This window comes from Latilactobacillus sakei (assembly GCA_002953655.1).
Classification (GTDB): Bacteria; Bacillota; Bacilli; order Lactobacillales; family Lactobacillaceae; genus Latilactobacillus; species Latilactobacillus sakei_A.
Window position 1 is genome coordinate 1,441,307 of sequence record CP025839.1, and the last position, 57,671, is coordinate 1,498,977.

Annotated in this window: 64 protein-coding genes, 1 tRNA gene and 1 other RNA gene (2 of these 66 running past the window's edge); 21 read left to right on the forward strand and 45 right to left on the reverse strand. The window is 42.0% G+C overall.

Going from position 1 to position 57,671, the window contains the following annotated elements:
• A protein-coding gene (locus C0213_07150; GenBank protein AUX12204.1) for an elongation factor 4 crosses the window boundary here: on the reverse strand, positions 1 to 1,595 show its 5' portion. Its footprint begins 244 nt before the window's first position; the window shows 1,595 of its 1,839 coding nt (coding positions 1-1,595); the start codon lies at positions 1,593 to 1,595; the stop codon falls past the left edge of the window.
• A gap of 421 nt (positions 1,596 to 2,016) precedes the next feature.
• Between C0213_07150 and C0213_07155 the strand changes: the two genes are divergently transcribed.
• The 5 genes from C0213_07155 (at position 2,017) to C0213_07175 (ending at position 5,272) form a co-directional block, all read left to right on the forward strand.
• The gene (locus C0213_07155) at positions 2,017 to 2,328 is read left to right on the forward strand and encodes a hypothetical protein (GenBank protein ID AUX12205.1); all 312 of its coding nucleotides are present in this window, start codon (positions 2,017 to 2,019) and stop codon (positions 2,326 to 2,328) included.
• 104 nt (positions 2,329 to 2,432) lie between these two features.
• Positions 2,433 to 2,981 (forward strand): hypothetical protein, encoded by a 549-nt coding sequence (locus tag C0213_07160; GenBank protein ID AUX12206.1) that lies wholly within the window; start codon positions 2,433 to 2,435, stop codon positions 2,979 to 2,981.
• A 1-nt stretch (position 2,982) separates the two neighbouring features.
• Positions 2,983 to 3,822, forward strand: a complete 840-nt coding sequence (locus tag C0213_07165; protein ID AUX12207.1) for a hydroxyacid dehydrogenase — start codon at positions 2,983 to 2,985, stop codon at positions 3,820 to 3,822.
• Positions 3,823 to 3,957: 135 nt separating this feature from the next.
• Positions 3,958 to 4,764: a hypothetical protein gene (locus tag C0213_07170; GenBank protein ID AUX12208.1), complete on the forward strand. Its 807-nt coding sequence runs from the start codon at positions 3,958 to 3,960 to the stop codon at positions 4,762 to 4,764.
• A gap of 142 nt (positions 4,765 to 4,906) precedes the next feature.
• Positions 4,907 to 5,272, forward strand: coding sequence for a DUF805 domain-containing protein (locus tag C0213_07175; protein ID AUX12209.1), 366 nt, complete (start codon positions 4,907 to 4,909; stop codon positions 5,270 to 5,272).
• A gap of 124 nt (positions 5,273 to 5,396) precedes the next feature.
• On the opposite strand, the gene ssrA is transcribed toward C0213_07175, so the two are convergent.
• The 13 genes from ssrA to C0213_07240 all read right to left on the reverse strand — a co-directional run bounded on the left by ssrA (position 5,397) and on the right by C0213_07240 (position 13,803).
• Positions 5,397 to 5,766: a transfer-messenger RNA gene (gene ssrA, locus C0213_07180) on the reverse strand.
• Positions 5,767 to 5,812: 46 nt separating this feature from the next.
• The gene (locus tag C0213_07185; protein ID AUX12210.1) at positions 5,813 to 6,271 is read right to left on the reverse strand and encodes a laaL; all 459 of its coding nucleotides are present in this window, start codon (positions 6,269 to 6,271) and stop codon (positions 5,813 to 5,815) included.
• Positions 6,272 to 6,325: 54 nt separating this feature from the next.
• Complete coding sequence (locus C0213_07190; protein AUX12211.1) at positions 6,326 to 7,522, reverse strand: acetate kinase; 1,197 nt, start codon at positions 7,520 to 7,522, stop codon at positions 6,326 to 6,328.
• A 21-nt stretch (positions 7,523 to 7,543) separates the two neighbouring features.
• Positions 7,544 to 8,554, reverse strand: coding sequence for an SAM-dependent methyltransferase (locus tag C0213_07195; GenBank protein AUX12212.1), 1,011 nt, complete (start codon positions 8,552 to 8,554; stop codon positions 7,544 to 7,546).
• Positions 8,555 to 8,677: 123 nt separating this feature from the next.
• On the reverse strand, positions 8,678 to 9,016 hold the full coding sequence (locus tag C0213_07200; protein ID AUX12213.1) for a hypothetical protein: 339 nt from the start codon (positions 9,014 to 9,016) through the stop codon (positions 8,678 to 8,680).
• On the reverse strand, positions 8,979 to 9,491 hold the full coding sequence (locus C0213_07205; protein AUX12214.1) for a hypothetical protein: 513 nt from the start codon (positions 9,489 to 9,491) through the stop codon (positions 8,979 to 8,981). The genes C0213_07200 and C0213_07205 overlap by 38 nt, the downstream gene beginning before the upstream one ends.
• Positions 9,466 to 9,771 (reverse strand): hypothetical protein, encoded by a 306-nt coding sequence (locus tag C0213_07210; protein ID AUX12215.1) that lies wholly within the window; start codon positions 9,769 to 9,771, stop codon positions 9,466 to 9,468. Before C0213_07210 ends, C0213_07205 begins: the two co-directional genes overlap by 26 nt.
• Positions 9,758 to 10,171: a hypothetical protein gene (locus C0213_07215; protein AUX12216.1), complete on the reverse strand. Its 414-nt coding sequence runs from the start codon at positions 10,169 to 10,171 to the stop codon at positions 9,758 to 9,760. The genes C0213_07210 and C0213_07215 overlap by 14 nt, the downstream gene beginning before the upstream one ends.
• Before the next feature lie 10 nt (positions 10,172 to 10,181).
• On the reverse strand, positions 10,182 to 10,481 hold the full coding sequence (locus tag C0213_07220; GenBank protein AUX12217.1) for a competence protein ComGC: 300 nt from the start codon (positions 10,479 to 10,481) through the stop codon (positions 10,182 to 10,184).
• Complete coding sequence (locus tag C0213_07225; protein AUX12218.1) at positions 10,478 to 11,485, reverse strand: competence protein ComGB; 1,008 nt, start codon at positions 11,483 to 11,485, stop codon at positions 10,478 to 10,480. Before C0213_07225 ends, C0213_07220 begins: the two co-directional genes overlap by 4 nt.
• Positions 11,478 to 12,368, reverse strand: coding sequence for a competence protein ComGA (locus C0213_07230; protein AUX12219.1), 891 nt, complete (start codon positions 12,366 to 12,368; stop codon positions 11,478 to 11,480). Before C0213_07230 ends, C0213_07225 begins: the two co-directional genes overlap by 8 nt.
• 115 nt (positions 12,369 to 12,483) lie before the next feature.
• Complete coding sequence (locus C0213_07235; GenBank protein AUX12220.1) at positions 12,484 to 13,212, reverse strand: YebC/PmpR family DNA-binding transcriptional regulator; 729 nt, start codon at positions 13,210 to 13,212, stop codon at positions 12,484 to 12,486.
• A gap of 90 nt (positions 13,213 to 13,302) precedes the next feature.
• Positions 13,303 to 13,803, reverse strand: coding sequence for a hypothetical protein (locus C0213_07240; protein AUX12221.1), 501 nt, complete (start codon positions 13,801 to 13,803; stop codon positions 13,303 to 13,305).
• Positions 13,804 to 13,899: 96 nt separating this feature from the next.
• Here C0213_07240 and C0213_07245 point away from each other — a divergent pair, with 96 nt between their 5' ends.
• Complete coding sequence (locus tag C0213_07245) at positions 13,900 to 14,274, forward strand: hypothetical protein (GenBank protein ID AUX12222.1); 375 nt, start codon at positions 13,900 to 13,902, stop codon at positions 14,272 to 14,274.
• A gap of 51 nt (positions 14,275 to 14,325) precedes the next feature.
• Positions 14,326 to 14,398 (forward strand) — tRNA-Ala (locus tag C0213_07250).
• Positions 14,399 to 14,461: 63 nt separating this feature from the next.
• Here C0213_07250 and C0213_07255 read toward each other — a convergent pair.
• Positions 14,462 to 15,862 (reverse strand): hypothetical protein, encoded by a 1,401-nt coding sequence (locus tag C0213_07255; protein ID AUX12223.1) that lies wholly within the window; start codon positions 15,860 to 15,862, stop codon positions 14,462 to 14,464.
• The gene (locus C0213_07260; GenBank protein AUX12224.1) at positions 15,862 to 16,866 is read right to left on the reverse strand and encodes a hypothetical protein; all 1,005 of its coding nucleotides are present in this window, start codon (positions 16,864 to 16,866) and stop codon (positions 15,862 to 15,864) included. Before C0213_07260 ends, C0213_07255 begins: the two co-directional genes overlap by 1 nt.
• Positions 16,867 to 17,130: 264 nt before the next feature.
• On the opposite strand from C0213_07260, the gene C0213_07265 reads away from it, so the two are divergent.
• On the forward strand, positions 17,131 to 17,370 hold the full coding sequence (locus tag C0213_07265; protein AUX12225.1) for a steroid-binding protein: 240 nt from the start codon (positions 17,131 to 17,133) through the stop codon (positions 17,368 to 17,370).
• A gap of 64 nt (positions 17,371 to 17,434) precedes the next feature.
• On the opposite strand, the gene C0213_07270 is transcribed toward C0213_07265, so the two are convergent.
• Complete coding sequence (locus C0213_07270) at positions 17,435 to 18,448, reverse strand: putative sulfate exporter family transporter (protein AUX12226.1); 1,014 nt, start codon at positions 18,446 to 18,448, stop codon at positions 17,435 to 17,437.
• Positions 18,449 to 18,557: 109 nt separating this feature from the next.
• Between C0213_07270 and C0213_07275 the strand changes: the two genes are divergently transcribed.
• Together C0213_07275 and C0213_07280 are read left to right on the forward strand one after the other, a co-directional pair.
• A complete protein-coding gene (locus C0213_07275) occupies positions 18,558 to 19,385 on the forward strand; it encodes a LysR family transcriptional regulator (GenBank protein AUX12227.1) in 828 nt (275 codons plus the stop codon).
• A 12-nt stretch (positions 19,386 to 19,397) separates the two neighbouring features.
• Positions 19,398 to 20,714: an MATE family efflux transporter gene (locus C0213_07280; protein ID AUX12228.1), complete on the forward strand. Its 1,317-nt coding sequence runs from the start codon at positions 19,398 to 19,400 to the stop codon at positions 20,712 to 20,714.
• A 117-nt stretch (positions 20,715 to 20,831) separates the two neighbouring features.
• Here C0213_07280 and C0213_07285 read toward each other — a convergent pair whose 3' ends face one another.
• Both C0213_07285 and C0213_07290 read right to left on the reverse strand, forming a co-directional pair.
• A complete protein-coding gene (locus C0213_07285) occupies positions 20,832 to 21,653 on the reverse strand; it encodes a lipase (GenBank protein ID AUX12825.1) in 822 nt (273 codons plus the stop codon).
• A gap of 55 nt (positions 21,654 to 21,708) precedes the next feature.
• Positions 21,709 to 22,590, reverse strand: coding sequence for an RluA family pseudouridine synthase (locus C0213_07290; protein AUX12229.1), 882 nt, complete (start codon positions 22,588 to 22,590; stop codon positions 21,709 to 21,711).
• Positions 22,591 to 22,739: 149 nt separating this feature from the next.
• Here C0213_07290 and C0213_07295 point away from each other — a divergent pair, with 149 nt between their 5' ends.
• Entirely contained in the window at positions 22,740 to 23,291 is a 552-nt protein-coding gene (locus C0213_07295) for an NADPH-dependent FMN reductase (GenBank protein ID AUX12230.1), read from the forward strand.
• A 262-nt stretch (positions 23,292 to 23,553) separates the two neighbouring features.
• On the opposite strand, the gene C0213_07300 is transcribed toward C0213_07295, so the two are convergent.
• From C0213_07300 to C0213_07330, 7 genes are all read right to left on the reverse strand, one after another.
• Positions 23,554 to 24,252, reverse strand: coding sequence for an NADP oxidoreductase (locus tag C0213_07300; GenBank protein AUX12231.1), 699 nt, complete (start codon positions 24,250 to 24,252; stop codon positions 23,554 to 23,556).
• A 59-nt stretch (positions 24,253 to 24,311) separates the two neighbouring features.
• Positions 24,312 to 25,655 (reverse strand): type I glutamate--ammonia ligase, encoded by a 1,344-nt coding sequence (gene glnA / locus C0213_07305; protein ID AUX12232.1) that lies wholly within the window; start codon positions 25,653 to 25,655, stop codon positions 24,312 to 24,314.
• A 15-nt stretch (positions 25,656 to 25,670) separates the two neighbouring features.
• On the reverse strand, positions 25,671 to 26,042 hold the full coding sequence (locus C0213_07310; GenBank protein AUX12233.1) for a MerR family transcriptional regulator: 372 nt from the start codon (positions 26,040 to 26,042) through the stop codon (positions 25,671 to 25,673).
• A gap of 128 nt (positions 26,043 to 26,170) precedes the next feature.
• Positions 26,171 to 26,713 (reverse strand): DNA-3-methyladenine glycosylase I, encoded by a 543-nt coding sequence (locus tag C0213_07315; protein ID AUX12234.1) that lies wholly within the window; start codon positions 26,711 to 26,713, stop codon positions 26,171 to 26,173.
• Positions 26,707 to 27,570, reverse strand: a complete 864-nt coding sequence (locus tag C0213_07320) for an XRE family transcriptional regulator (protein AUX12235.1) — start codon at positions 27,568 to 27,570, stop codon at positions 26,707 to 26,709. The genes C0213_07315 and C0213_07320 overlap by 7 nt, the downstream gene beginning before the upstream one ends.
• A gap of 168 nt (positions 27,571 to 27,738) precedes the next feature.
• The gene (locus C0213_07325) at positions 27,739 to 28,995 is read right to left on the reverse strand and encodes an aluminum resistance protein (protein AUX12236.1); all 1,257 of its coding nucleotides are present in this window, start codon (positions 28,993 to 28,995) and stop codon (positions 27,739 to 27,741) included.
• A gap of 19 nt (positions 28,996 to 29,014) precedes the next feature.
• The gene (locus C0213_07330; GenBank protein ID AUX12237.1) at positions 29,015 to 29,947 is read right to left on the reverse strand and encodes a tRNA (adenosine(37)-N6)-dimethylallyltransferase MiaA; all 933 of its coding nucleotides are present in this window, start codon (positions 29,945 to 29,947) and stop codon (positions 29,015 to 29,017) included.
• Positions 29,948 to 30,045: 98 nt separating this feature from the next.
• Between C0213_07330 and C0213_07335 the strand changes: the two genes are divergently transcribed.
• On the forward strand, positions 30,046 to 30,225 hold the full coding sequence (locus C0213_07335; GenBank protein ID AUX12238.1) for a DUF3042 domain-containing protein: 180 nt from the start codon (positions 30,046 to 30,048) through the stop codon (positions 30,223 to 30,225).
• A 244-nt stretch (positions 30,226 to 30,469) separates the two neighbouring features.
• On the opposite strand, the gene C0213_07340 is transcribed toward C0213_07335, so the two are convergent.
• The 7 genes from C0213_07340 to C0213_07370 all read right to left on the reverse strand — a co-directional run bounded on the left by C0213_07340 (position 30,470) and on the right by C0213_07370 (position 35,790).
• Positions 30,470 to 30,865 (reverse strand): rhodanese-like domain-containing protein, encoded by a 396-nt coding sequence (locus tag C0213_07340; GenBank protein ID AUX12826.1) that lies wholly within the window; start codon positions 30,863 to 30,865, stop codon positions 30,470 to 30,472.
• A gap of 42 nt (positions 30,866 to 30,907) precedes the next feature.
• Positions 30,908 to 31,879 carry a glucokinase gene (locus C0213_07345; GenBank protein AUX12239.1) on the reverse strand — a complete coding sequence of 324 codons (972 nt, stop codon included), beginning with the start codon at positions 31,877 to 31,879 and terminating at the stop codon, positions 30,908 to 30,910.
• Positions 31,876 to 32,109 carry a DUF910 domain-containing protein gene (locus C0213_07350; protein ID AUX12240.1) on the reverse strand — a complete coding sequence of 78 codons (234 nt, stop codon included), beginning with the start codon at positions 32,107 to 32,109 and terminating at the stop codon, positions 31,876 to 31,878. Before C0213_07350 ends, C0213_07345 begins: the two co-directional genes overlap by 4 nt.
• 32 nt (positions 32,110 to 32,141) lie before the next feature.
• Entirely contained in the window at positions 32,142 to 32,804 is a 663-nt protein-coding gene (locus C0213_07355) for a rhomboid family intramembrane serine protease (protein AUX12241.1), read from the reverse strand.
• Positions 32,805 to 32,816: 12 nt separating this feature from the next.
• Positions 32,817 to 33,359 (reverse strand): 5-formyltetrahydrofolate cyclo-ligase, encoded by a 543-nt coding sequence (locus C0213_07360; GenBank protein ID AUX12242.1) that lies wholly within the window; start codon positions 33,357 to 33,359, stop codon positions 32,817 to 32,819.
• A gap of 58 nt (positions 33,360 to 33,417) precedes the next feature.
• Positions 33,418 to 33,567: a 50S ribosomal protein L33 gene (rpmG, locus tag C0213_07365; GenBank protein AUX12243.1), complete on the reverse strand. Its 150-nt coding sequence runs from the start codon at positions 33,565 to 33,567 to the stop codon at positions 33,418 to 33,420.
• 108 nt (positions 33,568 to 33,675) lie between these two features.
• Positions 33,676 to 35,790, reverse strand: a complete 2,115-nt coding sequence (locus C0213_07370; GenBank protein ID AUX12244.1) for a cell division protein FtsI — start codon at positions 35,788 to 35,790, stop codon at positions 33,676 to 33,678.
• Between the two features lie 269 nt (positions 35,791 to 36,059).
• Here C0213_07370 and C0213_07375 point away from each other — a divergent pair, with 269 nt between their 5' ends.
• On the forward strand, positions 36,060 to 38,675 hold the full coding sequence (locus C0213_07375; GenBank protein AUX12245.1) for a hypothetical protein: 2,616 nt from the start codon (positions 36,060 to 36,062) through the stop codon (positions 38,673 to 38,675).
• A gap of 191 nt (positions 38,676 to 38,866) precedes the next feature.
• On the opposite strand, the gene C0213_07380 is transcribed toward C0213_07375, so the two are convergent.
• Both C0213_07380 and C0213_07385 read right to left on the reverse strand, forming a co-directional pair.
• Complete coding sequence (locus C0213_07380) at positions 38,867 to 40,981, reverse strand: sodium:proton antiporter (GenBank protein AUX12246.1); 2,115 nt, start codon at positions 40,979 to 40,981, stop codon at positions 38,867 to 38,869.
• A 59-nt stretch (positions 40,982 to 41,040) separates the two neighbouring features.
• Positions 41,041 to 41,952: a UDP-N-acetylenolpyruvoylglucosamine reductase gene (locus C0213_07385; GenBank protein ID AUX12247.1), complete on the reverse strand. Its 912-nt coding sequence runs from the start codon at positions 41,950 to 41,952 to the stop codon at positions 41,041 to 41,043.
• A gap of 128 nt (positions 41,953 to 42,080) precedes the next feature.
• Between C0213_07385 and xth the strand changes: the two genes are divergently transcribed.
• Both xth and C0213_07395 read left to right on the forward strand, forming a co-directional pair.
• On the forward strand, positions 42,081 to 42,845 hold the full coding sequence (gene xth, locus C0213_07390) for an exodeoxyribonuclease III (protein AUX12248.1): 765 nt from the start codon (positions 42,081 to 42,083) through the stop codon (positions 42,843 to 42,845).
• Positions 42,846 to 42,880: 35 nt separating this feature from the next.
• Positions 42,881 to 43,417, forward strand: a complete 537-nt coding sequence (locus C0213_07395) for an exonuclease (protein ID AUX12249.1) — start codon at positions 42,881 to 42,883, stop codon at positions 43,415 to 43,417.
• A gap of 211 nt (positions 43,418 to 43,628) precedes the next feature.
• Here C0213_07395 and C0213_07400 read toward each other — a convergent pair whose 3' ends face one another.
• The 5 genes from C0213_07400 to C0213_07420 all read right to left on the reverse strand — a co-directional run bounded on the left by C0213_07400 (position 43,629) and on the right by C0213_07420 (position 47,562).
• Positions 43,629 to 44,537 (reverse strand): EamA family transporter, encoded by a 909-nt coding sequence (locus C0213_07400; GenBank protein AUX12250.1) that lies wholly within the window; start codon positions 44,535 to 44,537, stop codon positions 43,629 to 43,631.
• Positions 44,538 to 44,548: 11 nt separating this feature from the next.
• Entirely contained in the window at positions 44,549 to 45,088 is a 540-nt protein-coding gene (locus tag C0213_07405; GenBank protein AUX12251.1) for an N-acetyltransferase, read from the reverse strand.
• On the reverse strand, positions 45,066 to 45,530 hold the full coding sequence (locus C0213_07410) for a tRNA (adenosine(37)-N6)-threonylcarbamoyltransferase complex ATPase subunit type 1 TsaE (protein ID AUX12252.1): 465 nt from the start codon (positions 45,528 to 45,530) through the stop codon (positions 45,066 to 45,068). The genes C0213_07405 and C0213_07410 overlap by 23 nt, the downstream gene beginning before the upstream one ends.
• A gap of 265 nt (positions 45,531 to 45,795) precedes the next feature.
• Positions 45,796 to 46,782, reverse strand: a complete 987-nt coding sequence (gene pta / locus C0213_07415; GenBank protein AUX12253.1) for a phosphate acetyltransferase — start codon at positions 46,780 to 46,782, stop codon at positions 45,796 to 45,798.
• Between the two features lie 90 nt (positions 46,783 to 46,872).
• Positions 46,873 to 47,562, reverse strand: a complete 690-nt coding sequence (locus C0213_07420; protein ID AUX12254.1) for a uracil-DNA glycosylase — start codon at positions 47,560 to 47,562, stop codon at positions 46,873 to 46,875.
• Positions 47,563 to 47,677: 115 nt separating this feature from the next.
• Here C0213_07420 and C0213_07425 point away from each other — a divergent pair, with 115 nt between their 5' ends.
• The 3 genes from C0213_07425 to C0213_07435 all read left to right on the forward strand — a co-directional run bounded on the left by C0213_07425 (position 47,678) and on the right by C0213_07435 (position 49,950).
• Complete coding sequence (locus C0213_07425) at positions 47,678 to 48,565, forward strand: Cof-type HAD-IIB family hydrolase (protein AUX12255.1); 888 nt, start codon at positions 47,678 to 47,680, stop codon at positions 48,563 to 48,565.
• Between the two features lie 6 nt (positions 48,566 to 48,571).
• Positions 48,572 to 49,090: a hypothetical protein gene (locus C0213_07430; protein AUX12256.1), complete on the forward strand. Its 519-nt coding sequence runs from the start codon at positions 48,572 to 48,574 to the stop codon at positions 49,088 to 49,090.
• A gap of 128 nt (positions 49,091 to 49,218) precedes the next feature.
• Positions 49,219 to 49,950, forward strand: a complete 732-nt coding sequence (locus tag C0213_07435; protein ID AUX12257.1) for a hypothetical protein — start codon at positions 49,219 to 49,221, stop codon at positions 49,948 to 49,950.
• Between the two features lie 72 nt (positions 49,951 to 50,022).
• On the opposite strand, the gene C0213_07440 is transcribed toward C0213_07435, so the two are convergent.
• The 4 genes from C0213_07440 to C0213_07455 all read right to left on the reverse strand — a co-directional run bounded on the left by C0213_07440 (position 50,023) and on the right by C0213_07455 (position 53,744).
• Positions 50,023 to 50,883: a hypothetical protein gene (locus tag C0213_07440; GenBank protein ID AUX12258.1), complete on the reverse strand. Its 861-nt coding sequence runs from the start codon at positions 50,881 to 50,883 to the stop codon at positions 50,023 to 50,025.
• Between the two features lie 132 nt (positions 50,884 to 51,015).
• Positions 51,016 to 51,579, reverse strand: coding sequence for a GNAT family N-acetyltransferase (locus tag C0213_07445; GenBank protein AUX12259.1), 564 nt, complete (start codon positions 51,577 to 51,579; stop codon positions 51,016 to 51,018).
• A gap of 62 nt (positions 51,580 to 51,641) precedes the next feature.
• Positions 51,642 to 52,313, reverse strand: coding sequence for a hydrolase (locus C0213_07450; protein ID AUX12260.1), 672 nt, complete (start codon positions 52,311 to 52,313; stop codon positions 51,642 to 51,644).
• A gap of 3 nt (positions 52,314 to 52,316) precedes the next feature.
• A complete protein-coding gene (locus C0213_07455) occupies positions 52,317 to 53,744 on the reverse strand; it encodes a PLP-dependent aminotransferase family protein (GenBank protein ID AUX12261.1) in 1,428 nt (475 codons plus the stop codon).
• Positions 53,745 to 53,856: 112 nt separating this feature from the next.
• On the opposite strand from C0213_07455, the gene thiD reads away from it, so the two are divergent.
• The 3 genes from thiD to C0213_07470 are packed head-to-tail and all read left to right on the forward strand — an operon-like array spanning position 53,857 to position 55,704.
• Positions 53,857 to 54,651 (forward strand): bifunctional hydroxymethylpyrimidine kinase/phosphomethylpyrimidine kinase, encoded by a 795-nt coding sequence (gene thiD, locus C0213_07460; GenBank protein ID AUX12262.1) that lies wholly within the window; start codon positions 53,857 to 53,859, stop codon positions 54,649 to 54,651.
• The gene (locus C0213_07465; GenBank protein AUX12263.1) at positions 54,641 to 55,141 is read left to right on the forward strand and encodes an ECF transporter S component; all 501 of its coding nucleotides are present in this window, start codon (positions 54,641 to 54,643) and stop codon (positions 55,139 to 55,141) included. The genes thiD and C0213_07465 overlap by 11 nt, the downstream gene beginning before the upstream one ends.
• An 11-nt stretch (positions 55,142 to 55,152) precedes the next feature.
• Positions 55,153 to 55,704, forward strand: coding sequence for a TIGR01440 family protein (locus C0213_07470; protein AUX12264.1), 552 nt, complete (start codon positions 55,153 to 55,155; stop codon positions 55,702 to 55,704).
• 477 nt (positions 55,705 to 56,181) lie between these two features.
• Here the strand turns inward: C0213_07470 and glmS are convergent, their stop codons facing one another.
• Positions 56,182 to 57,671, reverse strand: partial view of a glutamine--fructose-6-phosphate transaminase (isomerizing) gene (gene glmS, locus C0213_07475; protein AUX12265.1) — the 3' portion only. 325 nt of this gene lie beyond the right edge of the window; 1,490 of the gene's 1,815 nt are visible here — the last part of the coding sequence; its start codon lies beyond the right edge, outside the window — the gene reads right to left on this strand; its stop codon occupies positions 56,182 to 56,184.

Sequence of the window (57,671 nt, forward strand, 5' to 3'; positions counted from 1 at the left end):
TGCCGTGGAATCGTTTCTTTCAACTTACCCACAATCACCCGGCTCCGTTCAAAGGCAAAGTCGCGATGCACGATGAAACTCAAGGCATCGACCGCTTCGCCGTTCAAGAGAATATCAATCTTAACCAAGTCGCTGGCCCGATAGCCCGTCACTTCGTAATCAAACGATGCGTAACCCTTGGTATTTGATTTCAAATCATCAAAGAAATCAAAAATGATTTCAGAAAGTGGCATGTTGTAGATTACATTGACCCGGTACGTGTCTAAATAATCCATTGTCACGAATTCGCCCCGTTTACGTTGGGCTAGTTCCATCACAGCCCCCACATAATCGTTAGGGACCATGATTGATGCTTTGACATATGGCTCTTTAACTTCTGAAATATTTGATGTTTCTGGCATTTCTGATGGATTATCAATCACTTCTTCAGTCCCATCAGTCAAGGCAACATGGTAATCAACCGATGGGGCTGTCATAATCAAGTCCAAATTAAATTCACGTTCCAATCGTTCTTGAACAACATCCATGTGTAAAAGGCCTAAGAAACCACACCGGAACCCAAAGCCTAAAGCTTGTGATGATTCTGGTTCAAACTCTAACGCCGCATCGTTTAATTGTAGTTTTTCAAGTGCTTCCCGTAAATCATTAAACTTCGCGTTATCAACGGGATACATCCCTGAATAAACCATGGGTTGGATATGCCGATAACCATCAAGGGGTGCGTCAGCTGGATTATCAGCTAGAGTGACTGTATCCCCAACGCGTGTATCTTGAATTGTTTTGATGCTAGCTGTGATATAGCCAACATCACCGACCATTAAGAAATCACGTTTAACCGCCTTTGGTGACATCACGCCCACTTCGGTAACTTCAAATTCTTTACCGCTATTCATTAAACGAATCTTATCGCCGACTTTAACCATGCCGTCGACCACTCGGATATTTAAGACCACCCCGCGGTAACTATCGTAGTTTGAATCAAAAATTAAGGCTTTTAATGGCGCTTCTAAATCACCAGTTGGTGCTGGTACATCCGTCACTAATTTTTCAAGAATTTCTTCAATTCCAATCCCACTTTTGGCACTGGCCAGAACGGCTTCTGACGCATCCAAACCAATCATTTCTTCAATTTCAGCTTTAACCACATCAGGTTGCGCTGATGGTAGGTCAATTTTATTGATAACTGGTACGATTTCAAGATCATCATCGACCGCTAAATAAACGTTGGCCAACGTTTGAGCCTCAACGCCTTGCGCTGCATCAACAACTAATAAGGCCCCTTCGCAGGCTGCCAAACTTCGTGATACTTCATATGAAAAATCGACGTGCCCTGGCGTATCGATTAAATGGAAAATATAAGTTTCGCCATCTTTAGCATGGTAGTGTAATTCCACCGCGTTCAACTTGATGGTAATCCCACGTTCACGTTCTAATTCCATGTCATCTAAGACTTGCGCTTGCATATCGCGCTTGGCAATAGTATCCGTCATCTCAAGAATTCGATCAGCTAATGTTGATTTACCATGATCAATATGCGCGATGATCGAAAAGTTACGAATGTGTTTTTGCCGGTCTAACATTTCTGCGTAATCCATTTATTGTACCTACTTCCTCTGACTATCCCTTAAATTATACCAAGCATGCCACTTAAAAGCGAACAGTATTCGTTAAAATGACACCACTAAAAAAGACGATCACCTAAAATGAATTTAGTGAGCGTCTTTAGCAACTATTTTTCTGGCGTCGTTTTAGTTTTTGGTTTATCTTTTTTGGCTTCTTCTGGCGATTTGTCGTGGGTCACTTCTTCGACGACCTTCTTAACTGTGCCTTCAATCTGATCTTTAAGACTATCTAAGCGTTCTTCATTTGCCATCGTTTCTTTCCCCTTTCACTATTCTAACTTCATTTTACGAGTCTTCAGTAGATAATGTCAAAAAGAAGGCCTTTTTACCCAATCATGGTATACTTAGGGTGGATTCATTTTGATTTTTAAATTAAGAATTGGAGTGTGGTACCATGACCTTTTTAATGACTTTTTCAAATAACGAGACCGTTACTTTACCGGAAACAGCACGTTTCCACGCTTGGAAAAACGATACAAGTTATCTAAGCGTTGATGAAGACCAAGCCTTCTATTTAGAAGCAATTTTCTCAGGCAGCTATCAAGAAGCTTTGGCATCTGCTAAAGCCAATCAACAAACTGATAGTCAACCCGTTAATGTCCTCGCCGGATTATTAGCCAGCGCTGACTGGTTAACGCTCGACGAACATCCAGATAAATACTACCGTACTAGCACGATTGTTTCATTAGAAGTGCAATCAAATTAAACCACAAGCCTCAGTCTGATGACTGGGGCTTTTTTAGTGGTTGATTGCTTTCAGATCAAGCCCATTATACAATTAACTAAATCATGTCCTTTGGAGGCTAATTAATGACCATTTTATTGACGATTCTTTTCACCATCAGTATCATCACCAGCATTTATTATTTCACGAAAAAATCCGATCATCGCTTGGGGTTATCTCTGACACTGCTAGTCATCGTAATCATTGGCCTAGGCACCACACAGACTCTTATTAACTCGGCAAGTGCTTCAAAAACAAGGGTTCAACGCGTTTCGAAAAAAGCAGGCCAACGGGCCAAACAAGAAGCACTCGCTAACTCAACTTCGCTCAAAAAACAACTAGTAGCCAAAAAATCAGAGGCTAACAGCCTATCAATTGCGGTTGCTGAACAAGAAGCACGTATCAATTCACAAGAAGCGGCTACTGAAAGTAGTGTGCAATCGGCTGCCGCAGTCGATACACCCCCCACAACCGCTAATCAAGCTGAGCAAATGGTAACAGTAGCACCCAACGCCGGTAAAAAATACCATCTCGATGCGAACTGTCGCGGTCTAAAACGTGCCACGAGTACAACAACCATGACATTAGCTGAGGCCCAAGCCCAAGGCTATACGCTTTGTGGCTGGGAGGATTAGCATGTCAAAATTAAAAACAACCACCACCCTTATTATCGGGCTACTACTCGCAGCAAGTAGTCCCCTCATCACACCGGAACCGACCCAAGCAGCTTCAGGGACCGCGGATTATCAACAAGCTCAAAAGATTAATCAGAAGAATAAAAAGACTAGCAAGAAAATCAGTAAATTACAACGCCAGATCAACAAGCTCAATAAGCAACTCGCTAAACTGGCAACTGAAACCAATACCCCCATCGCTAATACAACAAATCACGCTGCTTCTGAGCTGGCAACATTAGATTATCAAGGCGATAACGAAATTATCGTCAACAATAACCAACCCATCTTTACTGTAGCTGATCTAGAGACGACAAAAGGCCCCTGGCAGACTTTTAGCAATCTTGATCAATTAAATCGGGCCGGTACCGCCAATGCGCTCTTAAATAAAAGCATGATGCCTACTACTAAGCGAGAAGGCCTTACCTGGAACCCGACTGGTTGGCGTAACAAGCGGATAAAATCCGGCTGGCTCTACAATCGGAGTCATCTAATCGGTTATCAACTGACTGGTGAGAACAATAATCCTAAAAATCTCATCACCGGGACTCGCCAATTAAATGCCCCTGAAATGCTGGCCCATGAATCGGATATTGCAACCTATCTAAAAAAACACCCCTCAAGCTACGTGCGTTACCGTGTAACACCTATTTTTAGAGGGAATGAATTATTAGCCCGGGGCGTCCAAATGGAAGGCCAATCAGTTGGCGACAATAGCATTCAATTTAACACTTACATCTTTAACGTTGCCGATGGCGTCACTTTAAATTACGCAGATGGTTCGAGTAAAACTGCCAAATAAACACATTAAGCAAAGTCTTTTAGGACTTTGCTTTTTTATGTTATCTAACAGAATTGTCACTCCAGATTTAACGCTTATCATTGAGCTTGAAGCATGAGATAATATAGCCATTAAATCTTTTAGGGGAGTTACTTTATGCAAGTCAAATCACATCAGATTATGAATAATTTCGATATTAAAATTTTAGGAATCTTGCTCATGTTCGTTGACCATGTCCATCAAATGTTCGCCGGTGCAGGAGTTCCTGACTGGGTCGATTGGTTCGGGAGACCAGTCGCGACTATTTTCTTTTTCATGGCAGTTGAAGGTTTCACACACACCCGTAATCAGAAACGTTATTTGACTCAGTTATTGGTTGGCTTTTGGATAATGAGTTTTGGGGATCGTCTCATTCAACAATTCTTCACAGTTGGTGATATTGCCTTATCAAATAACATTTTTACAGACCTATTTATCGCCGTATTAGCAATGTATGGCATCCAAAAAATCACAGCGGGCTGGCAGGCTCAGCGTACCAAACAAATCACAATTGGCATCCTAGCACTCATCGTCCCTATTATCATGTCACTATTGGTAATAGTCCTAATTGTTAATCCTAAAACAGCAATGTTGGCAGCCAATATTGGGATGATTGTGCCAACCGTTACACTCGCTGAAAATTCTATTTTTCTTTACATCGGCGTCTTTTTCTATCTTTTCCGCAATAATCGGTTACTGCAATGCCTGACAATTGTTGCTTTTGCTGTTATTAATGCGGGCGCCAACTCAGGATTTACCTTTACTGGTTTATTAACGACTAACACCCAATGGATGATGGTTTTCGCGATTATCCCTATCTTGTTATACAATGGCCAAAAAGGACGCAGTATGAAGTCATTTTTCTACTTCTTCTATCCCATCCATATTTGGTTGTTGTACATCCTGGCTTCTTTTATGATTTAACAAGCATTAGCAAGCTAAAAACTATTAATCGGTAATCTGGGTATGCCATAATATTATTAACAGCAATAGATGTCTCTCAGCCAACTTTTATCGTCCAAATCAGATGACGTTAAAAGCTGATTAATGGAAAGGGGTTTTTATTATGGTTAAATCATATCAAAGATTTTGGGAACGGATTTTCGATTTCACAGGAACCTCAAATCGACCTGATTTTTGGTGGCCAATTATTATTAATTATTTCTTAGGTGGTATTATTATCGGGATTATTCAGACCATGACCGGTCATCCAATTTCAGAAATTTATAATATTGGTGATTTAGGCATTTCGATGGGCCGTAATATCGTGGTCTTCATCGTCTGGATTGCAACTTTATCCGTTAAAATCCGTCGTCTTCACGATACAGACCGTTCAGGCTGGTGGGTTCTCATTGAATTCGTACCACTTATCGGGACAATCTGGTTCTACATTTTAATGCTCTTACCAACAAAAACAAATCGTTGGGCATAGACACTAAAATAGCAGTCATCCCGTGGCTGTTATTTTTTTGCAACAAAAAAGGCATTTAACACCGTTACGGTAGTGTTAAATGCCTTTTATTAAGCCAACTAATTAGCTTAACCCTTGTTTTATCCAATGGAGCCGGCGGGGGTTGAACCCGCGTCCATGCGCATTGCCACGTCAATCTCTACACTCATAGTCGAACTATTTAGAAATTCGTTAGCCCAAAACGCCGTTCAACAAAGGCTCGGATGGACTAACTAGTTTGAAAATCTCTTTTAAACACTTCAAACGGCGGCATTTAACGTAACCCAATTAATTTGAGACCCGGATCTAACCCTTGGGTGAAGTTAGGCGGATCACGCTATGCTGGTGTTTAGGCAGCTACAGCGTAAGAATTGTTATTGTTTGCAGTTATAATTAACTGTAACGTTGTTAACGCAGACGTAACCTACGAAGTGCAATTCACGCTCACCTACACATGTCGAATCCGTAACGGCCCCGATATGCATAGCATATTCTATCATAAATTCGCGTAATATAAAAGGATTACGCCGATTTAACCACTAATCGTTTCTCAGGAAACCGTTCTTTGAGAAACTTAGCTAGTATTTGACTATCTAATTTAAACTTTAACGTCGTAATTTGAATTTGACCGCTAAACACTTGAACGACGGTTTCAGCCTCTTTTGTGATTAATTCAATTTTAGAAATTGCGGCAAATTGACGAACCGTATTTAAATTCGCAATCAGCATGGTCTTGGTAAAACCCTTGGGCCAAAATGCGAAAACTAATAGAATGATAACTGACGCAATACCGGTCAGCTTATCATCTACCGTTCCTGTGACAACAAGACTGGCAATCAGTAACCCGATCGCAATTATCGTCAAAATGATGCGCATCACACGACTACTCTTAGCGCGATATACCATATGAAACTGCACGACTAGCCAAATGACTAACAAAGCGATTGCTAAGATACTATAAAAAATTGTAAAACTTGACATTGCCTTAAACCTCCAATAAAAAAGGACCAGCAATACGCTGATCACTTTTTAAACTTATTTAATTTGACCAACTGACATAACGTCTCTGGCAATCATGACTTCTTCGTTTGTAGGTACTAAGAGCACCTTAACTTTTGAATCATCTGTACTAATAATGCGTTCTTGTGCCATCACATTATTCCGTTCTGGATCAACCTCAACACCGAAATAGCTAAGACGGTCGCCAATACGTTGACGCATCAAGATGTCACCTTCACCCATACCAGCTGTGATCACCAAGACATCTAAGCCTCCCATAATCGCCACGTATGAACCAACATACTTGATTAAACGGTTAACGAAAATATCAATTGCTAATTGTGATTCTGGGCGTTCTTCTCTGGTCTTTTCAAGATCACGCATATCAGGCGATAAGCCTGAAATACCGTAAATCCCAGATTTCTTATTCAAGATATCAATCATCTCTTCTGGATCCTTGATATCTAATTTCTTCATTAAGAAAGCGACTAATGAAGCATCGATATCGCCCGAACGGGTACTCATTGTAACACCAGCAAGTGGTGTAAAGCCCATTGAAGTATCCAATGACTTACCCTCCTTGATAGCGGTCATTGAAACACCACTCCCAAGATGCATTGTAATCATCTTCAAATCTTCTAATGGTTTTCCTAACATTTCAGCCGCACGATGTGAGACATAACGGTGACTAGTCCCATGAGCCCCGTATTTACGAGCCCCATATTTACGATAATAGTCTAGTGGCAAACTATAAAGATAGTTTTCTTCAGGCATTGTTGTGTGGAACGAGGTATCAAAGACTGCTACTTGTGGCACATCAGGCAGAATATTACGGAAAGCACGGATCACACCGGCTTCAGCAGGATTATGCAATGGTGCGTATTCAGCTAATTCTTCAATACGTTTTAATGAGGCTTCAGTGATCAAGGCAGATGTTTTAAAATCTTCGCCTCCGGCAACAACCCGGTGGCCAATCCCACTAATTTCTGAATATTCAGCAATAATCTTAAATTCGATTAACTTCTTAAGTAATAAATCAACCGCAACATCTTGGGTTTCAATATCTTGCGTAATTTCATATTTTTGACCATCACCATACTTAACAGTGAAGACAGAATCAGATAAGCCGAGACGATCAACCATCCCTTTGGCAATCACCTTTTCTTCAGGCATTACAAATAATTTCCATTTTAAAGTTGAACTGCCGGCATTAATTGCTAAAATTTTTGACATCTAATCACCTTTTCTATTCGATTAATTAATATTTTCTTTATGCCAAGTCCGAATCTGTTGTAAATACGCAGCGAACGCTTTTTGATCGTTTGAATTTGGAAATTCACCTAATAGAATTTGCTTAGCTTGTTGGGCACCAGCGCCTTGTTTTTGTAAGACTAAGATGGCTTTTTGGCCTTCTTTAGTTTTAAACAAGTTAACTGGTAAGCTCAATAGGCCTTGCAAGTAGACGTGTTTAGTAATCCATTTTACCAATTGCTTAGCTTCATCTGTTTCCAAAATAACATTGGGTACCAGAAAGAAGCCAAAACCGCCTTCTTTAACATAGTGCATCGTTTGTTCAATTAATAAATGATGCGCATATGAGTGGCCACTAGCAGCATGCGTTTCAAAATCCGCTGCCCGTTCATCAATTGGATAAAAACCAATTGGTAAATCAGCAACCGCGATATCAACTGGCTTAACCATTAACGGTTCAATCGCATCTTGATGGAATAAAGTGGTGTCTAACCCTTGTAACTCGCTACTGATACCAGCTAATTCTAGTAGACTATCATCATTATCAACCCCAAAACCTTGGAGCTTATTACCCGTTAGATTTTGAATATGATTCATGACAGTTGCTAATAAATTACCTGTACCAATCACTGGGTCTAACACTGTCTTAATTTGATCAGCGCCACCAAATACTTCCGCCAAATAGGCGACTAAATAACCGATTGCATCAGGGGTCATTTGTTTATTAGGCTCCACTTTAACTTGTCGAAGTCCTTTTAAGGTTGCCAGTTGTAAGGCTTGACGAATGGTCTCCGCATCAAACTGGTTCAGCTTAACCGTTGCGTAAATTGGTTCAAGTTGTGCGACCGTTTGCGCATCTGGTAAATTATCTTCAACCTTCACACGACCACCATCAGCAATATTGGCAATTGATTCAGTCAATGCATCTAAATAGGTTGTTTCTAAATTCTGTTCAATCAACGTTGTTGTTTGATCAATTAAATCAAACAACGTTTCTACAGCACTCTTAGGCAAAATAGCCACCTCTATTCATTGGATTCTGTTATATTCTAGCGGTAATCCAACATCAACGCAAGTAATACAGATGGTTACATTACAAATTATAAGCTATAGTAAGCGCTTTATCAAATGGAATTTTTATTTTTCACCTGTTATATTTTTTATTTCAAACTGTTTCTGATAACCGTTATTGAGAGTAACCTTGATTTGATGCTGTTTCTTTAGAATTTGGCTCTCACCAGTCGTCGCTTTGATCCCTTTTAAATTAGCCTTAGATTGACTGGCTAATGTCAATTCATAAAGTGTTTTAGCCCGATAGTAATTTAATAAATACTGATAACTCTGTTGCTGCTGTTGGTAACTATGGGTCACACCAACTAATACAACACTGATTAACGTCAGCATTAATATCGCGTTGAGTAACGCAACCGCCGTATGTTTAATTGGTGTCAGCCTTCTTTTTCTTAGCTTGTTCATCTTGTTCCTCCAAGAAAACTTCGTGTTGATAACGCCTCTGATCCATAAAAGTCGCATCAATTTGAACAAACGGTCGCTGATAGTCAAGTTGTAATTGCTTGAGGTTGCCTAATAATGGCATATACCCATCTAATTGGCTGACAACGACCATTTCACTTTTCATCCTTTTTAAATAGTAAATAGTCTCGGCAGCTTCCCCCGACTGATTAGTATCAGGTTTTCGAAAGGTGATTTTTGGCCCCTCTTGCTCTTGATAATGGGTAAAGTATGCATCCGCTAAAAATTCGTCCAGTTGAATCGTACTAATATGCCAATTGATTGTATTTTGCTGTTGTTGTGTGACTTTAATTGCCTTTTGCAAAATACCCACTGTTGCCACTAATAACTGACTCATCAGGATTAGAATCGCCATTGAAATCACCATTTCAATTAAAGTGAACGCTGAGTGTTTAATCGGTCGTCCAATTAATCGCAACCGACTCACCTGCCTTTGTGGTTACCTTTAATTTCTGCTGATTAGCCGTCACCGTATAGACCGTTCGCCCCATTTGCCACTGTTTCTTCACCTGCTGATGGGCTCTTAACTGCTCGGCGGCCATCGCTAAGACCGCCTGCTGGGCGACTTGCTGTTGTTTAAGCGTTTGTTGGTGTTTAAAACGTAATAAACTGGCCGTTAATAGCCAACTAGCCCCTAATACTAAGGTTAAGGCAATGATATTTTCAACGAGCAAAAAGGCCGGCCTACTTCTGAACATGTAATACCCCCCACATCATCTGGACTTTATACTGATATTCACGATTATTAAGCGTTGATTTTAACTTTAAGGTGCGCGGCTTGATGCCTTTGTTATGAGTAATATTAATTAAATGCCACTCTGCCGGATTGCTCACCGTTAAAGTTGCCGGCAGCACTAGTTGTTGTTTCCTATACGAGTCACCAGCGCCTTTAAATGTGATTGAGCGCGTTGGTGCATCCCACATCACCCGAATCGCTCGCGGTTCAATTGCCACATATTGACGGGCTGCATCCCAACTGGTTTCAAATTGATGTAGAAACAACTGCTCAGCCTGTTGCGCCCGGTATTGCTTAATTTGATAAATCGGTAACCAACTTAATAGACTCACAATTGCTAAAACCACGCACATTTCAATCACCGTAAAACCCTCATTTTTGCTTAACCGTGCCGCCTTCAATTGTCATCCCCCGCTCCTTTGCGTGCTTTAACTGGTCTTTTGAAATATACTTATCCGTTAGCTCATCTAAACTCTTAATTTGATGGCCTTGTTCGTCGGAAGCCAATTCAACTTGCGTCTGCAAAGTGGTTACCAACGCTTGATCCGTCTTTTTCTCAGCACGTTGTTTTTGAGCCACTAAATTTGGTGAAATTAATAAAATTAGTAATGCCACAATGGCTAAAACAATTACCATTTCGATTAATGTAAAAGCATTTCTTTTTTTCTTCATGAAATTCCCTCCATTGTTTGATATAGCGGTAATAAAATACTAAGATACGTACAAATAATAATGATCCCAATTAAAATAAATAAAATAGGTTGCAACCAACTCAATTTACGCTGTAATTGCTTCTGTAATTCCGTATACTGCAGGTTAGCTAGCATCGTGATCTCCGTGGTCGTCTGTTGCGTCAGATTATGCTTAGCCAATACCAATCGTAACGACTGTGGAAAAAATGCAGAGCGACTAAGATAAGTATCCAATGATTGACCCGAAGCAAGTACGACCTCTAATTGCGCTACCAAGGTCACCAGCCATGTATTTTGTTGCAACTGCTTCTGCAAAGCACAAATTTCCGTTAACTTAAGCCCATTTTGCAGACAAGTACTCAAATCAAATAACAAACAATAATGATAATACTGCTGAATATCACGCCCAATGATTGGCCACTTGAACGCTTTTTGTAACCGAACTAAAACCGGTAAGCGCCGGTAAACCGTAAAAAGGCCGATGCCCATTATCAAAAGGCCAAGCACTAATAACAGGCCCCACAATATGACGCGATTAAGTGGCGAACTCGTCTGAGTTGAATCAGGTGTTATTTGGGCAATCTCTGGTAATAAATAATGACGCAATAAGCCAATTAAGCCCCCTAGAAAAGCCAAGAGAAATAACGGGTAGGCTAACACACCCCGTATTTCTCGATGACGTTTCTGGCGGATACTTTGAATCTGACCTAAATGCCATAAACATTGACCGAGATTACCTTGTAATTCGGTTAGTTCGATTTGACCAACGTAATCAGCCGGAAAATCAACATGCGCTAAACTAACTGCTAGACTCTCCCCTTTTTCAAGCGTTTGATTTACTTGATTTAACCATTGCCGCTGTTTTGGAAAAACAATTGGTAAGAAAGCAAAAGCTTGTTGCAATGAAAAACCGTTCTCTAATAACCGCCCCAATAACTGCAAGAAATCGGCGTAAAATTGCGCTTGTTGTCGTGATTTATACATCACAATCACCTTCTTTTTTTGAGAAATAGTCTGAGCCAGTTAATAATTCATAATGGGCCTGCACAATATCGTCTTTTGTCACCAACGATTGATAGGCGATCCCCGTTAGGCAGGCCCGTAATTGCATCTCGGAAATACCAAGATCCAATAAGCGCGCAACCACACCGCGGGTGCTCCGGGCATGAATCGTACTCAACACTAGGTGTCCACTTAAAGCCGCGGAAACCGCATATTGGGCTGTCTCTAAATCGCGAATCTCACCGATAATCAGCGTATCTGGCCGCAATCGCAGACTAATTTTCAATAATTCAGCATAACCCAAACCCGCATTATCATTAACTTGCAGTTGTAAAAATTCAGGTGCAACAATTTCAATCGGATCTTCAATCGCGACCACCATCTTGGTACTCATTGACTGTTGGGCCAGCTGATAGAGACTAGTCGTTTTACCAGAACCGGTCGGTCCAGCGAAAAGCATTAACCCTGCCTGTCGGCTCATCTGCGTTAATTGCGCTAAAATCTGTTGATCATCACAATGATAGATCGCGCCAATCGGGTAGATAAAACGAATCACTAAACTTTCACGATTTAAAAAATCTCCGACTGTCGCTAGGCGTAAATAAACGGTCTGGTCAGCTAGCTGTAATGCCGAGCGACCAGTCTGCGCACGTCGGGTCTCACTAATATCCATCCCGGCCATATATTTCAGTCGATTTAAATAACGCGTTCCGGTCGGTTTATCCAATTCCTGATTGGTGACTAAATCACTCTGGCGACGTTCCGTCAAGCGCCAGCCATCGATTGTCGGTGTAAAATAGAGATCTTGAACACGTTGTTTAGCACAATGCTTTAATAATGTTGTTAGCGTTTCTTCAGTTGACATGCCATCACCTTTCTTTTAAGTCGTTACTTAAGATTACGCTAGGGACGGCCCGATTTTTTTTGCAAAAAAATACCCTTAAACCAATATTATTGGTTTAAGGGTATTTAGTCTTATATTATTCTTCTGGTAGTTCGCCTGCTGTATAAACATCTTGAACGTCATCATTGTCTTCTAAGGCATCGATTAAACGTTGGAATTGTTCAACTTTTTCAGGGGCAACTGGTGTTGTATTTTGTGGAATCATTGTTAATTCAGCATTTGCCAATGTGTATTTCTTTTCAAGAATATCACGGACATTAGCCAATTCCTTAGGATCTGTGTAAATTTCAAACACATCATCTTCAGTTTGTAAATCATCCGCACCAGCTTCAAGAATGTCTTCAAACATTTGGTCTTCATCAACATCTAAGCCTTCACGGGCAATTGCGATGTAACCGCGACGATCAAACATGTAAGCCACCGAGCCAGCAGCACCCATTGTGCCGCCGTTACGTGTGAAGGCAACCCGAACGTCTGAACTTGTCCGGTTTTTGTTATCTGTTAAAGCATGTACTAAAACAGCCACACCACCTGGTGCATAACCTTCATAAGTAATTTCATCATAATTAGCACCGTCGCTACCTTCGGCTTTATCAAGCGCACGCTTAATGTTGTCCTTAGGCATATTTGCTGAACGAGCCTTATCCATAATTAAACGTAATGCAGCGTTAGAACTTGGGTCAGGACCGCCACTTCTCGCAGCCATGAAAAGCTCACGGGATAGTTTTTGGAAAATCTTGCCGCGTTTTGCATCTTGTGCATTTTTACGACCCTGAATATTATGCCATTTTGAATGTCCTGACATATCTAACTCCTCTTTTCGATTATAGAATTCTGGTACTAAGTCGTTATCTATGATAGCAAATTATCAACTCAAAAGCAATGGTAGTCCGGTTTATCGTCGTTTTTTACGACCTGTAAAGTATAAAATAACACTCATAATGACAATCCCCGATAAAGCGCCCACACTATCGAGCATGACATCTTGAAAAAGCGGTGTCCGATCACCCGTTAACATTTGGTGAAATTCGTCGGTGGCCGCATACCCAGTCGCTGCCAACCAACTGAAAATCCCCGCTAAGAAAGCACCTTCGATTCGGGGGCGTAATCCTAAATAACTAAATAACGCTAATAAGAAATACGTCCCGAAGTGCGCGCCCTTACGCACGAAGAATTCGACGAACTTAAAATAACCACTCGCCTGAACACTTTGCTCGCTACCTGCATAATGGAAGGAAAATTGACTCAACCACTGCTTGAGTGGTTCATTTTTTAATAAGCGTTCCAAAAGTGGAACGGATGTTTGTTCATGATAAGTCATCGACGAGCTATAAAACAAGATCGCCATCATGACCAGTGCTAACACTAAGAACCAATCGCTCTTTTTTTTAAACATGCTTAATCCTCCGCTAATTAATCTCAGATTACAGTATACCAAAGTTGTTCCAAGCATTAAAATCAGATATACTACCATTTGAAAGAAGGTTTTAAAATGCCCGAGCAAGATCGTTTTTATCAACCTCAAAACGCCAAAGACGCCATGCGTTTTGTTCAAAAATTATTCAACCAATACAATCAAGCACCACTAACCGAAGAATTAGTCGCATACCACCAAAAATTACTCGCTTATCTTACTAACGATGTCACCACGGAAGTCCAAAAACAAGGCAACTCAGAACAAGCTGCTAAATTAAACGGCATGATTGTTGCCATGCAAGATTGGTTAAAGATTCGCGTTAGTGGGAAACCATACGCTGGTAAAATGCAACATTTCAAATTTATGCCTGACCAACAACAAACAACGTTCAAGCAACGGACGATTAAAGGTAGCAAGCCCAACAACCTCCGGACATCGCCTCGTCGTTAAAGACGCTTGCTATTTTGGCTAAAAGTGCTAAAATGTTTTTTGTAAGCGTTTGGGCCCGTAGCTCAGTTGGGAGAGCGCCTGCTTCGCATGTAGGAGGTCGCCAGTTCGAATCTGGTCGGGTCCATTAATTTAATCTTGTAATAAAAGAACCACCAACAATAATTGTTGGTGGTTCTTTTTTACTATCTTAGTCATCGTAACTTGCTGATGCATCAAATTCACTTAATCTAGTAGCATCAACCTTCTCAGCATTTAAATAATCTGTAAATTTCGCTGATTTAATAAAGCCCGTCCCAGGATTTAGATAAATATTCCCATCTTCCCCCAAACCAATTAACTCAACGCCATCAATCTGTTGTTCATCTTTTGGCGAAACATCTTCAATCGTCGTTAGATAAGCAAATTGAATCCCGCCTTGTGTCACGTTACTATCAGTCGCTTTAATCCCAAAGGCTTGAGGGCGGCCCCACATACCTGCTAAACTCGGTGTCCGGTAGGCAATTAACGCCCATTTACCAAAGTTGTCTGCATTTTCAAATTGGCTGATAAGCGGATTAATTTTAGTCATTGTACCGCGTTTTTCAAGATAAGTTGGTGTCTTGGTTGCTGATTCAGTCATCACTGTACTGGTTTTATAAGCCCCTGAATCCGGTGTTTGGTAAGCCGCTTCTGAGCCACCAACTGAATCCGATAGCCGCATAATAAGCTGATTATCATAAACCGCAAAATTAAAGCGTTCATCAGGCACTGACACACTTGAACGGTTACGGTACTGGTTACCCGCCACACTCAATTGACTCATGTCATAAACATCCCCCTGGTTATGATCAAAAGTAATATGGCCTTGATCATCTAAATGGTACTGCCCCGTCATATAAGCTACTGAGCCAGCACCCATAGAATTATAGACTGCTTGCCAGTTAAAAGTGCCATCTTGATTAAAAGTCAACCAAACCTGATTCTTATCAATTCGGCCCATAAAATTCTTACCACCAATCAACTTTTGAGCGACCACTTTAGGTGCCGATTGATATTGCTTGGCCTGTTGTGTCTTGTATTGATTGAAATCAACTACTTTAGTTTTTACTTTATATAATTTAACCTTATTAACTGAACCTTCTAAATATTTAGGCGTTATCTTAATTTTAATTGGCTTATTTTCAGCGGCTGTTAACTGATGCTCATCCCTATATTGATATGCAGTGGGCGTTGCCTTTTGTTTAAGCGCACGATCACTTGCGTAAGTGACCTCAACTACTTTTTGAATTTTAATAATAATCTGTTGCGTCTTCTTATTCACCTGATAGGTCCCTGATTCAACAAACTTACCGGCATACCCGTTACTAGCGGTAATATCTTGCCGGAATGTCCCATCTTTTTTAAAGATCATTAAATAATCATAATCTGGATCTTCATGAGTCTTGTTCCCCGTATAAGTCCCATGATAAGTGCCACCTCTTACATTATTTTGTGTTGCAGTTTGGTGTTGTGCGTGACTAATCTGTTTAGCTAACTTCACTTGGCGACTACAAGCCACCAACAATAAGCTAGCAAATACCAGTAGCATTACTAATTTCGTTTTTTTCATTATGACGCTCCCCCTTGGTCATGAATATGTGTCGGTGCGATTGTTGTGGTCCCGATAACCCGCATCTTTTTTAAATCAACAATTTCTTTTTCGTAATCTGTTGGATCGACACCCGGACCTACTTTTACTAACCCATAAACCGCGATATCCCCAAATCGCCGGACTGTTGGGTAGGCATTCCCTTGGAAAAATAACTTATAACTACCATCCCGTTCCGGCGTAATGACATATTTATCATCTTCATGCCACATAGCCCAAGTCATATGATTTTCTTTACCCAGCAATAAGTCAAAAAGTGCAATCGCCATATTCGTGTCAATAATCGATTCATTCGTGACTTTTAAACTCGGGTCTTGCCTTGCAACTTGCGCCTGCAACTGCGTCAGTTCGCTACTACCATTCGGTGCGGTTTCGACCTTTGGCGTATTCGTTGTTTGCTGTGTCATACTAGTTGTCGTCTTACGACTTTTTTGTGATTGAACTTCATTTTGCACCGCTGTTTTAAACTGATTAAACGATGGCATTGCTTGCTTTGTCGGTTTCAACCGAACGCCGTTAACACTTCCCTGTAAATAATCCGACTTAATTAGAATATTAATCGGCTTATTCTCTGCTGCTGTCAGAGCCTTGCCCCCTTGTTGTTTACGATAATCATAACTAATTGGTGGCTGTTGATGTGATAAGTCATATTCAGTCGCATAAGTGACTTCCACAACTTGCTGAATGTTAATCACAATTTTAGCTGCCTGCTTATCAATTGTGTAGGTCCCTTGCTCCACAAACTTGGCATAATAACCATCCGTTGCAGTAATATCTTGTCTAAAGGTACCATCTGCTTTAAACGCCATCAGATATTCATAACTTGGATCCGATTTCGTACCAGTTCCTTGATAATTGCCTGCAAAATTCTGCCCAATAAGCTTAATCCGACCATTTTTAGTCGTAGCCGATGCAACACGTTGTTCTGTTTTTTTTGATGGTTTAACGTTACCTTGACACCCCACTAGTCCCACTATCAGTAACAAAAGAGTGACTATTAGTATTCTATTTTTACCCCTCACTTTTACTCCCCCAATAAAGTTTTTTACATTTTACTAATTACATGATTAGTTTAACGTATTAAACCATCTTAATATTAACATGGCATACTAAGGATGAAAACCGTTTCCTAAATTACGGGCGAAGCCAACTGGCAATTACACAACTTAATTGTTGCCAAATCTTCGCGAAAACGTTATAGTTATGCTAATATCGAGGGGGTTTTTATAATGACTGATAAAATTTTTACCAAAGAAACACTTGCACAATATAACGGTCAAGATGGCCAACCAAGTTACGTTGCTGTTGAAGGCATCGTCTATGATTTGTCCGCAATGGGGCCTTGGGAAGGCGGCAAACATTTTAAAGGATTGAGAGCGGGGCAAGACTTAACAGAGGCCTTCGCAAATTCACACCACACACCTAAACGACTTCAAAATCTCCCTCAAATGGGCCGCTACGAAGGTTAATAATAACTTTCATCAAAAAACACCATCAGTTCTGGGTAATTGCGCCCAGATTGATGGTGTTTTTTTAGAATAAGATTGTAATTAACAAAATAGCAGCAACGACTTGGAAAACGACTAAGCCGCCGGCATAAAATAGCAATTGCTTACCTTGATTGAATAGTGTTTTTAAGTTTAAACGTAAGCCGATTGCAGCTAAGGCGGTCATTTCACACCAAGTGCTCAAGAAATGGCAGATTGTCCCGAATTGGCCTGGGAAAAAATGTAGGCTATTGATCACACAAAAGATTAAAAAGCCTAAAACGTACCAAGGGACAAGACTACTTTTCTTCGCCAATAGTTGTTGGCTTAACTTCGTATCAGTTGCTTGGCTTTGCTTTTTCTGATGTAAATAACCAAAACCAGTTACTACAAAGACTAAACAGATAATCCGCAAGATTTTAAATAAGGTTGCTGTAACGACCGTCCCTTGATTAATCATTGTCGCACTGGCGACTACTTGGCCCACAGATTGCACCGTGCCACCAATTAAAATCCCTCGAGCAAGATTATCATGGCCCCATAACAGTGTCCCTAAAACGGGGAGTGCCAACATCAAGATTGTGCCCATTAAGTTGACCATTGTGATGGCGATTCCTGTATCTTCATTATCAGCGTCAATCACCGGCGCAATCGCCCCAATTGCTGAAGAACCACAGACGGCATTGCCACCGGCCATCAATAGGTATGTGCCTTCGTTAAAGCGCAAGCGCCGGCCCAACCAGATGGCAAACCCAATTGTTAAGCTCATCTGCAAGACCGTTAGAACAACCCCTTGCCAGCCAATTTTTTGGATACTTTGAAACGTGATCGTCGCCCCTAATAACATCACCGAATATTCCAAGAGCCGTTTTTCAGAAAATTTTGTCCCTGCAGCTAAAGTCGGTTGCTTTAACCAAGTATTGCCTAAAATAATCCCAATAAATAACGCAATGGTTGCGCCCCCTAACATTGGTAACCATAATTGTGCAATATAGTAGCTTCCAATTGCGATGACCAATGATACAATAAAGCCAGGTAATTTCTTAATCAATGATTGCATTTTTCTCGCTTCCTCTCAAATCAATAAGTTAACTATACCGAATCTCTTTCAATTAATAAAATAAATCTTTATAATAGTTGTTATTAAGAAAATTAATGGAAGTGACCTCATGTTTAAGACGCTCGAAATTTTCAAGACGGTGTATGAAACTAAGAATTTTACAACTGCAGCCCAACTTCTCTTCCTGTCGCAACCAACCGTTTCGGTGCAAATCAAGCAACTTGAAGAGTCACTCGATGTTGTTTTATTTGAACGCAATGGTCGCCAACAAATCGTGCCGACCAAACAGGCGGATTTATTCTATAAACAATGCCAAGAATTGTTAGACTTATGGCACCAAGATCTCCATCAACTGCAACACCAAGAAACGCAGGCCAAGATTCCTTGCCGAATTGCGGCTTCACACACCACGGCAGCCTACTTTTTACCGGCGTTGCTGAGTCGCCACCGTACTGCCTTAGACGCTTTAGAGATTGAAATTTGCACGTTAAATTCCTCGCAGATTATCGAACAGCTATCGCAACACAAATTGGACTTTGGCTTTATCGAAAAACCACTGACAGAAAAAGATATTGTTCGCACCCCGCTACAAACCGATCAACTGGTTCTAGCTGGTCAACCGAGCGAACCATGGCTCTTACGCGAAAATGGTTCTGGCGTCTATCATTACACGATGAATTATTTAAAGGAAAATAATTTAACCCTCGATAACGTCATGACGGTCAAAAGTAATGCCATCATCGTCCAATTATTACGACAAGGTTTAGGGCAATCGCTGATTTCAAGCGCTGCACTACTTGATTATCCAGAGATTCCCTATCGACCGCTTTCCAAACAGTATCAACGCCAATTTTACCTGGTTAACCGCAAAGGGTTACCGCAACCCATCCAAGATTTCGTCGCGACACTAATGGCGACCCCACTACCAATTGAATAGGAGTGTTCCACTTTGACAAATTCACCACATATTAAAAAAGAACTGACTGGTTACATTATCCGTGATGTTTTCAGCTCACTCGGTCTTTCCATCTATATTCTGGCCGATACCTACTTCATCGCTTACGCGGTTGGCCCAATTGGCTTGGCCGCGCTCAATATCGATTTACCGCTTTTTAACCTTTTTAATGGCTTAGGCTTGATGCTCGGTATTGGTGGCGCAACAATTTTCTCGATTAATAAAGTTAACCATCCCGAAAAAAGTCAGGCGATTTTTACCGAAGTACTGTCTTTTGGTATCTTGCTAGGCCTGATTATCATGAGTTTAGGCTTAATCTTTATTCACCCGCTTCTTCATCTACTCGGTGCCAACCACGAAACGCTCGGGCCTAGTCTGGCTTATCTGCGTGTTATTTTAATCGGCAGTCCGCTCTTTATTCTCAATAACTTAGTCCTCAGTTTTGTTCGGAATGATAGTAATCCACATCTAACCATGATTGCGACTCTTTCGCAAAGTTTATTTGTCATTATTTTTGATTACTTATTGATGTTTCCACTACACATGGGCATGGTGGGAGCGGCGCTTGCAACGCTATGTTCGCCATTGGTTAGCCTTTTAATTCTAACGCGACACCGGCACCATCCAGACCGCTTACTCACCCTCAAAAAATTAACGCTCAACTTTAAACCAACCTTTAAAGCCGTCCAACTAGGTTTTCCTTCTTTCTTAACCGAAATGAGTACCGGCGTTAGCATTTTCGTCTTCAACATCGTCATCTTACACTTAGCCGATAACTATGCCGTTGCCGCTTATGGCATTATTGCTAATATTTTACTTGTGGGCTTATCACTATTTAACGGTGTCGCCGTCGGGGTCCAACCAATCGTTAGCCGTGAATTTGGTAAACGAAATTGGCATAACGTTAAAACCAGCTTAAGAATCGGTTTACTATCAGCACTCGGGATTGCAACGGGGCTCTACCTAGTCCTCTTGGGATTTAAAGCACCGATCATTGCGGTTTTCAATCATGATCATAATCAATTGCTCGTCCATTATGCTGCGGCTGGGATTCCGTTGATATTCATCAGCTTTTTCTTCTCAAGTATGAACATTGTCAATAACCTATTTATGACGGCCATTGCCCAACCACGGCTATCATTTTTCGTCGCGATTATGCGCGGTTATGTGCTCTTGATTGGCAGTGTCTTATTATTATCAGCCTTGTTTGGCCTGACAGGTGTCTGGCTCAGTGTACCGCTCACTGAATTAGTGGTCTTAATCGGCGGCTTCTTCATCACCCATAATTTATTGAAGACGCTTGGTGAATAATTAAAAAAGGAAGTATGCCATCAGTCGGAGGAGGCTCCCGAGGATTAAAATTTGGCTATCTAAAAAGGGTCGGGACAAAAGTTATTTTTGTCCCGACCCTTTTTTAATACGTTTCTTTTATTTTAATTTTGCACTAAGTGGTTTCTGCGGATCGACTGGTTGTTGTACGATTAGTTCCTCAATCAAATAAACAATTGTTTCATTTTCTGGTAAGCTCGTATGTTTGGCATCATTACCACTCACAAACATCGACATATAATGGGCGATTTGATTTTGAAAGACTTCCCGCCCAGCTGCGACACTGGCCGCCGGGACAATCCCATCATCTCCACCAGTGGTTGTGCCCCCCACAGAATAAACGACCATTTTTTTGGAAAGCTGTTCTTTTTGAGCTTTTAAATCCGCTAACATCGGGCTTTCATCTTTGATACTAGCATTTAACCCATTGTATGGCGTCCCAATCGTCAATAAGCGGCCTAATTGCGCTTCTTTGGGATAGCGTTCTGCATAGCGTGTTAAGACCAACCCACCATTGGAATAGCCGACCCCGTTGAATTTCTTAAAATGGTATTGCTTAGTTAGCTGTTGCATTGCCTTTTCAAACCATTCGGTCTGTTTAAAGACGTTTTCGTCCCCATCATTATTGTTTTCAAAACTGACCACAATTAAAGGCACCTTATCACGCCAGACAATCTGCCCTTTTGTTTTGATTTGTCCATCCGTCATTACTTCTACTTTAAGAATACTGTGTTGACGATAATGTTGATTAACTGTTTTAAAAAGTTGATCAAATCGATCATTAGTGCCACCACTACCGGGCACAAAAACCACTGGTTGGCGGTCCACTTTTTGCGGGCTAACGAGGCCTTGGACCGCAACCCTAGTGGTCCCAAGCGTCCCAAGCACACCACCGATGATTAAACAAAAAACACAAATCAATACTATTCTTAATTTTCGCATCCTAAAACTTCTTTCTTACAGCTTGTCATTAATTTTAGCTAGGTAAAATAGCTTGAATGTCCGCCGGAATGGGTGCTGTAAACTGTCTCTTCTGTTGACTAAACGGATCATTAAAAGTTAATTGGTACGCATGCAACGCTTGACGGTTAATCCCCCAATCAAGCGGCCCCTCATAAAGCTGATCGCCGACCAACGGATGATTTATATCACTCAAATGAACGCGGATTTGGTGTGTTCGACCGGTATGAATCTGGACTTTTAAGACAGTTAAGCGCTCATCTTGCGCTAGACGCCAATAATCAGTCCAAGCATTTTGCCCATCAGCAATGACCCGCCGACGTGGTTCAACCCCAATCCGGCCAATTGGGGCTTTAATCGTCCCCAACTCAGGGAGTCCCGTCCCGGCAACAACTGCTAGATAAAACTTTTGTAGTTGATGGTGTTCAATCTGCGGTTGAAGTAAACTTTGGGCCACTTGATGTTTAGCCGCTAACACAATCCCACTCGTATCAAAATCAAGCCGGGTAATAATATGGGGCACTAAATCAGTCGCCCCATTTTGCTGCCAGTAGCCTTTAATCCGGTTCAATAGTGTATCTGTCGCATTAGTCGGTCCGGGAATTGTTGCTAGTCCGGCCGGTTTATTCACAACTAGCCAGTAGTCATCTTCATAGAGCACATCAATCGGTTCTTGGCTCACTGCCACCATTTCATCCGCTGGTTCAGCCGGTAATGTCAGACACACCTGATCACCTTTTTGAACTTGATCAGCCGGGCTACTTAATTGATGATTCAACCGAATCGGTAAGTCCTGTGCCTTAATTTTAGCGTATAGGCGCTGACTGATGCCATTTTTTAGAAGGAACTGTTTAATCGTTTGTGATTGTTGCGTGGCAACTTGCCATTTAATTTCCATCACTTATTAACCTGCTTTCAAAAACTCTTACACTTATTATACGTGTACTACCTATTTAAATTCAATCCGCTAACCCTTTTAGTTGCAAAAGCATGACACAGTTCGCTATGCTAAAAGAGTAGTTAACTTAATTATTGGAGGTTACACCTATGACAAAAAATGTAGCAGTTTTAATTGGTAGTTTACGTCAGAATTCATTTAGTAAGGCGATCGCCAAACAATTGATGCCATTATTTCCAGAAGACATGCATTTAGAGATAATCGAAATCGGTGATCTGCCCCTTTATAATCAGGACTACGATGATTTTGATCAAGCCCCTGAAGTCTACACAACTTTCAGAAATAAAATGCAACAAATGGATGCCGTATTATTCGTGACACCTGAATATAACCGCTCGGTACCAGCCGTCTTAAAAAATGCTTTAGACGTTGGTTCACGACCTTATGGTGCCAGTGTCTGGGATAACAAACCTGCCGCAATCGTCAGTGTGTCACCAGGGGCCATCAGTGGTTTTGGCGCTAACCATCACTTGCGGCAATCACTCGTTTTCTTAAATATGCCAACCGTTCAACAACCCGAAGCTTACATCGGTAACGTGATGAACCTATTAGATGAAAATGGTCAAGTCGCTAATCCAGATACAATCGCCTTCTTCCAGGTGATTGTTGACGCATTTGTGACATTGATTAAGCGTTACTAAGCAATCTATTTTATTAAACAATCAAAATACCGCCCACTAAAGTTCATTTCAACTTTAATGGGCGGTATTTTACTTGACGCCGTATCCTACCACTTAGTCGCATTCCAAATACGACCGTCTAATTCACCCTGACGTTGTTCAATTCGGGTTGCTAATGCCTGATTAAGTTCTAAAAGCGCTTCATAGAAGGCTTGATCTTCATACGTGGTTGCTTGTTGTTTAAGCATTTGAATCTGTTGATTTAACCATTCTTCGTTGGTCATTAACCTTCGCCTTCTTCCTGGCGAATCAGTTGCACTTGCCAACCTAGATCGGTTAACAATTCACCCTGTTCTGTCAACTGATCAGCTAATAACGCAAGCTGTTGCTGCTGATCTGAATCAGTCGCAGCCGATTGGCGTTGTCGCAACTGCTGTTCAAACCACGCCACCTTTTGTTCAAAGTTAAAAGTCGTTTGCGTTAAATATCGCTGGTAATCAACTAATAATAATTGGCGGGCTGTTTCGGTTAAATAACTAAATTGATGAATCGCAAATGGTGGTAAGTAGGTCATCCCTAATTTCCGTGCAACTAATTCATATGGTCGCAGAATTTCGGAAAGCGTTGCTTGTTCGCTGCCACCAGCTTGAAAATGTTTCCCAGCAATCCCCGTTGAGACCACAATCCCCAACGATTTTCCCTGTAGCGGCATCCGCCCACTAAACGCAAATTCACCCGTTAAAACCGTATCTAACCACGTTTTAAGACTGGCCGGCGCAGCATACCAATAGAGCGGAAATTGGAAAATGATCCGCTCATGGTTGCGCAATAAGGCTTGTTCTGCGGCGACATCTAGCTGTTGAATGGTTGCTAAATCGTGCCAAGTTACTTCATCTTGGAACGGCTGCGCACTTGCCTTCAGAAAATTTTGAACAAGCGAGTTAGCCATTTCAGGGTGACTGACAATCACTAATGTTTTCATACACTGCCAACTTTCTCTTTCTAAAAGTTCATTGTACAAAAATTAGCTTTAAATTGCGACTAATAGAGTTCCAAATATTGCTCGCGTTCCCATTCAGAAACTTGTTGACGATAGGCGGCCCATTCCAATGACTTAGAATCCATGAAACTTTGATAGAGATAAGTGCCCATTGAATCTTTAATAATATCATCTTTAGCTAGTTCTTTAAGGGCATTGTGCAAGGTTGACGGTAAATCAGTAATATGATTTTCCTTCCGTTCCGTTTCATCCATGCTGTAGATGTTACGATCAACACCTGCTTCTGGGGAAAGGCCTTGTTCTAACCCGGATAAACCAGCTGCTAAGATTGAACTAATTGCAAGATAGGGGTTCGCACTAGGATCAACACTCCGCAATTCAAGACGCGTTGATAAACCACGTGATTGTGGGACTCGGATTAATGGCGAACGGTTATGACCTGACCAAGCCACATAAACGGGTGCTTCAAAGCCAGGTACCAAACGTTTGTACGAATTAACAGTTGGGTTATTGATGGCCGTAATCGCACGCGCATGGCGTAATAAACCAGCTAAGAAGTGATAGGCTGTTTCTGATAATTGTTCTTTGCCATTTTCATCGAAGAAGGCGTTTGTCCCATCTTGGTTGAATAATGACATGTTGATGTGCATCCCTGAGCCATTGACACCGTGTAATGGTTTAGGCATGAAGGTTGCATGAAGCCCATGTTTACGGGCAATTGTTTTAACGACTAATTTGAAGGTTTGAATATTATCGGCTGCATCGACTGCGTCGGCATACTTGAAATCAATTTCATGTTGGCCCGGTGCGACTTCATGATGACTAGCTTCCACTTCAAAGCCCATTTTTTCAAGTTCCAAAACGATATCCCGGCGACAGTTTTCACCTAAATCAACAGGGGCAAAATCAAAATAGCCACCTTGATCGTTTAATTTTAAAGTTGGTTTGCCAATTTCATCTAATTTAAAGAGGAAAAATTCTGGTTCAGGCCCGATGTTGAAATCTTTAAAGCCTTTATCTTGCATTTCGCGAACCATTTTTTTCAAGTTATTGCGCGGATCACCTAAGAATGGTTCGCCATCAGCAGTGTAAACGGAGCAAATTAAGCGAGCTACTTTACCATGTTCAGCTTCCCATGGGAAAATCAACCAAGTACTTAAATCAGGACGCAAATACATATCACTTTCTTCAATCCGGACAAAACCGTCGATTGAAGAACCATCAAACATCATTTTGTTACTTAAAACTTTGTCTAATTGACTGATTGGGACTTCCACGTTCTTAATAATCCCATTAATATCCGTAAACATTAATCTTAAGAACTTAACGTTTTCTTGATCCACTAATTGCTTGATTGCTTCTGCTGTCAACATTTTTCGTGCCATTAATCTAGTCGCCCCTTAATATAATTTAGATGATTGTGAAATAGATGGTCGTTGTCCTACTAATCCGCCAACCGAAAGCATCTCTTCGGCTAATAATTGACGGGCCTTGGTATCGGTCAGATGCCGCTGCTTTATTTTTTGTGCTTGCTTGCGGTAAATCTGGCGAATTTGAACCATCGTGGCACCTTCTGCTAAATAATCCTTAATCTCTAATAAGCGATCAACATCATTCAACGAAAATAACCGTTGGTGACCCGGTGTGCGTTCAGGCAAAACAAGTTCTTGACTCTCATAGTAACGGATTTGACGTGCCGTTTGGCCGGTTAATTTCATCACCGTTCCAATCGGTAAAACCGCTAAATTTCGTCTTAATTGCTTTTCAGCCATCTATTTCACCTCACTTGCGTTTTATCTTACCAGTCGACTTCTTACCGGTCAATATTTCGTGTTAGGTTTTCTAACATGACTATTAAAAAAGCGCCTAAACTAAAATTAATTCGGCTTAGGCGCTACCATTATTCATCAATCATTTGAATCAAACCGCCCGCTAACATAAATAAATGTGTAACGACGGGGCCCACAAATTTAAAGCCCCATTTTTTTAAGTCTTTGGCGAGTCGCGCACCAATCGGGGACGATTTATCGGAGACGCCAGCCATTTGCGCATCAAGCAATTGCGGTTGATTATCAACAAACGCCCATAAATACGCTGAAAAGCTACCGAACTCGGCCTGCACTTTTTGAATCGCTCGCGCATTTTGGATGGTGGCACGAATCTTGCGTGGATTACGAATCATTTCCGGTGCTTGTTCGAGTCGTTCAATAGCCATCTCATCAAACTGGGCGACCCGCTCAATCACCATCCCCGCCATTTGTTGTCGTAGAATTGGGATTTTACTAGCGGCTACTTTCCAACTTAAACCCACTTGGAAAACACCAACCGTTAAGAGTTCAAACCAGATTTGATCATCATCAGTCGGCGTTCCAAAATAACGATGATAAGCCTGAACGCCATCGGTCGCCATTTTAAAATTATTTTTCGCTGTCTCATCTACCATCGATAAACCGCCTGTCCTAGACTTGCTGTTGGAAAACCCACTTTCTTCGCTAATTCACTGTAATGTGCTTCTAAATAATCGTAACACGCTGGTGTGTCATGGGCCATGAAAAACGGTAGTAACCCCATCTGATCATCAAATTGAATGTGCTCTTCTTGGGCATAGGCCTTCAAGACTTTCGCTAACTGATAAAAGTCTTGATTGGCGATATAATACGGCGTTACGGCTTGTTTGGTATCAATAGTGACAATCGCGCGATAAGCGTGACCGATTCCAGGTAGCCCCCCTATCCCCGCTGCTGGTCCAGCAGTTTGTAAAACTGCATAATGAACAGCTCGAATTGCCGTTGTTGCCATTTTTTTAACCATCTTCGCGGGCATCACTTTCAAATAATCCGTCTGTTTTACACTGATTTGGTGTGGTGCTAACGTTATTAAATAAGGCGTCCGTGTTTGTCGCCAATGCGCCGGCATTATTTGTCCACCACTGATAACAGCGACATTCGTCACCGTTTCACTAAACTGTTGCCTTAAGTCAACGTAGTACCGCTCTGGTTTTTGAATAAGGCGCCCCAAATCGGACAACGGCACCATCTCTGCTGTTTCAGATAAATGCCAATGCTGTCGCAAGCGCGTTAATAGCGAACCTGGTTTAGTCACTGTTTCAACATCTAGCAGTTCGTTCAAGCTCACGTTATAAAGTTGTGCAAGTCCAACTAATAAGTTCAAATCCGGCACACTTTTATCAGTTTCCCACTTAGAAATGACTTGGCGTGAAACATTCAGCTTATCCGCCAGTATCTGTTGTGAGTATCCTGCACCTAATCGAAATTGTTTTAAACGCTGACCAATTAACATCTAACCACCTCCAAGCCTTACCGTAGCGAAAATCACTTCTTTTCACCAGCAACAATCCAAAGCAATGGTTAAATCAGGCCGCTACGATTCGTTGCACCCTTATCATACCACGCTTTAGATACAAAAAAAGCGGTCCATCAAAGGTTAATTTGATGGACCGCTACCTGTTTATTTTTCAAAAAATGTGGTTTGCACAGCCCGGCTAATAGCGAGTTTAACATGCGCGTAAGTTAAGCCACCTTGTAAATAAAGCGTGTAAGGTGCCCGCAGTGGCCCATCTGCTGAAAATTCGATGCTGGCGCCTTGAATAAAGGTGCCGGCTGCCATCACGATTTGATCTTCGTACCCGGCAAAGTCACTTGGAATCGGCGTAACGAAAGAGTCGATTGGTGATTGGGCTTGTACACAACCCGCAAACTTAACCATGTCATCCGGATTACCAAAGTTAACTGTTTGGATTAAATCGGTTCTAGGGGCATCCCATTTTGGTGAAACGTTTAAGCCCATTTGTTCCAAAAGCGCTGCTTCAAAAACAGCACCCTTGATGGCATTTCCTGTGACACTTGGGGCTAGGAAAAAGCCTTCAAACATCAATTGCAAGTTACCTTGTGTGGCCCCTTCGCTAGCACCAACACCTGGCACTGTTAAGCGATAACCAATCATTTCAATCAAGCGTTCTGGCCCAACAATGTAACCACCCGTTTGGGCAATCCCACCACCAGCGTTTTTAATTAATGAGCCGGCCATGACATCCGCGCCGACTTCCGTTGGTTCGATTGTTTCTGAGAATTCACCGTAAGCATTATCAACAAAGACGATCAATTCGGGATTAATTCCTTTGATAAAGCGCACCATCTCTTCAATTTTAGCAACCGTAAAACTATCACGATCGGCATAACCACGTGAACGTTGAATCGCAACGACTTTTGTTTTAGCTGTAATTTTCGTCTTAGCCGTTTCAAAATCGACCGAGCCATCTGCCAATAGCGGCACATAATCGAAGCCAATTTGATATTCCTTCATCGAACCAATCCCGTTACCGGCCATCCCAACAACTTCTTGGAGCGTATCATAAGGTTCTCCGGTCAAATAGAGTAAATCATCACCAGGGCGTAACATACCTAATAAGGCCGTTCCAATCGCATGTGTGCCGGAAACTAGTTGTGGTCGAACGAGGGCGTCTTCCGTCTTAAAAAAGCGACTGTAGACCGCTTCTAACTTATCGCGCCCTTGATCATCATTCCCATAACCAGTTGTCCCGTTTAAATGTGATTCTGAAATATTTTCTTCTTGAAAGGCTTGGAGCACCTTTGCTTGATTATTAATAATTTGTTCGTCTAACGCTTGGAGCCGTGGCGCAATTTGGGCGTCAACAGCTGCAATTTTGGTCCGTAATTCTGGTGCTAATGAAGCTTGCCAATCCATATTATTCACTCCGTTTCCACTATTTCTGTAACCAGGCTTGGATATCCGCTTGAATGCGCGCTAAATCCGTTTCTTGATGCTCAACTAAATTATACCAGTTAACTGGAATTTGGTTTCTAAACCACGTTAATTGCCGTTTGGCATAATGACGCGAGTTTTGTTTCACTTGATCAATTGCTGCTACTAGTGAACACTCACCGTCAAAATATGGAAAGAATTCTTTATAACCGATGCCACGAACTGCTTGCGGACTGGTTGCACGGCGGTCATAAGCCCATCTTGCTTCTTCAATTAACCCGGCGTCCATCATTTGATCAACGCGCTGGTTAATCCGCTCATACAAGACCGGACGGTCGCAATTTAAACCAATGATAAAAGTATCATAACGCAATTCCTTGGGTTTTTGCTGCGAAAATAAAATGCCTGTTGTTTCATAGACTTCTAACGCTCGAATTACGCGGCGCGTATTGGCCGCTGGGATTTTGGCTGCAGCATCCGGATCAATCGTAGCCAGCGCTTGCCATAAATCAGCTTCTGAATGTTGTTCTAAGTATGCTTGCCACTTATTACGAATACTGAAATCCTGTTCAGCATCCGTTGCACTTCCCAGCGTCATATCAAACAATAAGGCTTGTAAATAAAGACCGGTCCCACCCACGATCAATGGTAAATGTCGGCGGTCAGTAATTTCCGTAATCAATTGTTGGCCTTGTTGTTGAAAATCAAAAGCCGTGAAACGTTCATCAATATCAGCGACATCAATTAAATGATGTGGCGCGATGGCTTGTTCTGCCGGCGTTACTTTGGCTGTACCGATATCAAGATGACGGTAAACTTGCATCGCGTCACCTGAAATAATTTCACCATTTAACTGTTGTGCCACTTGTAGGCTAAGTGCCGTCTTACCAACACCCGTGGGCCCTACAATGACTATTATCTTTTCTTTTTTCATTATTTCACCACACTAATTAACGTATTTTACTAGCTATTCGCGCTTAAATACGCGATAATAAACATATAGTTTGAATGAATGATTGAGGAGGTTTTACGATGAAACATAAATTTTTTAAAGGTTTCGTAATCGGGACTGTTTCTACTGTTGGTGCGATTGCCGGTTCACTCTTTGCATTTAAGAAAACCGTGTTAGATCCTATCGAAGAAGAAGAAAATAAAATCGAAGAAAATCGTCGTCGCGCTAACCGTAAGAGCCATTCAGCTCACCAAGGCTAAGCGATTAAAGATGACCACCAGACGTCCACCTACTTTTGTAGGTGGACGTCTTTTTTTGTGCTAAAACGTGCTTTTATCGCTAGCTTTCTGCGCCTAACTACGTGTGCCAAACTAGCGATTACATCGCTAATTCGTCACCCTAGGTTAATGCTCAAAAGCTGACCAAGCGATAAAAGCACTCTTTTTCATATAAAAACCCAAAAGTCTGCGTTCTTCACTGGCGACTTTTGGGTCTTTTTTTAATCTACTTTTTACGTTTTGTTTTTCCTGTCCAGTTATTAAAACCTTTTTGGAGCCATTTAACGTTCGTAAAACCTGCTTTGCGAAGTTTTAATGCTGCCCGAACGCTTAATGTAATGCCTGTATCATAGAGATAGACCGGCAAATCCATTCGTAATTCACCCATATTTTGTTTCAACATAGGGTAAGGAATGCTCCGTGCGCCTAAGATATGGCCAGCGTCGAAATCCTTACGTTCACGCAAATCAACAATTTGGGCTTTACGCATGTTTTCTTCAAAGGCCTTTTCAGTCAATTCGCCGCCTAGGCGCTTACGTTGGATTTTATAATAAACCCATACGCCAATTATCCATAGCAAAATAGCGATCAAGATAATATTAACAACAAACATTGGATTAATTGTCCCGATTACAAACATCTACAAAACTTCCTTTTTAACAGATTATTGTTGGTTAAATTGTAAAGCCAATGAAGCCGCACCGATAACACCGGCAACGTTCCCCAAGTTAGCTAAACGTACTTTAGTTGTTTGCTTAACATTTGGGAAGGTAAATTCTTCAAAATAAGCTTCAACTTGTTTACGTAAGAATTCACCAGCAGCAGAAACACCGCCACCAATAACGATGTAGGCTGGATTCAACATGTTACCAACGTTAGCTAAAGCTAAACCAAGGTAATATGATACACGGTCAACGACTTTGACAGCCAATGGATCTGATTCTTTAGCTAAGTCGAAAACAAGTTTTGAACTGATTTCTTCACCATCATCTAACATTGTCTTCAATTGTGAATTACCGGCATATTCTTCAGCCATGTCACGCGCAACACGGACAACACCTGTTGCTGAAGCATAAGTTTCTAAACAGCCTTTTTTACCACAAGTACATTCGTAGCCACGTGGTTCAACCGTTACGTGACCTAATTCACCAGCAGAACCAGCAACCCCGTGTAATAAATGACCATCAGCAACGATCCCGCCACCGACACCAGTACCAAGTGTTACGAAAGCAACGTCAGGTTGGTTTTCACCAGCACCCTTCCAGCGTTCGCCTAAAGCGGCTACGTTGGCATCATTATCAACTGCTAGTTTCATGTGGGTGCCAGCTTCAATATCACGACGTAAGTATTGTGTCACTTTCCAGTTTAGATTGAAGGCGCCAATCACAGTACCTTCTTCACTGTTAACACTACCAGGTGTTCCCATCCCGATTCCGATGAAATCTTCGGGTGTCATGTTGTATAAATCTAAATGATGATTAATCGATTCAACGATATCGGGCACAATGTGGCTACCTTCATCCAAAATATCTGTATCGATACTCCAACGTTGTTGAATGTCGCCATCCACTGTCATAATTGCAAATTTAGCCGTTGTACCACCTAAGTCAACGCCGATTAACTTCTTGTCTGTCATTTAAACTTTTCCTCCAATAATTCATGATTGAATGTTTGTTTTTCTTCCAACCGATGTTCATGTACTAGCACCATCTTAGCATCGCGATACACTTTGCCATCGATTAAATCAGCATCGTAGACATGACGTAACTCGATACTCGTTAGTTCAATATCCCAAAGTCGCTTACCAACATGGACATAAACACCAAATTGTTTTAAAAGTTGTTGCACATCATAAAGTGTTCTCATCAACTTCACCTATCATATTATACCTAAATTTATTAACGATTAATACCCAAGTAGACAAATAAAATAAGGGTAATGACGTAAACTAACCCACTAACCACACGGTTTAGCGGGTTAATTTTTCCGATACGTGGTGCGCCAAGTGCCATACTACTTAAAAAGCCACCTAAAATACCGCCAACCATCCCATACATTGCATTGCGATTAACGACAAATTGTAATCCGGCTGTCAAAAATAGGAATAACCAATATTGGCGCGCAATTTGACCAAAAACGGGATTATCTTTGAACGCATCACCCAGCATTAAAAAACCACCAAAAATTCCTAGAACGGCTAAACCCGCTGTAATCGTTTGCGAACCGGTTCCTAGGAAAAGGCCTTTTGTGATCAAACTTGCTAAACTACTGAGCACATAGATTGCCAATAAGCGCCAATGACCAATTAAAGATTCTAATTGGCTGCCGACAAAATATAAAATAACACAATCCATTAAGAGGCTCAAAAAACTAATATGGTTAATGGAAGCCATTAAAAATGGGACCACCCCACCTGCTAATAAGCCTTGTACTGAAGTAATCCCTTGCGCCCAAAGCATTGGTGCAACGAACATTAACCCAAAATAAAGGACATTCATGATAATCAAAGCATAGGCGACAAATGGTATTGCCCGCCAATCTTTGTTGTGATTTACTTTCATCTCTTCTCCTTCTTAAGCCGTAATAATGTGCTTCAGTTTAACATCAAATTGATCAACTGACCAATTTGCTACCTTCACTTGTTGTGGCTTTAAAGCGAGCGCAACGGTCGTCATCTGATGGGCTGCCAGATAGCGGTCGTAATAGCCACCACCAAAACCGACCCGCCAACCATCAAGACTAAAGACAACCCCCGGTACAATCATTAAATCCGGTACAATTGCCTCGCCAGTTGCCTGCGGTTCTAGAACACCAAAGGCACTTCTTTCAAGAACCGTTGTTGGTGTCAACTCATAAAAGGCCATCTGACGCTTAGGTAAGGTTCTCGGCACCACAACCCGTTTACCCGCTACTTGTGCGGCTTCGATAATGGGCTGTGTTGCGACTTCAATCGGTTGATTAAGCGTCAGTCCTATCACAGTTGCCGATTGAAAAGCCGCACTATCAATTAATTTTTGCAATAAGATGGCTTCTTGCTGCTGTTTGTCAGCTGGTTGTTGGGACAAACTCGCTAAAGCTGCCAAACCTTGTTGTCGGACTTGTTGCTTAGTTTGCACGAAGACCCCTCCTAACAAAAAAAGCCCGGGCAAGCGCCCCGGCTTTTTTTATGCGTCACTATTTAGTTTCGCGGTGTAAAGTTACTTTGCGTTCGCGTGGGCAATATTTCTTTAATTCCAAGCGATCTGGATTGTTACGTTTATTTTTGTTTGATAAGTAACTACGTTCGTGACATTCTGTACATTCCATTGTAATGTGAACACGCATTGATATAGCCTCCAAGCTGTAAGTAAATTTCTAAAAAACTGTTTAATTCTTAGACTCTTAGTATCATACCATTTTTTCTAGTATCTGAAAAGGTTAATTCGCAATATTTCATTTTGAAATATTATTTAATTTATAGTAATCGGTAATCATTTCACGCGCCAACAAGGTATTGTAGTGCCCTTCATCGGATGTCAAGTTAGGGAAAACAATCGCGATGGCCACTTGTGGATCGTTATATGGGGCGAACCCAACCAGACTTGATGTGACGGTTTCTACTTGCTTGCTGGTTGAATCATTTGGATCTTCACGTGCAAATGATTGCGCGGTCCCGGTTTTAGCACCAAAGGTTGGTTTGATATCCTTCAAGGTATGCGCTGTTCCCCAGGCATTAGTCCCGTTGACAACGTTGTACATCCCTTCTTTAACCACGTTAAAGTACGATTTTGGTGCATTAATCGTATTCAAGACTGTTGGACTAGTCTTAGATTCAAGTTTGCCTAGATTTCCATCCGTCCCTGTTTGTTGAATGGAATCCACCAAATAAGGTTTCATCCGGTTACCGCCGTTAGCAATTGTTGAAATATATTGTGCCAATTGAATTAAGGTATAGGCATCGTAGTTACCGTAGGATAAATCCAGTGCGGAACCAGAAGCTGTATTACCCTCAGCCGTTAAAGTTGGCCCTTCAATCCCTTTTGCTTCGCCTGGTAAATCGATACCCGTTTTTTGGCCTAAACCAAATTGATTAAAGTAGCCGCGCATTTTCGTAAAGATATCCGGTGAAATTTGAATTTCTTGGTGTGGTACATACTTCGCTTTCCCTTCACGTAATGCTAGTTGCATCATATAAATATTGGAAGAAACTTCTAAGGCTGATTGTGCTGATAATGCCCCAAAGGTGCCAACTGGGTAGACAGATTTCTTAACTGGAGTCCCTGGTAAATAAATTGGCGTATCGGGCAAGGTATTATTACTTGGTGAAATAACACCGTCCATCATCCCGCCCATCACTGTGGCCCCTTTGACAGCAGACCCCATGACGAAGGTACGATTGATAACCCCTAGTGCATCATCGCTAGCTTGCTTAGTAGTACGGTCGTTTTGTTCACCAGCCATTGCTAAAATCGCCCCTGTTTTAGGGTTCATTGCAACCGCATAAGCACCATCAGAGTATGTCGTTGCGCCAGCAGCGACTGCTTTGGCGTAAATTTTCTTCAAGGCTGCTTCCACTTTTGTCTGGTAGGCTTGATCGATGGTTAAGTTTAAATTACTCCCTTTTTGGCCTTTGAAGAGCACTTTACTTGAGAGAATTTGGTTGTTATTACCAACTTCCACTTGGGTTTGTGATTTAGAGCCATGCAAAATACTTTCGTATTGCTTTTCTAAATAACTAGTCCCAACCCGGTCGTTTCGTGAATAACCTTGGGCTAGTAACGAGTTGATCCCATCTTCTGGCAACCCTTGTTCTTCTGTTGAAACATGCCCGATAATACTGCGCATTGAATCACCGTTAGGATATGAGCGTTCCCAATCGGTCCCGACATTAATCCCAGGTAAGCTGGTTAAATGTTCACTAATTTCAGCAATTTCTTTATCCGTGACATTGTCATTCTTGATGTAAACTGTTGAGAGTTGATAAGCACCACTCATGATTTTAAAAATCGCTGCGGCTTGTTTTTGCTTATCTGATAAGCCAGTAAATGACTTTTCAACAAGATCAATTGTTGATTGATAAACTGTCTTATCCGGAATCTTAGAACCATCGGCCGCTACTTTTTTAGATTTTGGTAAGCGGGCATTCCATTTTTTAAGATTCTTCGGATTGCTGAGGTAATAATCAATCTGATCACGTTCTGTCAACGTATCTAACTTATCGATGGTTAGATATTTCGTTAACTGATTGGCCTCAGCATACATTTTATCCGCCAAGACGTTCATATTCTTCGTATACGTAATGGCTGATTTAGCACTGTTGCCGACCAACACACGCCCCTTGGCATCCAAAACCATCCCACGGGGGACATTGCCGGTCACGATTTTTTTATCGGTACTATTGACCATCGCCTGATAACTCGCACCGTTTAAGACTTGCAAGCGTCCCAATTGAATAATTAAGGCTGCAAATAATACAAAAACGATAAAAAATAGGAAGTTAAGTCTGAATGGAATATGGGATCTCTCCCGATTTCTCTTGGTTTTTTTCTTCATAATTTTCACGGACAATCAGTTACTCCTTATTATTAGGCTTTTTGAAAAAGCCTTGCGATTCTTTATTTAAATCTTAATAAAATAAGATTGTTATGGACAGCATATACTTCATTGGTTAAGTTTAGCAAAATTATTCATAACAAGCTATGCCCAATCTCTAAATTTAAGTGAGATTATGGTATCCTAAAGAGGATTAACATTACTGTTATATTTTACAGCTTTTCCGCATTAAAAGCTGTTCATCAAACTAATTTTTAGATTTTTTTATTAATTGGAGGTTTCTCGTGACTCGATTATACACTTTTTTACGACGCCACTACGCGTTAGGCCTTAGCTTCTTGTTACCTTTTGCCATTATTTTTATTTATGGTTTAAGTCGTCATGTCTTTCCGTTTGGCGGTCAAACAATTATGACTGTCGATTTAGGACAGCAGTACATCGACTTTTTTGCCTATTTTAGAACGACACTACTCCAGCATCCCGACACCTTCTTTTATTCATTTGCCAAAGGGCTCGGCGGCGATATGTTGGGTGTTTGGGCCTACTATTTAATGAGCCCGTTTAACCTACTGGTCTTATTAACCCCTGGTAAATGGTTGAGCTTTGGTGTTTGGCTGATGGTATTGCTCAAATATGGTTTTAGTGGGTTGAGTTTTGCCTACTATCTCAAGAAAAGTCGCCTGCTAAATGGTTGGTGGCTCCCAACGCTCAGTTTGACCTATGCACTATCTGGCTTTGCAATCGCCAACCAATTTAACGTGATGTGGTTAGACGCCATGATTTGGCTACCATTAGTCGTTTTGGGCATCGAACAGCTCTTTGAGCGCCAGCGTTTTTGGTTGTACCCGCTTAGCTTAGCGGCTTTATTAATTATCAACTATTATATGGGTTACATGGTTTGTTTATTTGTAGTTGCCTATTTTTTCTGGGCGAGTGTCCATCATTTTAAAACTTGGCGCCAAACTTGCCTCGTCTACCTCAAATTCGCCGGTGGTTCACTTCTAGCTGGGCTATTAGCCGCTTGGTTATTATTACCAACCTTCTTCCAATTGACCCAGAGTAAGGGTCAATACACGATTCAAAAGATCCATTGGAAAATTGAGTATAACCCGCTTAAAATTCTCTCTAAATTAGTGGTTGGGAATTTTAATTTTGATCAAATGCCAAAAGGTGAACCCAATATTTTTGTGGGCAGTCTGATTTTAATTGGTTTTATCGCCTATTTTCTAACCCGCAAGATTCCGATTAAAGAACGCTTGGCTGCATTATTGGTAACTGGATTTCTTGGTCTATCACTGTGCTTTGAACCGCTCGATTTACTCTGGCATGGCATGCAATTCCCAGTTTGGTATCCTTATCGTTTCTCTTATGTCATCAGCTTCTGGCTAATCGTTTTAGCTATTCAGCGATTGCATTATCAACCACAGTTCAAGTGGTACAGCTTGCTCGCACCACTTCTACTACTGGCCGCATCGCTTGCTTATACTTTCAAACACGTCAAAACATTTTCAGCATTATCCGAACGACAAGTACTCCTTAGCCTTGGCTTTTTAATCGCTGTCAGTTTGATTTTAATGTTACCAGCTCGTTTCAAACGCTATACTGCTGTCTTTTTATTACTCGTTACTGGTGGTGAAATGACTGCCAATGCAGTTCTCAGTTTGAATCAAATTAGCTACGTTTCCCAAAAGGATTACGCTGATTACACCGAACAACTCCAATCAGCAGTCGCCGCTGTCCCGAATAAGGTGCCGTTCCAACGCATTGGTAAAACGTTCATGCGGACTAAAAATGATCCAATGCAAGCCAATTATTTCGGGGGTTCCCACTTTAATTCGATGTTGGAGCCGAGCTATCCCAAATTCATGGGCAGTATCGGTGAGCCAGCTGGTGACGGTTCCGTGGCCGATACTAACCAAACAATGTTCACCGATGCTTTACTAGGTTATCGCTATTACCTCAACAGTACCAGTGTTCAAGCAACCGTGCCGCGCAGTACCAACAAACCTGATTTAAGTGACTATCGCCAAATCAAGCAAAATGGCCAGATTGCCATTTATCAAAATGATAATGCATTACCACTGGGTTTTGCGGCTTCTGATAAAGTGCTTAAACATAAGGTCACGGCGGACTATCCAATTCTTGAACAGGGCAACATTGCAACCAAGCTAACGGCTAATCCAACACTTGGTAATCAATTATTCACCCTTCAATATTTCAACACCGTTGCTTACCAAAATACTAAACAAAAACCGAAGTTAAACGAAACCTTCCTCCGCATCAATTCTAAAAAAGATGCGCACGTGACTTATACCTTCACCCCAACAACCAATGATCCCTACTATTTAACGCTGGGATCAAGTCTCGAAAAGAACGCTGTACGTTTAACATTAAACGGTCAGCCGATTACGCAATACGATACCTTCAGAGATACCGTTGCGCTTAACTTAACTAACAAGGCCCTCGGGAAACCGCAAACGTTAGACATTGCCTTTTCAAAAGATGAGATTTGGCTTCAAAACATCAATCTCTATAGTCTTAACTTGGAAACCCTAAGCAAGATTACCACGCAATTAAAACAATCACCGTTGCATATTAAACATTTTTCAAATACAAATATCCGCGGTGATATCACGATCAAGCATAAAAACCAAGTCTTGATGACGACGATTCCTGATGCGCCTGGCTGGCAAGTAACCGTCGACAACCACCCCGTGAAGGCAGCCAAAGGACTCAAGAACTTCATTGCGGTGCCATTAAAAGCTGGCCATCATCAAATCCAACTAACTTACCGGCCTCCTTATTTCAGACTAGGCCTTCTAATCTCAGTTGTTTCGGCATTAATGGCAATCTTAATCGCGATTATAACGCGCTATTTTAGAAGAAGACGACTGTTTTAAAAAAGAAGAGTGTAGCATAAGTCGGGTATATTCTGAGGATTAACAGAGAGCGGCGGATAATTGCGTTAGCAATTATTCGTCGTTCGGCATTAACCACAGGAATATGACTTATAGAACACGTTTAGACAAATCATATTTAAACAACATAAAAAAGACGTTCAGACAAAATTAATTTTGCCTGAACGTCTTTTTTATTCCGTATCTGTGTCCGCTAAGATCAACGCGTTTTCAGCGTAGTTAATGTCCTTGCGCAACTCGTCCGCTAATTCCCATGAAATCTTATGCTGCTCCAATAATTCTTGAATTGCAAGTCGTTCACTGGTTAGCGCCTTAATTCGTAATTTTTGAAGTTGTTGTTCATAAATATCCGTCTTCGTATGGCCGATATTTTTCATATTTTCGATTTGATTCCGGTAACGAATGATAATTTGATAAATCACCTGGCGATTATAATGATGTTGCCGGTTTTCAGGTTGTTTCAAGAAATAAGACAATTGCTTGATCCCCGCTTTCGCCATTTCTCGTTCAGTCGTCCGCCATTCAATTAAGGCCGCTGAAGATTTCTGCGTTGTTTTTAACCGCAACAGCAACCGTTTAATAGTTGATATTCCCCGGTAAAACATTAATTGAACGTGCCGCCAACTAAAATTACTACCAATCACCGATAAGGCAATTTGTTTTTGCCGTAATTTACGTTTACCTCGACGGTAAGTTTTAGCAGTGATTTCACCATCTGAACGTAGCGTTTCTAATTTTTGCCGTTCGCCCTCAAATGCCACTTGCCGCAAAATTAACTCTTCTGCAATTAACGGTGGTAAATCATCACCTTCAGTTTGCTCGTTTTGTTGATTTTCAAGGCGGCGCATCATCAGTTGATATTCCGCAATCAAATCTAGGGCCGCTCGATTATTTTCAATATGGCGTTGTGCTTCAACTGCAGCAACTGCAACTCGGTACATATAAATTTTAGCATCAAACTCGCTTAATAATTGATCATCAACTGGTACAAGCGCCGCTTCATCACTGGCTTCTTCATGGGCAGTCCCTCGTAATTCAATCGGTGTTCTCACCTTAGTTAATAACGGGATGAAGATAATTGCCATTACTAAACTAACGATAATCACCCCAGCTGCGATAAATAGCATTAAGCCCCGCTCTGGAAACGGCGATCCATCAGCAAGCACAGTCGGTACAGAAAGCACCCCGGCCATCGTAATGGCGCCCCGCACACCTGAAAGCCCTGAAAGAACTGAAATTTTAAGGTTATCTTTTAATGGCTTCGGATTCGATTTATTGGTGTACAACAAGTAACTCAATGTCCAACAGGTTCGAATTAGAATTAGAATGCCCCAAACCGCTAATACCAAGAGAATTTCTTCTCCCGTATTAATCAGTGGACTATGCACCGTCCCTCTCATCGCAACCGGCAGTTCAATCCCTAAGATTAAAAAGACAAGGCCGTTTAATAAATAAACGCCAATCGACCATGTTTGTTCCGTCACCAATTTTAATTCCGGTAAATAATCTAAGTAGATATTGCGACTTGCATGACTAATAATCCCGGCCACAACCACGGCAATCACGCCGGAAGCATGGAGTAAATCTTCAACGACTAGATAAATCACAAAAGGCGTAATCAATTGTAAGACGGTGTGAAAAACAACATCTTCAATCCCTTGTTGCAACATAAAGAGCCGAATAAAATGGATGACATACATCAACACCATCCCGGCCAGTGCGCCGACAATACTGATATATAAGAAATCGCCCGCAGCTTGTTGTAGCGAGAAGTATCCGGTAACCGCGGCGGCAATCCCATACTTGAAACTAATCAAGCCACTGGCATCGTTAATCAAACTTTCACCACTAACCAAATGTAAAACACGTGGCGGTAAGTCAGCTTGTTCTGAAATCGACTGAACTGCCATCGGATCCGTTGGTGATAAAATAGCAGCTAACGCAAAACTCGCTGCCAATGGCATCTTAGGCACTAGCAAATGAATTGCTAAGCCCCCAACCAAGGTGGTGACAAATACTAAGAAAATCGCATTCCCAATAATCGGTCCTCGCAACGCCCATAGTTCCCGCTTAGGAAACCGACGGCCGTCGTTAAACAACAACGGCGCGACAAACACTAACATAAACCAATCTGTTTTTAATGGAATCTCAACTGAAAAAAGTAGCGCCACCAACAAGCCCAATCCAATTTCAATCAGGCTGACTGGCAGTCGTGGTACATAGTGACCGATGATATTAGCGACAATCAACAGCATCACTAACAAAATAACAGCTTCAATGATAGCCATCTAAATCCCTCACTTTCATGCAAAAATAGGGGTCGTACAATGACTGGCCCCCATTTTTACTATTCTGATTTTTTGCCGATAATCCGCACTTCCGGTTCAAGGCGAACTTCGAATTTATCCCAAATTTTTTCTTGAATATACGCAATGAGTGTTAAATAATCGGTAGCAGTTGCGCCCCCGCGATTAACAATAAAGCCTGCGTGCTTTTCTGAAACTTGCGCGCCCCCAATTTGATGGCCTTGAAGGCCTGCTTTTTGAATCAACGGCCCTACAAAATGGCCCACTGGGCGTTTAAAAACACTCCCGCATGACGGATATTCCAACGGTTGTTTAGCAGCGCGCAATGCGTTTAACTCATCCATTTTTTCACGGATGGTTGGGGCAACCCCTTTGGCCATTTCAAAGCGGGCTGACAAAACAATACTCCCATTTTCTTGGATCAAACTATGCCGGTACCTGAAATTTAATTCGGCGTTGGTTAACGTTTCAATTTCGTTATCCTGCGTTAAAATTTCGGCAGAAGTTAAGACGTCACTGATTTCACCACCGTAGGCCCCAGCATTCATGAAGACCGCACCCCCAACGCTTCCAGGAATACCAGCTGCAAATTCTAACCCCGTTAAACTGCCACTGTAAGCCGCTTCAGAGGTTTGAATAATCCCAGCACCAGCTTGTGCAACTACGGTTGTATCTTGCACATCGATTTGCTTCATAGCGGTCAGGATAATCACCAAGCCACTAATCCCAGCATCACGCACAATTAAATTACTAGCGTTACCAATCACCGTAATTGGTAATTCATTTTGCTTAGCGGCGACTAATAATTGGCGCACTTCAGGAACTGACGTTGGCAAGGCTAATAAGTCAGCTGGACCACCGGTTTTGGTAAAAGTATACTTACTTAAAGGTTCATTAGTTTTAACATTAATCGTTTGATTTGCTTCTAAAAATGCGTTGATTTGACTTAACACGGCTGTCGTTCCTCTCAAATAATCTTATTCTAGTTTAACAAAGTAGACCGTAATTGAACAGTCAACACTTCTTTTGCGTAATTATGCATAGACCGTTAAAATATAGGATAGAAACGAGGCGAAGCGCTATGAAATTTATCTCTTGGAATGTTAATGGCTTACGAGCCGTCTTAAAAAAAGATTTTATGACCATCTTTGAACAATTAGATGCTGATTTTTTCTGTCTACAAGAAACAAAAATGCAAGCTGGTCAAGTTGAACTTGATTTACCCGGCTATCATCAATATTTCAATTATGCTGAGAAAAAAGGTTATTCTGGTACAGCTATTTTTACGAAACATGAACCACTCAATGTCACTTATGGTATTGATCAACCCGAACATGACCAAGAAGGTCGTGTGATTACTTTAGAGTATCCTCAATTTTTCTTGGTCACTTGCTATACCCCTAACTCACAAAGCCAATTGAAACGGCTAGATTACCGCATGACTTGGGAGGAAGCATTTAGAGCCTATGTGCAACAACTTAACACGCAAAAACCGGTTATTTTCTGTGGCGATTTAAACGTGGCCCACAAAGCAATTGATTTAAAAAACGATCGAACTAATCACAAGAGTGCCGGCTTTTCTGATGAAGAACGGGCCCAAATGACGACGCTCCTTCAATCCGGCTTCACAGACACCTTCCGTTACTTCTATCCTGACCAAACTGATATTTATTCATGGTGGAGCTATCGATTCCATGCACGTGACAACAATGCCGGCTGGCGGATTGATTATTTCATCACTTCTGATGAGCTCCAACCAAAATTAATAGATGCCAAAATCCATACGGAAATTTACGGATCTGATCATTGTCCTGTGGAACTTGACACACAAGATTTATTCGCTTAAAATAAGCAAACTTCAAATAAAGCGAGGTAGAAACAGTGAATTTCGTTGCAATGGATTTTGAAACAGCGAATGGGCAACGCGACAGTGCTTGTTCAATCGCACTGACAGTTGTTCGTAATGACCAAATTGTCGATCAATTTTATACCCTCATTAAACCTGAGACTTATTTTAGTGCGCGTAATAGCCAGATTCATGGTATTTATGCAGAAGATGTCGCCCAAGCACCTAAGTTTAATCAAGTTTGGCCACACATCGCGCCCTTTTTCACACCGCAAAAACTAGTTGTGGCGCACAATGCCACCTTTGATATTGGTGTCCTTCGTAGTACGCTCCAACACTATGACATCCCAGAACCCCACTATTTAGCCCTCGACACATTGACAACCAGTCGTCGACTCTATCCCCAATTTGAAAATCACAAGTTAAATACGCTATGTACCAACCTAGAAATTCCACTCGAAAATCACCACAACGCACTAGCTGACAGTATCGCATGCGCCAAAATTCTGATTAAAGAAGCACAAGAATTTGGTACAGACCCACTAAAACAGGTCACAAAAATAATCGGCTAGCGTGCAGTTCAAAGCGGTTTAATCCTACCAACAAAAGAGGCTATCGGTAACTGAAATGGTTACTGATAGCCTCTTTATTAGCAATGGTGGATTAAAGCTCAATCAACATTAAGGTGTGTCATTAATACATTTAACCATTAGCAATCGCACTAATGATTAAATAGCTTTTTATCCACTAATAATTGTACCACATTTACTTTATTACGTTAACTTATTTTTTGCTGATTCCGCGGCGATTTCCAAAACTAAGGATGAAAACTGTGCTGATAACGAGCAAGCCGCCGAGGACTTCCCAATGATTAAAACTCGTTTTTAAAAATAACACCGTCCCGATTGTCGCAGCTAAGGGTTCAAAAGTATTCAATAAACCGGCCGTTGTGGGGGTAATGTAATTCAAACTCCCTAAAAAGCATAAATTAGCCAAAGCTGTCCCAAAAATGGCAATAAATAAGACACTAATAACGGTCGCCATCGTCAGCGGTGGTGTCTCCACCCAGAATGGATGAATTACATTAAATAACACACCACCAATCAACATTGCCCAGGCTACAATCACTAACGTATCGTACTTTTGAAATAGTTTCCCTGGAATTAACGTGTTTAACGCCCCGGAAAAGCCGAGGTACAACCCAAGTCCTAAAGCGGCCCCGGAAATCGATAATTGTGTCAATTGTCCCTTAGTGACCAATAACCAAGTCCCTAATAAAGCGACGATAACGGCGATTAGTTCGGACCGACTCGGCTGCTTATGATAAATCACCAAACTGATGATAATAATCATAACCGTCCCTAATTGCTGCAAAATCGTCGTGGTTGGCGCGTTGCTGGCTTGAATCGTTAAAAAATAAGCGTATTGAACAGCTGATAAGCCCAAGATGGCAAAGGCCAACAAACGCCCCGCATCCCGCGGCTGATGCCAGACTGCCGTCACGGACTTAGGTTGTTTTACGATGGCATAGCCTAACAAGAAAAGACCTGAAAGCCCCATCTTAACGCCCATCAGCCATTCCGGTGCAATCGATGTATCTGTGAATAACCATTGTGAAACCGGACCTTGAATCCCCCAAAAAATCGATCCTAAAATTGCTAAATAAATTCCTTTTATGCGTTGTTGTGCCACTATAAAATCTCCTACTCTATATTAATCAAGCGGACCATTTGTAATACTGGCAGCATGCCGACTGCCGGATCGTAATAGCCCGCTTTTAACTGGGCTTCGACTTGAAAACCCAATTGTTGGTAAAGTTGAATCGCACGTTGATTCCGTTCCTGGACCGTTAGCATGATCCGGCGTGGTTGCCCACTAGCACTGATTGCCTGTAATAATGCCGTTAATAACTGGGTGCCAATTTTTTGGCGCCACTGCGCTTTTAAAACAGCAACACTCAATTCGCCAATATGTTGCAAACCCGGTTCAGGTTCGCTCACTAGACGAGCAGCGCCCACAATTACAGGGCCGTCAACTGCTACCCATAAGGCATCATTTACGCTGTCAACAACTGACTGCAACATCAGTTCACAAAACGCTTCAGACATTGCTAGATTTTCGGTGGCAACTGGTAAGAACGGCGTTTCCTGCACGACTTGCTTTAAAAAACATAAATAAGCCCGTGCATCCGTCACCTGCACAGGCCGAATCACTAAAGATTTAGTTGTCAAAACTAGCCGCAATCAAGGCTGTGTAGCGCGCACCGTGCGGTTCAAAAACAAGCGTCCGCATTTGATCGTCATCGTCATTTTTATTGAAATGAATCGTCAAGTAATCACTGGGTAGTTCATCAGCAATAAATTGACTCCATTCGATGACCGAAACGCCATCGCCATCAAAGTATTCCTCTAAACCAAGATCACTGGCACCAGTTTCTTCTAACCGATAAACATCCATATGATAAAGCGGAATCCGGCCATCTGGATATTCTCGTATCAAGGTAAACGTAGGACTTTTGATATAGCGTTTAATATCCAAGCCTTCCGCTAATCCCTTCGTGAAAGTTGTTTTACCAGCACCTAAATCGCCATCGAGTAGTAAAACATCGCCCGCTTGTAATTGACGCCCTAATTTTTTAGCAATCGTAATCGTTTCTTCTGGTTGCGTTGTTTGAAATTCTAACATAATTCGCCTCATTCTATTGACTCTTTGTCTGCATTATACCGAAAAATAACACCGGTGGAAAGGATTGGTATTCAAAATGCGCATTAAAAAAAGACCAAGATAAATTATCTTGATCTTTAGGAATCACTTTCAAAGTCACTCTTATTGAAACGTGTCTTTGAAAGTAGATTCCTATGCTTTGCTACGTCCCGCAAATAATCGACTAAAGTCGCTTATTCACTGGACTAGGCAAATGCTCGGAATCTAACCACTTTCAAAGTCACTCTTAATTTTGTAGTGCTTGGGCTGCTGTGATGATGGCTAACTTGTAGACATCTTCTTCGTTGCTCCCACGTGATAAATCTGAGATTGGTTTATTTAAGCCTTGTAAGATGGGGCCGATTGCTTCGAAGTTACCGAAACGTTGGGCAATCTTGTAGCCAATGTTCCCTGATTGTAATTCTGGGAAAACAAAGACGTTCGCTTGACCTGCCACTTTTGAATCTGGGGCTTTTTGGTTAGCAACCACTGGGACATAAGCGGCATCGAATTGTAATTCACCGTCAATGTCTAAGTCAGGTGCTAATTCTTGAGCAATCTTGGTTGCTTCTTGGACCTTGGTCACTTCTTCGCCACGGGCAGAGCCCATTGTTGAAAAGCTCAAAAGCGCCACTTTAGGATCAATATCAAATAATTCAGCGGTGCGTGCTGAAGCCACCGCAATTTCTGCTAATTCTTGCGCATTTGGATTGATGTTGATGGCACAGTCTGAGAATAAATAACGTTCGTTGTCGCGGCCACGTTGCATGATGAACGCGCCACTTGTCCGTTGAATGCCAGGTTTGGTTTTGATAATTTGAAGGGCTGGACGGACTGTATCACCAGTTGAGTGAACAGCCCCTGAAACCATCCCATCGGCCAAATCAAGATAAACCATCATGGTGCCAAAATAATTAGGATCTTGTAAAATGGTTTGGGCTTGTTCTGTCGTTGCTTTGCCTTTACGACGTTCAACAAAAGCGGCTACCATTGTGTCAAAATCTGCTTGAGGATACGCTTTAGGATCAATAATTGTAATCCCTGTAAGATTAAACCCTTTGGCAGATGCAATGCTTTGAATATCGGCTGCATCCCCGATTAAAATTGGTTTTAAAATTCGGTCAGCATTCAAACGGGCTGCTGCACCAATAATTCTAGGTTCTGTTCCTTCAGGAAAAACAATCTTAAAATCATGACTCGTAATTTTTGCTTTCAAACTTTCAAATAAATCCAAAATAGTAACCTCCATAAAAGCGTTTTATTTATAATCTGATACAATCATACAACGTTTCTTATCGTCCGACAAGTCAATAATGAGAGCGTTTTATTTTTGTTCAGAAACGTCTTGTGGTAATTGCCAATTAATGGGCGTCATTGCCCACTGTTTTAACTGCTGATTTGTTTGTGAAAATGGTTTGGAACCAAAAAAGCCATGATAGGCTGCTAGCGGACTTGGATGAACAGCCGTTAACACCACATTTTGACTTTCATCAATTAAGGCCCGTTTTGCCTTGGCCGCATTGCCCCATAAAATAAAGACCACATGCCCGCGTTTTGATAAAGCCGCGATCGCCGCATCAGTTAGTTGTTCCCAACCTTGTTGGCGATGAGAATTAGCTTGACCAGCTCGGACAGTCAACACAGTATTCAATAGGAAAACACCTTGATCTGCCCAGGCCTTCAAATAGCCATGATTGACAGGGATAAATCCGACATCCGTTTGTAATTCCTTATAGATATTCTTCAATGACGGTGGCACTTTAACCCCTGGTAATACTGAAAAACTGCACCCGTGCGCTTGGTGGGGGCCGTGATAAGGGTCTTGGCCTAATATGACAACCTTCACCTGTTCAAATGGTGTCCACTCAAAAGCTTGAAAAATATGATGCATTTCCGGATAAACCACAGTCGTTGCGTATTCTTGTTTCAAGAATTGGTGCAACTGACCATAATAAGGTTTGGCAAATTCTGGTGCTAAGACAGTTTGCCAATCATTATGAATAATTGTTTTCATTTTTTCACCTCACCGATTAGTTTATCTTGTTTTAACACAAGTTGCTAGAAGAATGTGCCCGCCCATGCTAAGATATAATTAAGTCTTTAAAAATACGTTTTCAGGAGGAATTGATTTGATTTCACTTATCGCATCTGACATGGACGGTACCCTTTTAAATGATAAAATGCAGGTTTCTGACGGTAACATCAACGCCATCAAAGCAGCTCAAGACGCTGGGATTGAATTCATCGTCGCTACCGGGCGCAGTCGCAACGAAGCACTGCCACTAATGGCTGAAGGTGGTATCAAACCAGCCTTAATCACTATGAATGGCGCTCAAGTTTTCGATCAATTGGGCAACGAAGTCATCAACATTCCAATTGAACCGGCTACTGTCGTGGCAGTTACGGATGAATTACGCGCTAGTGGTTACTACTTTGAATTGATGACCACTGCTGGTAATTACTCTGACAGCCAAGTCAATCGGATCCAAAACGTGGCCGACTTATTAGTCGACCTTAATCCTGATACCAGTTATAAAATTGCCGTTGCCCTAGCTGCAGCGCGCCTAGAATTAATGAATATCAACTATGTCGATGATCATTATGCCGGCATTATTGCCGATCCAACCATCAAAATTGTTAAAATTATTGCCTTTAGTACCAAAGGCCTCGCTGATCTAGAACCCGTGAAGGTTTTCTGTGAAGAACGCGGTGATTTAATTGTCACCTCTTCTTCAAGCAATAACATCGAAATCAACCATATCAATGCACAAAAAGGGATTGCCCTTGCAGCCTATGCCAAAGAAAAAGGAATTCCAATGTCTGAAACAATGGCAATCGGTGATAATCTCAATGATTATTCCATGATCGAAGCAGCTGGCATCGGGGTGGCAATGGCTAATGCGGTCCCAACAATTACCGACTTAGCCAATTATCATACTGCTAAGAATACGCAGGATGGTGTTGCCCAAGCCATTTATCACGCGATTGATATTAACCAAGCATCTGAGAAGAAGTGATGGGTTATGCCTGATTTATACATTAAGCATCAAGCAAGCGCCTTAAAAGGGGTTTCAACGATTATGGATGACCACCAACGGCCCCTGTTCTTACTCGTTGGTAATCGTGGCTTACGTCAAGATGGTTTTTCACTGTACCAACTATCAGGTGAATTACTCGGTGAAATCAAACAAAAATCACTTGGCTTTTCACCCAGTTTTGAACTATTCCAAGATGGCCAATCAATTGGCAGCCTCCAAAAAATTTGGGGCGTTTGGCGCGAATTCGTCTATGTCAAAAATCTTAATTGGCTAATTATGGGGGATTTAATTCAAAATCAATATCGCATCATCTATCATACCCAGACCATTATGCAAACCAGCGTTATCTTGACCAGTGCCGGCCCAACTTTCAAATTAACGATTGCCAAAGAGGCTGATCAAGTCTCTTGTATCCTGATTGCGGCCGTTTTGAATCATTGGGTTTATACCCAACCAAAAGCCTTCATTCGTAAACTAGCCCCTAACACACTTCGCTTTAGTTAAGTACATGAGCCACCGTCAAAAGCGGTGGCTTTTTTGCTGCCCAACGTTAAATTCATAAAAATTTGCGTCTCCTTTTTATAATTGGTATAGTTGAATATGTTATTTTTAAAATTAAAGGGGTCTTTACAATGCCAACTGGCGTCATTATTAATTCATTATCCGTCTTATTCGGCGGTATTATCGGTGGTTTACTGGGTGATAAACTATCCGCTAGATTTAAAACAGAGATCACTTTAATCTTCGGTGTTTGTTCAATGGGGATGGGCATCAATGCCATTGTCGTGATGCAAAATATGCCAGCCGTTATCCTCGCCATTGTTTTAGGAACCGGCATTGGTTTAGCCGTTCACTTTGGTCACTGGATTGATCGCGGCGCCATTTTAATGGAAAAGCCAATCTCCAAATTATTCCCTGTTCGTAATACCACTTTAACCGATGCTGAATTTATTTCAGCCCTCGTCACCGTCATTGTTTTATTTTGTGCTGGCGGCACCGGTATCTATGGGACGCTTGATGCCGGTATGACCGGTAATAGCACCATCCTGATTTCCAAATCAGTGCTCGATTTCTTCACCGCTGCAATTTTTGCTTGCAACTTAGGCTACGTCGTTTCGGCGATTGCTATCCCACAATTTATTATCTTCTATATTATTTTCTTACTCGCTAAATTAATCTTCCCATTAACCAATCCCAGCATGATTGCTGATTTCAAAGCCTGTGGTGGCTTTTTAATGCTCGCAACTGGTTTCCGCATGGTTAAAATTAAAGAGTTCCCGATTGCGGATATGATTCCGGCGATGATCCTCGTCATGCCACTTAGCTGGCTATGGACCACAGTGATTATGCCGTTGTTATCGTAAAATTAAGATTCAGTCACCAAACTAAAAAAACGTTATTAGCATTCGTGCTAATAACGTTTTTTAGTTTAGTAGTCAATACGATACCGGATACTCGTACCGGCTTGGAATTAATTTATATGCTTCATTTGACTCATACAAATTACGAGACTGCTGGTTTTCTAACTCAATTTCATACAGACTACCCACTGGAAAATTCCGAATTATGTCTATGGGTAAATATTTCTGCATCATTGGTTCAGATAGTCCCTCATCGTCGGATTCAATCAAATCAGCGAGCATCCCCGTTGACATCTCTTTTACCGGAATATATTTTTTAATATAAAAATAAGTTCTACTATTCGTCTGTCGGCTTAGCCACTGGATTCTTTCTTTGAATGGTCTCGTTTTTAGCCACGGATAATGCTCCAAAAAACGACGCCAAAAAGCGAGTTCAGTTGAGTAAAAGCGAATCTCCCCGCCATTGGTCAAATCATTTATTTCTGTTCTATTGGCACTTCCCTCTAATAAACCACTCAGCATTTCAGAAACTGGTTGATTGAATTCTGAATATTCGTTGGACTTCTCCAAAAGCATTGTTTCATGTTTTGATAAGTCAACAATATTAGGGGTTGTCGAAGTGCCTCGAAATGAATACTCACTATTTCCTGACATTGATTTCATATATAGTCTGGTCAAAGCCTTTTTACGTTGCGCTTTCGTCAATTTAACGGTTACGTCAAAACCACCCGCTTCATCAGCAAACATTCGATCATGCGTTATCTTAGGCGTTATCCCCAGCACGGTTCGATAATAGCGATCACCTGCCGCCACATATGGTCCGTAGCTTGCTTTTGGTACATGACACATCGTTAAAATCAGTACACCAAATAACAGCATGACGGTTAGGCAGCCAATTGAACAGCCCGTTGCACAGCTCATCGTTTTTCGCTTCATTTCTAAATGATCCCCCCAATTTTACCGTTCTATAGTTAACGCATTAAACCGCTTTTCCATTAGTATATCATGATTAAAGCAAAAGGCTCGGACAAACGTAAATTTGTCCGAGCCTTTTGCTAAAATTTTAAATTAAATTGCTTTGACCATATGTTCATAACGGTGATCGCCAATCATTAGCTCACCTTTTTTTACAAAACCCATGCGCTCATATAATTTCTTAGCACCGGGATTTTGTAAATCGACGCTCAGACTAATCATCTTCTCGCCGCGTTGTTTCAAGTAATCAGGCAAGGCCTTCAAAAGAGCGGTCCCAACACCACGGCCTTGTGCGTGTTCAGCCACAGCTAGTGTGTCTAAATACCATTCACCAGGTTGGGCTTCTTTATCCGTGAAAAAGCGTGTTTCTTCAGGTAAGCCGATTTGTGGGAAAAGTGGTGCTAATGCATCATCAATGTGGGCTTCCTTTTCTTCCGGGAAACCGACGACAATCCCTAGTATTTCACCGTCTTCTTCATAAACAAGCGTATTAGCGTAACTATATCGGTATTCCGGCATTTTAAATGCTTGTTCTAAGATCTTAAATAAATTTTCGAGCGGTATCTCCTGAAAAAGTGGCATCTCCATTTCTTCAAAAACAATATTAATAATGGGTAAGACACTTTGTGCATCTTCAATTGTTGCTTGACGAATCATTCAAAAACCTCCTTCAATATCCTTTAAGCATACGGGGGAATTCGCAAATCGTCAACTTTCAACTAATCTAAATCTGCACGATAGTCGGCCATTTTCTTAGCAAACAACTCCCCATTAGTCGGTGGCGTATAGGTCAACGCATTGGCGCCGGCTTCAATCGTGGTTAAAATAGTGTCTTCATCATGACCACTGGTTGCAATAATTGGAATCTGGGGGTACTTTTGGCGAATCGCTTTAATAATCGTGGGTGTTTTCGCCGCACCGCTCACATTAAGAATTGAAACCCCAGCTTCAATCTGGGCTGCATAGTTCTGCCGTTCAGAAACAACCGTCCCAACGATCGGCACATCCACTACCTTATTAATCATCCTAATCGTCTCAACAGGGGTTGGCGCATTAACCACCACCCCCATCGAGCCAGCTGCTTCTGCCAATAAGCCCATGTACGCTGAGCGACTACCCGCTGTCAGCCCACCACCAATCCCGTTTAAAACCGGAATGGTCGCCACATTACTGATCGCATTCATGACTGCCGGATGCGGCGTAAACGGATAGACGGCTAATACAGCATCCGCATTCGTATTATTGACAATCGCCACATCAGTCGTGAAGATTAACGTTTTAATTTTCTGGCCTAAAATTTTGATGCCCCCGACTTGGCGGGCTATGGCCGGTGGTCCCACAACACTTGTTTTAAGCGGCGTATAAATTTCCGGTACGAATTTTTCAGTCATTAATTAACCCTCCTCATTTAAAAGTCGTTGTAAGCGCTGCGCCAATACCGTTAGTTGAGAAGCATTGAGCCGCGCAAAATTAATTCGAAATGCGGCCTGGTGTGCCCCAAATAACGTGCCTGGTGCCAATGCCACATGTGCTGCAATAAACGGCGCTAGTGCATACGGTTTAACTGCTCGGGTCCCCCAAATATAAAAGCCACCTTGCGCCACACTGAACTGCCAGTCAGGCAATGCGCGCGTCAAAACTTGTTGCGTCTGCAGCGCTCTTGTCTGTAGTTGTTGGCGCAATGCGACTAATTGTGTTTGAAAATGCGGCGCCTGAATTGCCAAGGTTGCCATCACTTGCGACATAATACTTGGGACTAAATCCATTTCCCGCTGCACACGGACCAATTGGTCGATGACTTGTGGCGTTGCGGCGACCCACCCGATTCGGGTACTGGCGCCCATAATCTTTGATAAAGAACTCATATAAATCACGTTTTCGGGATCAAGTTGCTTTAGCGTTGGCAAGGCTGGCGTCGTTTCAAAACGTAACCAGCCAAAAACATCATCTTCAACAATCGGCACTTGATAAGTCTGGCAAAGCCGAATAACTGCCTGCCGTCGTTCTAAACTCATGACTTGCCCGGTTGGATTTTGATAATTGGGATTGAGTATCACTAATTTAATGCGATGCTTTACAATCAATTGCTCCAACGCAGCCAATTGAATGCCTTCTGTATCAAGAGGTGCCCCAAACGAGCGAATCCCTGTTGCTTCAAATAACGTCGCTTCGTGGAAAAAGGATGGCGATTCAACCGCCACTGCATCCCCCGGTACCAATAAGCCCTGTAACACTAGAAAGAGTGATTGTTGCGCACCCGCTGTCAGTAAAAGCTGGCCTTCAGGTAACACTAATTTTTGGTTCTCCTGATTTAACCGATTAATCGCCGTTAACAATGGCGCGTACCCCAGTCGCGTTTCCGCTTCTTGGGCCCGGTTAAAATCTTGCCACGTTAACGGTGGAAATTGAAATTGGGGCATCAAATCAGCTGGTAAGTCACTCGAATAAACATCAATTAAATCGGCGGGTTGCTGTGCAATCAAGTGTTGGAGTGCTTGGCGCTTGGCTTGCCCGACTTGAAAAGGTTGCGACGTTAAATACGTATGCCAATTAACACGATGCTGCACCTGTTGTTCACCGACTTGTTGGCTAACAAAGGTCCCACTCCCCACGCGCCGCACCAATATGCCATCAGTCGTCAGCTCGTCAAATGCTCGCGTCACAGTCGAGCGATTCACCGCCAATTGTGTTGCTAACCACCGTTCTGCCGGTAATTGTTCGCCCGGCGATAATAACCCCTGCTCTAACAGGTTAATCACCATTTTTTTAATCGCTAAATATTTTGGTTTCTGTGCTGGTAAATAACGCGCCCAATCGATCAAGTCCTCACCTCTCTTTAAGTGTATAAATTGGCTGGTAAAAAAACAAGCCAATTGGCTCTTTTGTCCCATCACCCTATCCGTTAAGGTTAATATAACCAAAAGGAGGCGGCTTATGTCAAACATTCTAACTATTGCTGGTTCTGATACATTGGGTGGCGGGGGCTTACAGGCGGATTTAAAAACCTTCGAAGCCTTCGGTCACTTCGGCGTCAGTGCCATGACCTGCCTCGCAACGGTCATGCCGGATCAAACTTTTCAAATTCAGAATATCGAAACTAAAACGGTATTGGCCCAGATTGAAGCCATCTTACATTACGTCCCACTAACGACTGTCAAAATCGGCTTAATCAACGATGCCACCACCCTTGAAAAAATTGGTCGTCTTTTACAAAAACAACCGCATTTGCAAATCATCACGGATCCTGTTTTGGCCTTCAAAGAAACCACTAATCAATTACAACAACACTACCTAGCTAGTCTGCAGGCATTCTTATTACCGCAATCCCTAGTCGTGACCCCTAATCTGGTTGAAGCGCAATTACTAAGTGGCTTACCTCAGATTCAGACACGGGCAGAACTGGAACAAGCCGCAACGATTATCCAATCTCTCGGGCCACAACATGTCGTTATCAAGGGCGGACAACGATTCCCTGGTGATGACGCCATTGATTTGTTGCGCAGTGGTACAACTAACCACTACCTCAGCGCACCCCGCTTAACGAGCACAACTCGCAACGGTGCTGGCTGTACCTTATCGGCCGCTATTACCGCTGAAATTGCAAGCGGACGTGATGTGTATCCGGCGGTTAAAGTGGCTAAACAATTCGTCTATCACGGGATTCAAAACGGCATTCAACTGCGCCACGGCTTCGGTAATGTGCGCCAAGGAGGTTCATATGAATTTTAAACAGCGTCAAATACCCGTTATTGCGATTCTAACGGCCCTCACCGTTTCTTTATCTATGTTATTCATCATTCCCGTCCCAGCAACTAAAGGCTTTGTCACGCTCTGTGAAGTGGGTATTTACACCACAGCGATTATTTTGAAGAATCCCGGCGGTTTAGCAGTTGGTGCGTTAAGTGGTTTACTAATCGATTTATTATCAGGTTATCCTGAATGGTGCTTATTCTCTCTTATCATTCATGGTACCCAAGGCTTTGTTGTAGCGTACCTCACCCGCAATGATGAACGGCCCAGACGCTTATTCATGCCACTGTTCTGCGGGAGCGTCATCATGGTCGTTGGTTATTGTTTAGCCACGAGCTGGCTTTTCGGTTGGGCCGCAGGAATCGCCTCTATTTTGAGCAATATCGTCCAAAATGGCTTCGGTATTTTAGTCACAGTTCCCTTAGTCAAACAACTTTACCGGGTTCGTCCCCAACTTTTTAGTGAATAGGAGTTTTTTATATGTCAATTGATCTCAATCAAATTAAACAGGATTTAACCCAAATTACCAACGACGTCTTAACGGCCGCCAACTTACGCCGTGGCGATATCTTCGTGCTCGGTTGTTCAACGAGTGAAGTGGTTGGCGGCCACATTGGCAAAGCCTCTAGCCGCGAAGTCGGTGCAACGATTATCGAAACCCTTTTAGGGATTCTCAAGCCGCTCGATATCCAATTAGCCGTCCAAGGTTGCGAACACATCAATCGTAGTTTAGTAATGGAACGTTCCGTCGCTGAAGCACACAATTTCGAAATTGTCTCCGTTGTTCCCGCAATGCACGCTGGTGGGGCTTGTTCCGTCGCTGCCTTTGAACAATATAGCGATCCCGTTGAGGTGGAACATATCGTCGCCCATGCCGGCCTTGATATTGGGGATACGGCCATTGGCATGCACGTGAAGTTCGTGCAAGTTCCTGTGCGTCCTAGTCTCGATACACTAGGCGCCGCACACGTAACAGCCCTTCGTTCACGACCCAAATACGTCGGTGGCCCACGTGCTACTTATGTCATATAAGCACATCTAAAAAAAGGCATTCAGAAATTAATCTGAATGCCTTTTTAGATTTGCTACGTTATGTTAATGCTCAAAACCTGATTGAGTTTTAAAACCACTCTTACTTGAAACGTGCCTTTAAAGCTAGATTTCTGCGCTTAACGACGATTGTCAAATCAGCGATTTCATCGCTAATTCACCACTCTATGTTAATGCTCAAAATCTGATCAAGCTTTAAAACCACTCTTACTTTTGAAACGTGCTTTTGATACCAACTTTCTGTGCTTTGCTACACTTGTCAAACCGGCGAATCCTTCGCCAATTCGCCAAGTTAGGCAAATGCTCAAAAGTTACCCGGCAGCAAAACCACTCTTATTTTTGAAACGTGCTTTTAAAACTAGCTTCCTCCGTTTAGCTACGTTAGTCAAATAACCGATTACATCAATTATTCGCCTAACTAGGCTATACTCAGAAGCTGATCAAGTTTTAAAACCACTCTTATTCTACTGTGACACTTTTGGCTAGGTTTCTTGGTTGGTCAACGTCATAGCCTCTTTGAAGACTTGCATAATAAGCAATCAATTGTCCTGGGATAATCCCTAATAATGGTGCTAATAGTGGATTGACATTTGGTAACACGACTTGGTCGCCAGCTTGTGCGTGGTCTTCGCTGACAATCGTTAACGTCTTAGCGCCACGTGCGCGAACTTCTTGTAAGTTGCCGCGTGTGTGATCAATCGTCTTAGCATCCGTTAAGAAGGCCATCACTGGTGTCCCTTCTTCAATCAAGGCAATTGTCCCATGTTTCAATTCACCGGCAGCAAAACCTTCTGCTTGAATATATGAAATTTCTTTCAACTTCAAGGCGGCTTCTAAACTCAAAGCATAATCTTCGCCCCGACCGATGTAAAAGGCATTGCGCGTTGTCTTCAAGTACATCGTTGTATAATCTTCAATCGCTTGTTTTTCACTCAATAAGGTTTCCATCCCGGTTGCCACTAAAGCTAACTCATGGTTAACGTCAAAATCTTGAGCAGCCTTGATAGCGGTATGGCGACCTAGCGCCACTGCTAAGAATAATTCAACCGCGATTTGCGCGGTGTAAGCCTTCGTTGAAGCGACCGCAATTTCAGGACCTGCATGCAGCAATAATGTATAATCCGCTTCTCGTGAGAGGGTTGAGCCCTGACTATTAGTGATTGTTAAACTTGGATAGCCTAATCGGTTCGTTTGAACCAATACTTGGCGACTATCAGCTGTTTCACCACTTTGGGTTAAGAAAATGAAGAATGGTTTCTTCGATAGAATTGGCATGTGATAACCAAATTCACTGGCCACATGGACTTCCACTGGTTTTTCAGCTAACTTTTCAAATAATGATTGGCCAATTAAACCAGCATGGTAACTGGTACCGGCTGCCACAATATAAATCCGGTCTGCATCATCAATTGCCTTGAGAATCGCTGGGTCAATTTTCATTTGACCAGCATCATCCACGTATTCAGTTAACAAACGGCGCATGACTGCAGGTTGTTCGTCAACTTCTTTTAACATGTAATGCGGGTAAGCGCCTTTACCGGCTGCATTGGCATCCATGTCAACATGGTAACTATCACGATGAATGAAAGTCCCGTCTAAATCTTCAATGTCCACCTTGTCTTTTTTAAGGGTGACCATTTCGCGGTCGTGAATTTCAATAAAGTCTTTGGTTTCGTTTAACATTGCTAAAGCATCTGAACAAACAACGTTGAAATCAGCACCGACACCAATTAATAATGGTGATTTATTCTTAGCCACGTATAACGTCTCGGGATCGTTCCGATCAATCATGACAAAGGCGTATGACCCTTCAATCAACGTTAATGCCTTGCGGAAAGCTTCCTTAGCTGATAATTGTTCTGTCTTGGCTAAATAAGCGATTAATTGAACGGCCACTTCAGTATCTGTTTCACTTGCAAAGTTGACTTGGCTTAAATAAGTTGCCCGTA

Coding starts and splice junctions, on each gene's coding strand:
- C0213_07435 (AUX12257.1), top strand. CDS start 49,219: ATGCCAACTGGCGTCATTATTAATTCATTATCCGTCTTATTCGGCGGT.
- C0213_07160 (AUX12206.1), top strand. CDS start 2,433: ATGACCATTTTATTGACGATTCTTTTCACCATCAGTATCATCACCAGC.
- C0213_07410 (AUX12252.1), bottom strand. CDS start 45,530: ATGTTAGAATTTCAAACAACGCAACCAGAAGAAACGATTACGATTGCT.
- C0213_07315 (AUX12234.1), bottom strand. CDS start 26,713: ATGGTAGATGAGACAGCGAAAAATAATTTTAAAATGGCGACCGATGGC.
- C0213_07445 (AUX12259.1), bottom strand. CDS start 51,579: ATGATTCGTCAAGCAACAATTGAAGATGCACAAAGTGTCTTACCCATT.
- C0213_07470 (AUX12264.1), top strand. CDS start 55,153: ATGTCAATTGATCTCAATCAAATTAAACAGGATTTAACCCAAATTACC.
- C0213_07245 (AUX12222.1), top strand. CDS start 13,900: ATGCCCGAGCAAGATCGTTTTTATCAACCTCAAAACGCCAAAGACGCC.
- C0213_07225 (AUX12218.1), bottom strand. CDS start 11,485: ATGTATAAATCACGACAACAAGCGCAATTTTACGCCGATTTCTTGCAG.
- C0213_07465 (AUX12263.1), top strand. CDS start 54,641: ATGAATTTTAAACAGCGTCAAATACCCGTTATTGCGATTCTAACGGCC.
- C0213_07210 (AUX12215.1), bottom strand. CDS start 9,771: ATGTTCAGAAGTAGGCCGGCCTTTTTGCTCGTTGAAAATATCATTGCC.
- C0213_07200 (AUX12213.1), bottom strand. CDS start 9,016: ATGAACAAGCTAAGAAAAAGAAGGCTGACACCAATTAAACATACGGCG.
- C0213_07330 (AUX12237.1), bottom strand. CDS start 29,947: ATGAAAAAAGAAAAGATAATAGTCATTGTAGGGCCCACGGGTGTTGGT.
- C0213_07165 (AUX12207.1), top strand. CDS start 2,983: ATGTCAAAATTAAAAACAACCACCACCCTTATTATCGGGCTACTACTC.
- C0213_07310 (AUX12233.1), bottom strand. CDS start 26,042: ATGGCTGAAAAGCAATTAAGACGAAATTTAGCGGTTTTACCGATTGGA.
- C0213_07450 (AUX12260.1), bottom strand. CDS start 52,313: ATGACTGAAAAATTCGTACCGGAAATTTATACGCCGCTTAAAACAAGT.
- C0213_07270 (AUX12226.1), bottom strand. CDS start 18,448: ATGCAATCATTGATTAAGAAATTACCTGGCTTTATTGTATCATTGGTC.
- C0213_07420 (AUX12254.1), bottom strand. CDS start 47,562: ATGAAAACAATTATTCATAATGATTGGCAAACTGTCTTAGCACCAGAA.
- C0213_07240 (AUX12221.1), bottom strand. CDS start 13,803: ATGTTTAAAAAAAAGAGCGATTGGTTCTTAGTGTTAGCACTGGTCATG.
- C0213_07335 (AUX12238.1), top strand. CDS start 30,046: ATGAAACATAAATTTTTTAAAGGTTTCGTAATCGGGACTGTTTCTACT.
- C0213_07185 (AUX12210.1), bottom strand. CDS start 6,271: ATGTCAAGTTTTACAATTTTTTATAGTATCTTAGCAATCGCTTTGTTA.
- C0213_07320 (AUX12235.1), bottom strand. CDS start 27,570: ATGTTAATTGGTCAGCGTTTAAAACAATTTCGATTAGGTGCAGGATAC.
- C0213_07440 (AUX12258.1), bottom strand. CDS start 50,883: ATGAAGCGAAAAACGATGAGCTGTGCAACGGGCTGTTCAATTGGCTGC.
- C0213_07290 (AUX12229.1), bottom strand. CDS start 22,590: ATGGAAATTAAATGGCAAGTTGCCACGCAACAATCACAAACGATTAAA.
- glnA (AUX12232.1), bottom strand. CDS start 25,655: ATGGCACGAAAAATGTTGACAGCAGAAGCAATCAAGCAATTAGTGGAT.
- C0213_07155 (AUX12205.1), top strand. CDS start 2,017: ATGACCTTTTTAATGACTTTTTCAAATAACGAGACCGTTACTTTACCG.
- xth (AUX12248.1), top strand. CDS start 42,081: ATGAAATTTATCTCTTGGAATGTTAATGGCTTACGAGCCGTCTTAAAA.
- C0213_07380 (AUX12246.1), bottom strand. CDS start 40,981: ATGGCTATCATTGAAGCTGTTATTTTGTTAGTGATGCTGTTGATTGTC.
- C0213_07220 (AUX12217.1), bottom strand. CDS start 10,481: ATGAAGAAAAAAAGAAATGCTTTTACATTAATCGAAATGGTAATTGTT.
- C0213_07235 (AUX12220.1), bottom strand. CDS start 13,212: ATGTCAGGACATTCAAAATGGCATAATATTCAGGGTCGTAAAAATGCA.
- C0213_07175 (AUX12209.1), top strand. CDS start 4,907: ATGGTTAAATCATATCAAAGATTTTGGGAACGGATTTTCGATTTCACA.
- C0213_07345 (AUX12239.1), bottom strand. CDS start 31,879: ATGACAGACAAGAAGTTAATCGGCGTTGACTTAGGTGGTACAACGGCT.
- C0213_07275 (AUX12227.1), top strand. CDS start 18,558: ATGTTTAAGACGCTCGAAATTTTCAAGACGGTGTATGAAACTAAGAAT.
- C0213_07190 (AUX12211.1), bottom strand. CDS start 7,522: ATGTCAAAAATTTTAGCAATTAATGCCGGCAGTTCAACTTTAAAATGG.
- C0213_07325 (AUX12236.1), bottom strand. CDS start 28,995: ATGGATTGGCAAGCTTCATTAGCACCAGAATTACGGACCAAAATTGCA.
- C0213_07265 (AUX12225.1), top strand. CDS start 17,131: ATGACTGATAAAATTTTTACCAAAGAAACACTTGCACAATATAACGGT.
- C0213_07350 (AUX12240.1), bottom strand. CDS start 32,109: ATGAGAACACTTTATGATGTGCAACAACTTTTAAAACAATTTGGTGTT.
- rpmG (AUX12243.1), bottom strand. CDS start 33,567: ATGCGTGTTCACATTACAATGGAATGTACAGAATGTCACGAACGTAGT.
- C0213_07300 (AUX12231.1), bottom strand. CDS start 24,252: ATGAAAACATTAGTGATTGTCAGTCACCCTGAAATGGCTAACTCGCTT.
- C0213_07295 (AUX12230.1), top strand. CDS start 22,740: ATGACAAAAAATGTAGCAGTTTTAATTGGTAGTTTACGTCAGAATTCA.
- C0213_07355 (AUX12241.1), bottom strand. CDS start 32,804: ATGAAAGTAAATCACAACAAAGATTGGCGGGCAATACCATTTGTCGCC.
- C0213_07170 (AUX12208.1), top strand. CDS start 3,958: ATGCAAGTCAAATCACATCAGATTATGAATAATTTCGATATTAAAATT.
- C0213_07255 (AUX12223.1), bottom strand. CDS start 15,862: ATGAAAAAAACGAAATTAGTAATGCTACTGGTATTTGCTAGCTTATTG.
- C0213_07230 (AUX12219.1), bottom strand. CDS start 12,368: ATGTCAACTGAAGAAACGCTAACAACATTATTAAAGCATTGTGCTAAA.
- C0213_07430 (AUX12256.1), top strand. CDS start 48,572: ATGCCTGATTTATACATTAAGCATCAAGCAAGCGCCTTAAAAGGGGTT.
- thiD (AUX12262.1), top strand. CDS start 53,857: ATGTCAAACATTCTAACTATTGCTGGTTCTGATACATTGGGTGGCGGG.